A 57,671-nucleotide genomic window follows, 5' to 3' on the forward strand; every position below is an offset into this window, starting at 1 on the left:
TTTGCCATTAATTCTTGTTTCTGTTGCTTTTTCTTCTTTTAATTGATGCAAATCTCTCCATTCTTAACTTAACGATCTGTTTTTGCTTGGATTTCGTTTCTCTTTCCCATCTCGTGAATAATACAGGGTAGTATGTCTTTGTAGATTACGCTATCGCGATCGCGGTAAAACAAAACAGGTGATTCAGGTCGAACAATCGATCAGACCTTTGAAAAACGTCAATTCCCAGAATGAGCGATCGCTAGAAATATTGGCTAGAGCGATCAATCTATTTCAGGGAAATTTTTCGCTGATAATTGTTAACTGTAATTACCGTAGTCTTCGCCAAAAACTGTTAACTAGATTGGCGGTCAAATCAGGAGCGCGACACAGTGAGCTCTGGTGGCAATCCCAAGAGACTTTATATGGTAAATTGCAAGGTCTTTGGCGCGATGGTCAGATTGACAATATTTCAGCCCTGATGTGTTTGGGGTTCGAGCAAACTAGCTCTGAGAATTTAGAAGATTTATTTGTAGAAGCAAACCTATTTCGCGATCGCCTGAAGCAACAAATTCAATGTCCACTGGTATTGTGGCTGAATGATCGCGAGTTTCAACAGTTATGGATTAGCGCCCCTGAACTAGCAATCTTAGCTGCACCACCGATCAAATTTGGATTGACACATGCGGAATTAGATATAGAAGTTAATCAACAAGTAGAGCGACTTTTTGAGATTACAAGAGATCCTCAGATTCCTCTATTTTGGCAAGATACCCAAATAGATACTGATCGGGAATCATTCTCCTATAGTGAACTAGAGTTGGCACGGCGAGAATTGAGACTTGCTCAATACGACGCTCACCAAGAGATTTCCCTAGAATTAGAAGCAAAACTAGATTTTGCATTAGGACGATTATTGTGGAGATCGTCTGAAGCTATAGCCAGTGATGTTTATGAGGAATCTCACGGCGAAGTCCATAGTATCTCGCAAATTTACTATCAGTGCAGCCTTTCCTATTGGCAAAAAGTAGACCGACCGATTGAAAGTGGGCTTGTTTTATTCTATTTAGGAAATCTATGGTGGCATAATTCTTTTGTAAATGGGCGGTTAGCCCATGATTCTTGGGGCAAGGCAAAACAATTCTTTGAAGAAGCGATCGCGGCTTTGAAGCAAGCCAACCAATGGGACTTAATTGCTAAATATAGCCGAGCCTATAGTGGTGTTCTTGAACAACTTAAACAATGGAAAGAACTAGAAGCATGGATTGGGTCACTGTTGTTATTACATCAACAGATGCCCCTCGAACTCGCCCAAGATTATGGATATTTAGCTAAAATTGCTGTAGAAAGGGGATTATGGCATCAAGTTAAAACTTGTGCCTGTAAGGCGCTGACTACCCTAGAGCAAGTGCCTGTTTTTCAGGAAGAAAGCCTGTCTCAGAACTGGTTGAGGATGCGCCATATTCAGCGAGGTCAATATCAACTCTTACTCACCCAGAGCTATCTTCAACTTAAGGAGTTAGAACTAGCTTCAAGTGTAATTGAAGCCACGATATCTAACTTCAATCTTAATTATGAACCGAAGCTCTATATTCGGTTTCTCGATACTTTTTATGATATTGCCTTTGCCCAAGGTCGTTATCTGCAAGCCTTTCAAGTAAGGCAAAGACAGCGATCGCTAGAGCAGCAATATGGGCTGAGGGCTTTTATTGGTGCTGGCACTCTCCAACCTAAACAAACTTCTCCCAACGACCGTATTACGGAGCTAGATGCCAGTAAGTTTGATATCAATGCTGGTGAAATAGCTGCATCGGGGCGTACTCAAGATGTGGAACGCTTAGTGGAAAGGATACTTTCGGTCGAGCATCAACTTACCGTAATTCATGGCGAATCAGGGGTTGGTAAAAGCTCCTTAGTCAATGCGGGTTTGATCCCTGCGCTATTGCAGCGATCGCTGACAGGGCAAGAGTTACTACCGATTAAGATCCATGTTTATACAAATTGGATCAATGCTATTTCTTTCGCCATTTATAAAAGCCTTAGTCCAGATAATGATGTTTTTAGCACTGATATGCTATCTCATGAATTGAGAGAGCGTCGTAAAAATGGTGAACGTGATGTTAATAGTTTATTGCAGAAACTCAAGCAAGTGTCGGCTCAAGGTACTCAGATTGTTTTAATCTTTGACCAGTTTGAAGAATTCTTTTCTACCTGTTCCCAACCACTGGAAAGACAAACTTTTATTGGCTTTTGGCAAAATTGTTTAAAAATTCCGCTACTCAAAATCGTAATTTCACTCCGTGAAGATTACCTCTATTTGCTCCTAGAACTAGAATCGGTACATCCAGAAGTTGATATCTTAAGTCGTAATTTTCGTTATGCATTGGGAAATCTCTCACCATCTGATGCGAAATCTCTGATCGAAAATCTTACCGAACATGCCAATTTTCCGCTTGAGCCAAACCTTGTTGATGAGTTGGTAAAAGATCTAGCAGGCGATCGCGGATCAATCCGCCCGATCGAACTGCAACTGGTTGGTTCTCAACTTCAAGATCGCAATATCACTACATTGTCCGCCTATCTTGCGGCTGGCGCTAAGCAGCGCCTTGTCGAACAATCAGTTGAAGAAGTAATTCAATCCTGCGGTAATGCTGCTTTTCTTGCTCAACAGGTATTGATCTTGCTCACTGATGATCAAGGTAAACGTCCACTGCGAACTTACAATGAATTACGAACTGGTTTGTTATCTTACTCTAGTAATACTGAAGATCTTGATTTAGTTTTAGAAATCTTAATTGGCTCAGGGCTGCTCTTCCAATTGTCTGAAGTTCCCAGCAATCGCTATCAACTTGTCCATGATTATCTGGTTTCATTTATCCGTGCTAACCAAGAAGCGGGGCTATTAAATGAGCTACGCAAAGTCCGATTCTCGGCTCAACGTAGTCAAGCTAATCTCAATCGCCTGACTAAGTTTGCTTTGATCGGGACGGTCGTGGGATTATTTGTGATGGCAGGTTTAGCCTTTCAAGCAAATCATCAGCGTCAGCTTGCAGAAGTTGGTGAAATTGAAGCTCTAATTTCTTCAGCAAACTCTAGTTTTTTGCTCAATCGTCAATTGGAATCATTGACAACAATTGTACAATCTGCGAAGAAATTGAAAGATACAGATGAAGGAATTGATAAAACTAGAATTACTCAATTAACCTTTGAAAATCTGCAAACAATTGTCTATAACATTCGTGAACGCTATCGGTTTCAATCAATCAATAGGGATTCTCCATTTTATGCTGCGAAATTTAGTCCCGATGGTAATATTCTCGCCCTTGGGAGCTTTGATGGAAGTGTGTCTCTATATCAAAGTAATGGTAAGCTGATCGCGCAGTTAACTGGGTTGCAGACGAGAGATATTCGTGGTTTGAGTTTTAGTCCCGATAGTAAAAGGATTGCATCGACGGGAAAAGGCAAAAGTGTAAGAATTTGGGATGTTGAGTCTGGCAAATTAATTGGGAAGTTTTATGCTCACCAAGATGACATTTTGAGGGTAGACTTTCATCCTGATGGTAGAAGGTTGCTGACTGGTAGCAAGGACGGCAGTGTCAAGCTTTGGGATAGCGACCTCGGCATTGAACTGCTGACTTTAAACCCGAAAAATGTTGGCAACAATTCCCCAAAAAAAGAATCTGGCGCGATCCAAGATACAAGTTTTAGCCCCGATGGTAATTTGATTGTGACGGCGAAAAACACCACGATCGCACTCTGGGATTTGCAAGGTAACTTACTTGCCAGTGCGATCGCCCATGATCAAGAACTTTACGGTGTGAAGTTCCATCCCAATGGCAAACAATTGTTAACTTCGGGGCGAGATCAAGCAGTGAAGCTCTGGCAGATTACTGATCAAAATCGTCAAATTCAATTAGTGCGGATATTCAAAGGAATATCAACCGATGTGTTGAGCTTAAACTTCAGTGCTGATGGTGAGCGGATTGCGCTTGCTTCTCAAGATAGTACGATTCAAATCCTCAACTCTGAAGGAACGATAGAAATGCAATTAGGAGGACATACCGATAATATTTTTGATATTAATTTCAGTCCTGATGGTCATTATCTTCTTTCTGCTAGCAAAGATCGCACAGTGAGACTCTGGGATCTTAAAACCACCTTAATCAATACTCTCTATGGACATACGAGTAGTATTTGGTCTGTTAATTTCAGTCCTGACGGGAAAATGTTTGCTTCAGGTAGTGTTGATAAAACTGTTCGTCTTTGGAATGCTGATGGCACTTTTAGACAAGAACTCAATGGGCATGAAGATACTGTCTATGGAGTTAGTTTTAGTGCCGATGGCACGAAGCTCGTCACTTCTGGTGATGACAAAACTGTAAAAATCTGGAATAGCGCTACGGGTAAACTATTACATTCACTCAATATTCATGGAGCAAAGCTCATCTATGCCACCTTTAGCCCAGATCAAAAGCTGTTAGCGACACTTGGTTGGGATAACAAAATTAAAATATGGGAATGGAACAATACCGATAATCCTAAGCTATTGCATGTGCTAGAAGGACATAAAGGTACGGTCTGGTCGATCGCCTTTAGTCCTGATAGTCAGTCAATAGCTTCGACCGGCAATGATCAAACCGTGAGAATCTGGAATGTGAACAATGGTCAAACTTCTCACAGTTTGATCGTTGCTGGTAAAAATGTGCATACGATGGAAGCCCACACGAACGGAGGGTTAGCAGTTGCCTATAGCCCTGATGGTAAACAAATTGGTTCGGCTGGTAAGGATGGCAAATTAAAACTATGGAATGCTCAAACGGGTGTTCTGGAGCAAGTAATTATGGTGGCTCCTGATATTTGGATCTATGGTATGGCTTTTAGTCCCGATGGTAAGACGATCGCTACAGCAAATGCTGATAAAACTGTCAAAATCATGGATCGCGCTAGTGGCAAACTGCTCAAAACTTTATCTGGACATACCGCCGAAGTCTATGCTCTCACCTATAGTCCTGATAGTAAAAAAATTGTTTCCGCTAGTCGCGACAATAGTCTCAAATTATGGGATGCAGAGACTTTAAGCTTTGACGAACTAGTGCGGAGAGGCTGTGTCCTATTAGAGAACTATCTTGAATCATCACCCACATTGCTTCCAGAGCAAAAAAAAATGTGTCTCACGCAATAAAAAACTTGATAATCTAAATCGCCTAATCCACTGCACATATAGCAATCCTAAATAGGTTGTGAGAGTAATGCTTAACGTCAGTTCGACGAAAGCGAAAAATGGTAAGAATCGCTTAGCGATTCTTACCATTTTTCGCCATTTGCGGCGTGCGAAGCACGCCGCAAATGGCTATATCGAACTCACGTTAATGCTTAACACGTAAGCGATCGCTCACGCCAAACCGAAAAGTCCGTTGAGATTGTCTGATTTCATCCGAGCATGGGCAAGCAAAAATGATTCTCTTCGTTGTTTAGTTCCGAGAAGTTATTGGCGATCGCAAAGATCAATAATAATTAAGCGATCGGGGCATAACACATCATTGGAGCGGACAATATTAGAGGTTTTGTGTTGAGTTGAAAGGCGATCTATTGCCGCACAATTAAGTCGTTAGCTGTTCTTCGTATCGTATTATTGATTAGTATCAATAAAGTACTCTGCCCTGTGTCATTTATTCATGCAGCTACATGAGAGAGTCTAGTACTATACACCCCCCACTTGGTCTATGTTCTCTCCAAGACTTACCCGAGCCTTACCAACTTTCATTTCGTCAAGGCTCAGCCCATCAACTGCTAGGGCAGTTTTTACCTGCCGAAGTGGACTGGTTTACTCAGATTTGTCTGCTGCCGTTTTGGTTAATCTATGCACTACCGCTACTGCCTTTACCCTTGGTACTCTTCAATCCTAAAAATTATGGTCGTTTTTTTCAGATAGTCAGGCAGCAAAATGCGGCTGAGACGGCATTGCTGGTGGGCTTATTTGGGTTACTTGGGCTGTTGCTGGTTTGCAGTGGCTGGATGGCATTCGATGGAGCCTCCTCTTTCTTACGGACTTGGCAGGCACACCAGTCACAGCAGCGTAACGAGCATAGTTTTGGACTGGTGTTGCTGGAGCGAGGTTTGGTGGCACGGTTAATTGATAATATTGATAACCATAACTGCTTCTGGCTGCCAAGAAAAGCGATCGCTGACATCATTTGGCAGCGTATCAGCGAAGGAGCCAAGCACTCGCGCTTGGTTTACCGAACTCGATTGTGCTACGTCACAGAACATCAGGGAAAACAGCAGAAACGCTGGCTTACCCTTAAGGGGCATATGGTGAAAACGGGCTACCCAATGGGGGATTCGAGGGGAGATCGCGCCTTGTTTGAACAGCTTTATGATTGGTGGCAAACACCCTAACAATCAATTTTGATTAAAATGCGGCTTCCTCATACAGCAATTACCGATCAAACGAACCACAAGAAAAAATTTAAAAACGTTGCTTTGCAACGTTTTTAAATTTTTTCTTGGTTTGGATTTGAGCGCAAAGCGATGTAGTTCGACGAAAGCTAAAAATGGTAAGAATCGCTAAGCGATTCTTACCATTTTTAGCCATTTGCGTCGTGCGAAGCACGACGCAAATGGCTATATCGAACTCACGTTAAATTACGCGATCATTGCCTCCATCAACGGGAACTTGAGAAGCCGTTGTACAAGCAAACAGGTTCCCGCACATTTCTGCTGCAAGTTCAGCAACGTGACAACTGGTAACTTCCACCTTAAGCAGATTATTGGTCTTGTATTCCTCAATTGTTAATCCATAATGCTGAGCGCGAGAAGTTAATACCTCCTCCGTCCAGATACCTGTATCAAACACAGCATTGGGATGTAAAGTATTAACACGAATGCGATCGCTACTCCATTCTAGAGCTGCTACGCGCATTAGTTGGGTGAGCGCCGCCTTCGAGGCAGAATAAGCCGCCGCCGCAGGGCCAGGAGCGGGCACATTTTTAGAGCCGATCGCTACGACTCGTCCACCTTTAGGCGCAAGTTTCAGCAATGGATAACATTCACGCATTAGGACTAGATTTGCCTCAAGATTGATCTGCATCACCTTTTGCCATGTGGCAGTATCAAGATTTTCGATGCGACAACCCGATGGGAAAATCCCTGCATTGAGGATAAGCATATCTAGACCGCCAAAGGCTTTTACGGCTTGATCGAGGGAATCAGCGATCGCCACCTCGTCACTGACATCACAGGACACACCCACAAAATCAGGGCGATCATAAAGCTTCTCAATAGCAGGATTAATATCTAAGCCAACTACCGCCGCACCACGCTTTAATAATGCATCTACGCAAGCCTTACCAATGCCTGAAGCCGCACCTGTGATTAGAGCAATTTCACCCGTAAAAGCGGGAGAAGAACCTCCTTTTTTCAATTTCGCCTGTTCTAATTCCCAATATTCCACTGCAAAAATATCGCTAGCAGGTAGTGCTTGATAGCCACCCAAAAGTTGCGATCGCTGGATGATTTCCATCGTATGCTCATAGATATCCGCAACGATCTGGGACTCTTTTGCCGATTTGCCAACCGTGACTAGTCCTAACTGGCGATCGATAATGACGCGGGGTGCAGTATCTAGAATAGTGACTGCTTGCGCTGATTTAGGGGCTTCTTCAGCAAAATAAGCCCGATAGGATGCTGCATAGGTATTTACATCTCTCCCAACTAGGGGCAAGCGCTTCGTGCGAATCACATGATCAGGAGTCGCGCAACCCTGTTGCGAAATGATCTGGACATCTTCCCTTTGGGCAAAGGCTAGACTCTTCTCATCGGGATGGCAATTTAGAACTACAGGAAACCCTGCGACTTGAGAAACTTCAGTGCGTAGTTTGGCAATCTCTAATCTCTGCTCACTTTCCCTAATCAAAGAAGCTGGTGGTGAGATTTCCCAAGCATGATGTTTTTGTAAATAAACTTCTGCTCGATCAACTAATGCAATCATCCGTTCATAGGATTCCTTCGCAGTTTCGCCAAAGGAGAAAATACCGTGATTCATTAACACCATGCCAATCGTGCGATCGCTTTTCTCCGCCTCAAATTTCTCAGCACAGACTCGCGCTAGATCAAATCCCGGCATCACATAGGGAATGATCACCACATCGTCGCCATAGATTTCTTGAATCCGTTCCCATCCATTTGCAGTATTAGTTACGGAAATTACCGCATCGGCATGGGTATGATCGACAAATTTGTAAGGTAAACTCGCATGGAGAATTGTTTCTACCGATGGCGCAGGCGCACTCGCTTTCGTCATTTGCGTTTTCAGTTCATTCACCATTTGTGAATCGGAAAGAACTTGTAACTTAGCTAATTTCAATAAATGGGCTATCCGCACAGGCGCAAAACCCGCTTCAGCGATCGTTTCTAAATCCCAACCACTTCCTTTAACATATAGAATCTCTTCTTCTTCACCAACGATATTTTTCTCACGGATTTTGACGGAAGTATTCCCACCACCATGGAGAACAAGTGATGGATCGCGCCCCAATAATTTTGATGTATATACCCTTAAGCCTAAATCAGTTTTATATTCAGCAGCTTCGCGATCGCTCCACAAACTTTTCATTTTTTTTGAAATTCCTAAATAATTTAAGGTGGGGCTTGCCCACCCTACTGTTGAGATTGCTAGATGGCGACAATGCACTCAATTTCGACAAGAGCATCGAGGGGAAGTCGAGCGACTTGAACCGTAGAACGGGCTGGGAATGGAGCTAGAAAATACTTGCCGTAGATCGCATTTACTTTGGGGAAATCTGCCATATCAGCTAGAAATACGGTAGTTTTAATCACATTGGTGATGTCTGCGCCTGCCTCAGCAAGAACGGCTTGAATATTCTTGATTACCTGTTCTGCTTGTTCTTCAACATTGGTAGCAACAATTTTGCCAACGGCAGGATTGATCGCAATTTGTCCCGCCATGAAAATTAACTTACTAGCAGCGGAAACAGCGATCGCTTGGTTATAGGGACCCACTGGGTCAGGAGCATTAACGCTACGGATTACTTCTTTTTGACTCATGCTTAATTTTTTTCAATAGATCCAAGGCTAAGTATAACGTCAGTTCGACGAAAGCGAAAAAATGGTAAGAATCGCTTAGCGATTCTTACCATTTTTCGCCATTTGTGTCGTGCTTCGCACGACACAAATGGCTATATCGAACTCACGTTAAGTATAGCAACGCAAGAGATAGCTAGGACAAATCAAAACCAAAAAGATGAGTGGCAGCGCTTCGCGCCGCCACTCATCTTTTTGGTTTGTTAATTATTTTAGGGATTGAGAGTGGAAAAGACATTTGTACCTGTGACTGTGACAGTCTGCGATTCGAGGTTCGCTACAGCGCGATCGCCGCTAACATTAAGATTCTTATCTGGTTGTTTATAGACGATATTGCCCTCGGCTGTAATCGTTTTTGTGGGAATTAGCCATTCCACTTTGTCGGCATTAACAACACCTTGAGTAGAACTAAAACTTGCCGATACTTGACCCGTAAGATTAATCTGTTCCTTTTCGATTTGAGCTTCTCCCTTTTGCGCCTTCACAACAATGCCCCGACCTTTACTAGTTCCAGTAAAGGCTACTGGTAGAGTTACCAACTTTTTCTCAAGATTCCAAATGGCTTGAGCCGCCTCAATGTCAACATCTAGATTGGGATCTTTAGCTTTGATATCACCCGTGAAAGTAACTTCCTTTTTCTGAATATCCCAATTGCCTTTATTGGCAGTTAGTTGCAATTTATCTTTAATTTGAATCACAGAAATTGGAACATCCGTGAACACGCGATCGCTCTTGGCATCCCAAGTGACTTTCTCACTCTTCATTTCTAATGGTGGTTCCACCGCAGTCACAACTACTTGTTTTTCTAGGCTGTACACATTAGTACTAGGTTTAGCCGTTAATTCTTTGCCTGTCATGATCAGCTTGTCCTCAGGCTTATCAATCTGAATTTTGCCTGTGGCTTTGAGCAGATCTTCTTCCGATTTCCAGACCATACGATCGGCTTTCATATTGATCTTTTCTTGGACAGCGATCGCCTTAATATTGCCATCTAGGGAAATTTCTTTGCTAATTTGATCGATAGTTCCCTTATCGCCAGTGGTTTCCATCAGCAATTCCCCATCGCGATAAAATTTCCCTTCTACATCTTCCACATCGGCAATTTTGCGATCTTCCCGATAGTTAGCGCGTTTGGCTTGAATTTCCCAAAGCAGTTTGCCATTTGTATCAAATTCGGTGAGGGTAATGTTTTGAAGGCTAGAGCCAGCAGTTTGGGCGGTTTTATTGAGGCTAGAAATTTCGGGGCGCAAAAATATAAACCACCCCAGCCCAAACATCAGCACCGTTAACACAAAGATGATGATAAACAGGCGCAAATTACGACGACTAAATATTTGTTGCATGATGCTTCTTGATAAAGTTAGGTGATTTGCGCCGTGCTTCGCACAGTGAAAATTATAGTCAAGAACCCGTTTTTTGTGAGAGTGACTTTGCCAGCCTCCCAAAAAATAGTTCTTGAGTTTTATTATTGCTTCATGGCGATCATTTCTGCCATATCTTCATCTGAAAGTATCCCAAAATCCTCCTGATGACGAGCCAATTTGGCGATCGCCTCATCTAAACAATCAAAGCCATCTTGCACCGACTCAATCCGACAGAGGCGATCGCGCAGAGCCGCCGCCCCCACAAAACCCTTGGCATACCAAGTCATATGTTTACGGGATTGACGAATGCCACGGATACCTTTGTAATCCCACAGCCCCTGTAAATGCTCTTTGGCAACTTCTAAACATTGAATAGGTGTTGGCTTAGGTAAATATTCACCCGTTTTTAAAAAATGATCGACCTCGCCCACTAAAAACGGATAGCCCAGAGTCCCGCGTGAACACATCACCCCATCCGCACCAGTTTGCTCTAAACAAGCGATCGCCGCCTCTACCGAGAAAATATCCCCATTGGCAATCACAGGAATCGTCAGCACCTCTTTCACTTTACGAATCCATTCCCACTTAGCGTTACCTGTATAGCCCTGCGATCGCGTTCTAGCATGGACGGTGATCATCTTTGCCCCCGAATCCTCCATGCGCTTAGCAAAGTCCAAAATCGTAATTTCGGCATCGTCCCAACCGATCCGCGTTTTCACGGTCACAGGAATATCGACAGCATCAACCACTGATCTCACAATTTGCGCGGCAAGCTCTGGCTGACGTAACAGAGACGAGCCACCACCTTTTTTGGTGATTTTATTAACAGGACAGCCCATATTAATATCTACAGTATCCGCACCCTCAGCAACTGCCTTTTGCGCCGCCTCTGCCAAAAAATCGGGACGACAATCAAAAAGCTGAATACTAATTGGTGTTTCATAGCGATCGATCTCCATCAACTTGGGTAAAGACTTCATGTGATGCAAATCTGTCGCGCTGATCATCTCGGTATAGAGCATCGAATCAGGAGCATACCGCCGCACTAACCGCCGAAACACCAAGTCCGTCACCCCCGATAATGGCGATTGCAACACTCGACTTTGGAGGATGACATTGCCAATAGTTAGAGGTTCAGTGAACTTTTGCGGTAATTTTGATAGACCAGAAATCATGTCTGCAAAGTTTGCCCTAAATTTTGCTTTCTTGGGCGCTATATACAAAGGTATAGTAGTTTTAATATTTTTTGTGACTCTTCGAGCGCGAGCGATCGCACTTAGGGCTTTGCCGTAAAATAAAAAACTGGTTTTTGATGGCGCGGCTTCGCCGCGCCATCAAAAATTGAGTTCTTTATCAAATTGCATAAACCTCACGTTAATAAAAAGCACATTGATTAAACAAAATTAAGGAGCAAAAATTTGTCTAAAAAACATCCAGTTATTTCTGTAACAGGTTCATCTGGGGCTGGTACTAGTACGGTCAAACGTGCTTTTGAACATATTTTTTTGATGGAGAATATTAAGGCAGCGATCGTTGAAGGCGATAGCTATCACAAATATAACCGTCTAGAAATGCGTGAAGTGATGAAACAAGCTACGGCTGAAGGGCGCAACATGAGTCACTTCGGCTTAGAAGCCAACGTGTTAGATAAGCTCGAAGCACTTTTTAAAGAATATGGCGAAACAGGTAATGGTCAAAGACGCTACTACCTGCACAGTACTGAAGAGGCCGAGTTTCACAATGATCGCCTAGGTACTGAGGCAAAACCTGGGGAATTCACTCCTTGGGAAAGCATCGAATCTGGTACAGATATGCTTTTCTATGAAGGTTTGCATGGTGGTATTGTTGCCAAAGATATTGACGTTGCTAAGTATGTTGATCTATTAGTGGGCGTAGTTCCCATTGTAAATTTAGAATGGATTCAAAAAATCCATCGCGATAATGCTGAACGTGGCTACAGTGCTGAAGCGATCGTTGATACCATTTTGCGTCGGATGCCAGACTATGTAAATTACATCGCGCCTCAGTTCTCCAATACTCACATCAACTTCCAGCGTGTTCCGACCGTTGATACTTCCAATCCTTTCATCTGTCGTGATATTCCCACCCTTGATGAAAGCTTTGTCATCATTCACACCAATCGTTGCTTCCGTGAGAAGTTCCATATTGACTTCCCTTATCTACTAGACATGATCCATGATTCCTTCATGTCTCGCCACACGACTTTGGTTGTCCCTGGTGGCAAGATGGGTTTTGCGATGGAGTTGATTCTTCAGCCACTCATTGACTCAATGTTAATTGAATCGAAAAAGCTGCGATCTTAATCAAAAAGGGTTACTATGCGCTCCTTTCCTGTAGAAATTACTTTCATCTCTGCTTTTGTAGTACCGCAAAGTAAGAGTTAGCTAAGTAGCTCACTATAATTAAAACCTAAAACCAGAAAGCTGTCCCGACCGCTACGCGGTCGGGACAGCTTTCTGGTTTTTAGTTTACTTATGCCTAGCTACTTACAGCGCCTTGCGCTCAACCCCAAACCAAGAAAACTTTTGAAAGCGTTGCTTTGCAACAATTTCAAAAGTTTTTTTTCGATTGCTTTTCAATTCACTTTAGTGTCTTCACACTAAAGTGAATTGAAAAGCAATCCCAGTATGGAGTATGGATTAAGATTTGTCCTATCTAACAAGATGAGTGGCGGCGCGAAGCGCCGTCACTCATCTTGTTGGTTTTATGTCCTAAGCAAAACTTACATTGCTATATAACCAATTCGTGTTTTGGCATTACAACCCATTACCGATCGCAAAGAATGCTGACCAATAATTAGGATGATTGTATTGTGGGGATTTGATCAAGGCAATTTGCGCTCGGCGTAATGCTTCCGTAACCGTGACATCACCTTTTTGAAGTTCACCATAAAAGGCACTCATGAGTGCTTGTGTGCCTGCATCATCGACTTTCCAAAGAGAGGCGATCGCCTGTTTTGCTCCTGCTTTCTGCACTTGGTAGCCAAATCCTAAGATTTCCACACCATCACCCAATTTACCAACTCCAGTCTGACAAGCACTTAGCACGATCAAATCGATATTTGGAATTTGCCAATCGGTGATTTCATTGAGACGGATTTTGTCGCCGTTGCCGAAAATGATGAAGGAGTTATCTGGGACACCTATGTTAAATTCGGCATGGGTGGCGAGATGCAGAATATTATGGTTTTTAAATTTTGATTCGATCGCTTGACGGCTGAATTGATCTTCGATGAGTGTGACTGAGTTATTAAAAGAGTTGGCGATCGCTTGGACTTCCCTGATGGTTGCGGGTAAGGCTGTTTGTCCAAACTTTTTCTCTCCTGCTTTACCGCCAAAAGCTCCTGCGAGGATTTTGGGTGAGTTTTTAGGTTGTGCAGAAAAGTCAAAGAGACTGTAGGCGATCAGATTACTAATGCGATATTTCTCTGCTAGCCATTGTTTGCCGTCATAGAGTGCGGCGATGGGAATATATCGCAAGATGCCATCGGGTGCATACAGAATTGTAGTGGTTTTAGCTTGGACTAGTTCGGCTTCGATAGGTTTAATTAGCAATTGGTAGAGTTGTGTGGCAGGTTCTTGGACATCTTCAGAGCCAGCATCAATTAGTGCCGCTCTAAAATCAATCACTAGGGTTTCTAGTTCTTTTTGCGAGATTTTGACGGTGCGGCTGATGGGAATGGTGTTGGGTGAGAAGAGGATAATTTCGAGTCTGTCTCCTAAAATCAGAGGATAAAGTAAAGCTGTTCCTTGAGGAATTTTCTGAAGATAGTCGGGTACTTTGTTGATTTCGGATTTAGGAAGTTGTTGGATCTGTTTTGCAAGTTGGCTGCTAATTTGAGGACTATTCTCAAAGCTAACCGCTAACAGCTTATCGCTAATAGCCTTCTCTGTTTCTAAAAGTCTGACACCCTGCGCCGATCTATCGCTGCCTTTGATATTTTTGAAGTAGTCTTCGAGTTCTTGAACTTTGAGGAGATCGAGAACTTGCAAGGCTTCTATAATGCGATCTTGCTGAATCAGTAGATCCGCGAGACGTTTATAGCTACTAGAGATAGTCTCTAAATAGGATTGTTGAATGTCTTTGTCGAGTTTGCGAATGTCTTTGCGGATTGCTTCGCGGACATTGATCGATTGTTTGTAAAAGACAATGGCAAGTTCAAGATGATTGGCTTTAGATGATAAATTCCCTATATTTGCAAGGGTTAAACCCTCGACACTTCGGTCTCTAATTTCCCTAGCAATGGTCAGTGCTTGCTGATAAGAAATCATTGCTTCTTGATCTCGATTGAGTTTTTTGTAAGTAACGGCTAAATTATTGAGTCCACCCATTTCACCGCTACGGTCTTTGATTTCCCGTTTGATCGCTAGGCTTCGTAGATGGAACTCGATCGCTTTGTCATACTTGTCGAGAGAATCGTAAGTATTTCCCAGATTCCCTAGCGACTGTCCTTCACCTAGACGGTCTTTAATTTCTTGCGCGATCGCTAATCTTTGCAGATGAAATTCGATCGCTTTGTCATATTTGCCAAGAGAATAGTATGAGATTCCTAGATTTCCCAGTGAACGCCCCTCTCCTAGACGGTCTTTGATTTCCCGTTTGATCGCTAGACTTCGTAGATGGAACTCGATCGCTTTGTCATATTTACCAAGGAAAGAGTAAGTAATTCCAAGATTACCTAGCGACTGTCCCTCACCACGACGGTCTTTGATTTCCTGATCAATTGCTAAGCTTTGCAAATGAACCTCGATCGCTTTGTCATATTTGCCAAGACTTCGGTATGCGTTACCCAGATTTCCCAACGATTGCCCCTCACTACGACGGTCTTTAATTTCCCGCGCAATCGCTAAGCTTTGCAGTTGATATTCGATCGCTTTGTCATATTTGCCAAGGTTTCGGTATGCATTTCCCAAATTTCTCAACACACTCCCCTCTCCTTGACGATCTTTGAGTTCCTGTAGTATTACTAAGCTTTGCCTATGGAACTCGATCGCCTTGTCATATTTGCCAAGGTTTTGGTAAGCGATTCCCAGATTTCCTAGCGATTGCCCCTCCCCCCGACGGTCTTTAATTTCCCGCGCGATCGCTAAGCTTTGCAGATGGAATTCGATTGCTTTGTTAGATTTGCCAAAGTTTTGGTAAGCGGTTCCCAAATTTCCTAGCACAGTCCCCTCTCCTTGACGATCTCTAAGTTCCTGTAATACTGTTAGAGCTTGCAGATGGAACTCAATCGCTTTGTCATACTTACCAAGAGCATCGTAAGCGTTGCCCAGATTTCCCAGCGACCGCCCCTCTCCGAGACGATCTTTGAGTTCTCGTGCGATCGCTAATCTTTGCAATTGATATTCGATTGCTTTGTCATAATTGCCGAGAGAATCGTAAGCGATTCCCAGATTTCCCAGCGATGCACCCTCCCCGCGACGGTCTTTAATTTCCCGATAGATTGTTAATGCTTGCTGCCATGACTGAAATGCCGCTTCAAACTGGCTGATTTGAAATTGCTGATTCCCTTGGTTGAACAGCCGATCTGCCTCTGCTTTACGGTCTTGTATTGTCTGTGCTTGGACGCTTTCACTCATCACTATCTGCACTTGTCCACAAGCCAAAAAAGTCAACATCGCAATACTGATCGCCTTATTCATCGCCCACATCCTCACGTTTACATCAAAACCCGCAGTCGCCTACCAGCTAGCATAAAGCGATATTCCGAGAAATAGGTATTCGTTACAAAAAACATAACCAACCCAAAATCGAAACTATAGCGCTCCTAAAGTTGAGAGAGTGCGCCCCTTCGGGGCGCACTCTCTCAACTTTAGGATTGCTATATCTACTAAGTGATATAAGTAGATCGTCAAAAGAAACCTGTAAATGCACAGATCCCCGACTTTTTTTGTGAATTTGCAAATAGCCTTTGCTAGCTTAGAAAAAGTCGGGGATCTCAACCTATGCTTTTTAAGTTTTCTTATGCCTAGCTACTTAATTTTTGTGAAATGATCACCCCCCGCAATGATCGATAACGTTTGTAAATTCCTCGCAGAAAGCTACTCCACCGACTTTGCCAGTTGGCTACTAGGCAAACCCATCACCCTAACCAAAATCGAACAATCCGAACTCTCAGTCGAGCCAATTCGTGCCGACTCCGTAATATTTCTCGAATCAACCGAAATCATCCTACACATCGAATTTCAGACCGAACCCAATCAAAATATCCCCTTCCGCATGACTGACTACCGACTGCGACTATATCGTAAATATCCCGAACGCAAAGTTCATCAAGTCGTCATCTATCTCAGCCCCTCGCGATCGCACCTAGTCCATGAAACCACCTTCAACCTTGGCGAGCTAATCCATAACTTCAACGTGATCAGACTATGGGAACAACCAACAGCAATATTTCAGCAATATCAAGGACTATTACCCTTTGCCACCCTATCTCAAACCAGCGCCCCCGAAGAAACCTTAAGACAAGTGGCAAGGCAAATCGAAAATATTGCCGATAAACAACTCCAAAGTAACGTCGCCGCCTCGACCGCTATAATATCTGGTATAGCCCTCAGCAAAGAAATCATCAAAAGATTACTCAGGAGCGACATCATGAAAGAATCAGTAATTTATCAAGAAATATTACATGAAGGTTTAGCTGAAGGTGAAGCTAGAGGCTTAGCGAAAGGTAAAGCTGAAGGTTTAGCGAAAGGTAAAGCTGAAGGTTTAGTGAAAGGCAAAGCTGAAGAAAGAAATCAAATTGCCCTAAATATGCTGCTTTCTAACATTTCTGTAGATGTCGTGGCACAACTGACTGGACTAACCGCTAAGCAAGTGCAAAAGCTACAAAAGCTATCTAATAAAAAGTCTCAGAAGCCAAAAAAGTAATAGCGATCGCCAAACAATAAAGGCAATCATGAATCACCTGTACTCTTTGGTCAAAGAAACAGTTTTTTGTGGCGTGAAGATTTTGCAAATACTGCCTACAGTCCATTACTGATCGCAAAGAATGCTGACCAGTAGCTAAGCCCACAAACCTAGTTAAAGTAAAAATTGCGATCGCGTATAACCGTGAAGCCATAACATCACCACTGAAGTTACAAAGTAACTGTACATTTGCGTATCCCTATCGCATATATAGCAACGTAAGTTTTGCTTAGGACATAAAACAAAAAAGATGAGTGGCGGCGCGAAGCGCCGCCACTCATCTTTTTTGTTTTGATTTGTCCTATCTATCTCTTGCGTTGCTATAGTTACAGCGCAAAGCGCTGTAACTATATGCGATAACCTAGTGAAGGGATTATTTATACCAATCTTGTTTTTCAGCTATCACTTTACCTTATCCATTTTTAAGATTATGAACTCTCTCCAAATCACGCTTAACTTCAAAACTAAGTTCGCGATTTTTCGGATCAGTGTTTAATGCTTTATTGAGATAGATTTCGGCTTCGCGTAGCTTGCCTGCCAAAATCAATTCACTACTCCATCGATGATAAGTTACCGCTTTCCAATGGATTACCTCTGGTGAATTAGGAAATCTCTCACTCATGCCCTCCACAACAGCGATCGCCACCACGTATTTTTTCTGCTTTAGTAGATCTTGCACGCGCCGCAACATATCCAACTTGAGCTTTAGCTCTGGATCGCTATTAATAGGATCGACTTGATTATTGACTTGCTTTACCTCAATTTTGATTTTGGGATGAGGCTGTGGTTTGATGGGGGGAGTTGCTTTTGGCGGAGGGGGGGCAGACTGAGATGGAGAAGTATTGGTCGCGGCTTTTTTGGCAAACAATTCCTTAGTCAAGTCTTCCTTATCAGAATCTTTGAGCATTTTGTAAGCTTCCTGCACCAGACGAAACTTATCCGTGGCTGTTGGATCATTTTGGTTGACATCAGGGTGATACTTACGAGCAAGACGACGATAGGCAACCTTAATATCATCCAAGGTCGCATTGCGGGGTACTCCCAAGAGTCGATAGCATTCGGATAAGTGCATGGAGTGAAATTTAATTATTTAAAAAGCCGACAACAGGACTGGTTAAAAATTTATGGCTATTCTGGTTTTTTGCGGATTGAATATTTCCCTTTAGTCGTAATTGGCGATCCCTTGTTAGCTTCTACCAGCTTGATGTACTTATCCAGAGCCTCCTCCTTAGTTGCATGTTCAGAAATAACATGCACTTTACGACTTCCAGATATTTCGAGGACAACTTGGTGCATAAGTAAATGATTAGGGAATAGCCTTAAAACTTTAGAAGACAGTTTAGCAAATATAAACCGACAAAGTAAAAGGGGCGCATTGCGCCCCTTTTACTTTATGAAGATTCTTAGAGATTTAGCGCTTCGCAAATTTTTTGGTTAGCTTGCGTAAACGAATTGATTCGGGCGTAACCTCAAGGATTTCGTCAGGACCAATGTATTCCAAGGCTCGTTCGAGACTCATCTCGATCGGTGCTTGCAACTGCACAATGTCATCAGCACCAGCCGCACGCATGTTGGTGAGCTGTTTGCTCTTACAGACGTTTAGCTCCATATCTTGAGGACGATTGTTTTCACCAATGATCATGCCCTTATAAACCTTAGTACCTGGTTTAATAAAGAACACACCACGGTCTTCAGCATTCTTCAAGGAGAATTCTGTAGCTACACCTTCTTCAAAGGAAATCAATACACCATTGCGTCGGGCGCTAATGTCACCTGCGGCAGGACGGTAATCGAGGAAGCTATGGTTCATGATGCCAGCACCGCGAGTAGCCCGCATGAAATCACCACGGAAGCCGATCAAGCCACGGGCTGGAACGACAAACTCTAACTGAGAACGACCAGTACCAGACATTTGCATGTCGATCATTTCGGCACGACGTTGACCGAGACGTTCAATACATCCACCAACCGCATCTTCAGGAACGTCAAGGACTAGACATTCGTAAGGCTCACATTTTTGACCGTTGATTTCGCGGTAAATAACTTGAGGTTGGGTAACTTGGAACTCATAACCTTCACGGCGCATGGTTTCAATCAAAATACCCAAGTGCAACTCACCACGTCCTGCTACCGCAAAGCGATCGGGAGATTCGGGATCTTCGGTAACACGCAAAGCGACGTTGGTTTCGAGTTCACGCAATAGGCGATCGCGGACTTGACGAGTTGTAACCAGCTTGCCTTCTTGACCAACGAAGGGCGAGTCATTAACACAGAAAGTCATCTGCAAAGTGGGTTCATCCACCTTGATCATTGGCAAAGCTTGAGGCTCGTTAGGGCAGGTAATGGTTTCACCGATATTCGCGGTTGCAAAACCTGAAACAGCAACGATATTACCTGCGGATGAGGTTTGCATCTCTACTCGTTTTAAACCATCAAATCCTAGGAGTTTGGTGATTTTACCTTTGACGATTGAGCCATCTTCAGTGATGAGAGCTGCTTGCTGTCCAGAGGTAATCGTACCGTTGTGAATTTTGCCGATGACAATCCGACCGAGATATTCGGAATAGTCAAGGGTGGTAACTTGCAATTGCAAAGGCTTGTCAGGATTACCAACGGGTGGAGATACGTGGTGCAAGATCCCTTCAAATAGAGGCTTCATATCGACACTGGAGTCTTCTAGTTTTTCTTTGGCAAAGCCTCCCATTCCTGAAGCAAATAGATAAGGGAAATCGCACTGGTCATCATCTGCGCCGAGTTCGAGGAACAGATCGAGGACTTTACTAACAGCTACGTGAGGATCGGCAAATTCGCGATCGATCTTGTTGATGACGACCATTGGACGCAAGCCTTTTTCTAGCGCTTTTTTCAACACAAAGCGAGTTTGGGGCATGGGGCCTTCGTTGGCATCAACGATGAGCAGACAACCTTCTACCATGCCAAGCACGCGCTCAACTTCACCGCCAAAGTCAGCGTGTCCGGGGGTATCCACGATATTGATCAGCGTATCTTTGTATTTGACGGCAGTATTTTTGGAAAGGATGGTAATACCGCGCTCACGCTCTAAGTCGTTGGAGTCCATCACGCATTCGACAAGGGCTTCTCCTTCGCGAAAAGCGCCAGACTGTCTGAGGAGTGCGTCAACTAAAGTGGTTTTGCCGTGATCGACGTGGGCGATGATGGCGACATTACGAATAGGGAGAGACATGGGTGATGTATCGAGTTGATCGAAAAACTTATTATTTCTTTATCTATTATGCGTGAATTTGTCAAAAAACTTTGTATTTATGACCACTTGTAGTAATCACCAATACAAAAGGAAAGGCAGCACTTAGTAATATTGCTAGCGCCAGCCAAAATCAAAACCCAAAAGAGAGTGGCGGCGCTCCGCGCCGCCACTCTCTTTTGGGTTTTATATCCTGATACACAAAGCTTTGGCTACAGAGGACTTAGCCCACTTTGTTGAAGTAAGTTAAAGGAGTCTTTGAAGATCATCACGACACCTAAGCCGAGCAGAATTACTAATCCGCCTTGCATGACATTATTTTGTAATTCTTCAGGTAAAGGCTTGCCACCGCGCAAGGCTTCAATGAGTAAAAACACCAACTGACCACCATCAAGGGCTGGCAAAGGCAAGATGTTAATGATCGCAAGGTTAATACTGATAATCGCGGTGAAATCAAATAGTGCCGCCGCATCTGACTTAACCAATTCTGAACCCATCGCCACGATCGCGACGGGACCCGATAGTTGTGAAGCCGTATTTTGGAAATTTGTCGCCAATTGTTTTAAACCTTGAACAGTCATCACTACTAAGCGCTCAAAACTCTGAGTAGCGTTATCGAAAGCTTCACCAATACTATGTACGGAACGGCGATGGGGCTTACCAGTGAAGTCTAGTCTCACACCGATGCGACCTTTTCCTGATTCGCCATCGGGCAAGATTGGTACTAGTAATAACTTGCCATCACGCATTACTTGTAAATCAACACTTTGATTGGCATTTTTAGAAATCAATGATTGAAAGCGATCAAGAGTAGTGAGGCTCGTATCAAACTTTGTACCATTTGCAGATAAGACAATATCGCCAGCTTGCAAACCTGAAACGGCGGCAGGTGCATTTAGATCAAGGATTTTCGTAATTCTTACCCCTGGTTGATCGACTGTGCCGATACCCACACTCAAAGTCATTACTAATAAAACTAAGTAAGCAAAGACAAAATTGGCAATCACGCCTGCACTGATCACGATCGCTCGATCCATGATCGGACGATTTTTCATCAAGTTGGGATCATCGGCAGGAATGTTGCTCTCTTCATCATCATCAGGAAAGCCAACATAACCACCAAGGGGAATTGCCCGCAGTGCATACTCTGTTTGTTTGCCTTGATATTTCCACAACACGGGGCCAAACCCAATCGAAAATCGATTGACATGAATGCCCTGTACACGAGCAGCCATAAAGTGACCGAGTTCATGAACCAAAATCAGAATCGCAAGAACGGCAATGGCGGGCAATGCGGACATAATCTTCGCTCTAATAGTTGAGAATTTCTTAGGATTTTAATGTTGTGTGCAATACATAAAGATTGCTTAGTTTGCGATCGTAGCACAACGAAAATGTCAAATGCTTGACAAAGCTTTTCAATCGTCATCCAACTCCAAAACTGGCAAGACCCTATAAGCCTCAATACTTTTTTAATTTTTGGATGAGTTGTATTATAAAAACTTATGTTAAGATTGATGTATATACGTAATAAATTATTTCGATTAATTAACTTTTATTAACTAGGTGCGCCGAAATGAACAATACTACTCGCATTGCTGCTGCTATCTCTCGCCTAGTTTTGAGTTCAGACTCTGCACCTATATCACTGACACAAGGAGCATTGTTACTCCTGAGAGTTGTTTTAGGTACAGTTATGGTGCATCACGGGTTCGATAAGCTTGATGATATATCTGATTTTGCAGAGTCCTATGTGGCGGCTATTGGCATCCCATTTCCTATCTTTTTTGCCTACTGTGCGGCAATTACAGAAGTAGTTGCTTCTCCACTACTAGCCCTAGGCTTTTTAACTAGACCAGCCGCCTTAGGACTATTTGCAACCATGTTGGTAGCCAACTATCATCATATTTTGACGAGTGGATTCTTTATTCCGTCGCTGGAGCTGTCATTACTTTACGCTGCATCCTTTGCATTTTTTGCCATTTATGGCGGCGGCAAATATGCGATCGATACGTTGATTGCTAAAGCCTTAGATAAATTTTTGTCAGTTCCTGCTGGGGTTGACGCGATCGCTGAATCCGTAAAAGTGACTATTAACAAGTAGATTCTTAGCTAAACAAGAAAAAAGGACGCAAAGCGTCCTTTTTTTCTTGTTTGAACATTTCCAGACTACAAAAACTAGGTGATATAAAACACTTAGTTAAGTATTTATTCCCTATAGATTGTTGACGATTATTTATAGGTTTTATTTTTACAAAAGCGATCGCAGTTCGGATTTTTGGTAATTGTTAAAATTCATAGAAAACGGTATCTTATAATACGATTTTTTTATAAGTGAATTAATCAACAATATCCTCAAATAGATACCTTAAATCTGCTAAAACTCATAGCGCATAAGTATTAATTCTCATTTCAGATTTTTATAGCAATTATCGATCAAACACACTCCAAGAGATTTTTTGAAAAGTCTGCAAAGCAATACTTTCAAAAAATCTCTTAGTTTGGGTTTAAGTGCAAAGTACTACAATTTGCTGAGCTATCGTAAATATTTTCCAGATCAGCGATTAATTGAAGATGACTACGCTAGAATATGTGCGGATGAGTATTTCTAGATCGCATGTTTGTTTTCAGTATTGACAGTCGTCTTCTGTTTCATCGTGTCAGCCTTCTTTCCGAAATCTCTATCTCTACACATATCTGATTGTTGAAGCAAGTATTATGTCTATTTATGTTGGTAATCTCTCTTACGAGGTTACAGAAGATGATTTGAAAGCCGTATTTGCAGAATATGGCAAAATCACCCGCGTTCATCTACCGATTGATCGTGAGTCTGGTCGTCCACGCGGTTTCGCTTTTGTGGAAATGACCGATGAAAAGGAAGAAGATGCAGCGATCGAAGCACTAGACGAAGCTGAATGGATGGGTCGTGCGCTCAAGGTGAATAAAGCTAAGCCTCGCGAAAGCTCTGATTCCTTTGGCGGTGGCAGAGGTGGTTTCAAGGGCGGCGGTGGTCGTCCTTCTGGCGGTGGCGGCGGTCGTCGTTACTAAATAAAAAAGAAGCGGTGCATTGCACCGCTTCTTTTTTAACTAAAAGGGGGACGCTTAGCGTCCCCTTTTAGTTTTGTGTATTGATGGCTCGGCGTAAAGATGCGCCATCGCCAATAATTCCTAAATTTTGAATAATTTGATGTTTTCTGGCTTCTTCAAGTTTATTGAGGTCGTTGTAATTAACCCAAGCGATGCAGTCAACTGGGCAAGTATCGATCGCCTCTTGTACTAAGTCTTCCTCATCGCCATCTTGAGCAATTACCCTAGCGCGTCCATAGTCTTCTTCTAAAAAGAAGGTGCTACTAGCAGTATGGGCGCAGTGACCACAACCAATACAAACTGTTTCATCAACAAATACAGCATTTTGCCGCAGTTCTCCGCCAAGCTCAGGTTCAAAGCCAGAGCGATCGCCTATCTCTGGCTCTGAACTAGTTGTTATCGCTGTTTCTACAGGCGAATTATCCATTCCAACGTTGGAGAACGAGACGTACTGAGCCATCTTCGCGGACTTGTTGCTCCGCTAGGCTAAAGCCCTGTTGAGTTGATTCACCCATGACGGTGGCGATCGCATAGCTTTGGGTGACCTTTCTCAAGAAGCTCTCAACAGTCCAAGGCTGTTGCCAAAATTGCATATCAGCAACTAGGGCATACTCAGAGCCATTCCACTGAAAGCCGACATCGTAACCATTGGCTTGCTCAATTACCACTTCTGCTGATGTGGTCGTGCCTTCATGTCCGCGCATCGGGGAAGCCCCAGACTTCCAGTTGATTCCTAAATCAGTGAGAGCCTTTTGTAAAGGTTCAAGACTGCGGATTTGGGTTTTTACTTGGCTAAAATGTGACATAGGGGTTATCCTGACTACGACTAAATGGCTAATGGACGAAAATTTTTATTTTATAAAGTGAAACATTGGATTTTCTGTGTTTTATTGCCATTGGCTAAAGCTAGAAGCGTCCATATCTGACACGCGATCGAGTTGCGTAGCCGACTGAGATGTGAATTGCTGTTGAGCAAAGTTTTCGGATGTTAACTCTCGAAGAGCCACAATACCGAGCTTTGCTTCGATCGCGGCCGTCACCTCAGCACAACTAGAACCGACAATGCCTGTGACGCGCTCTTCGACTCGTCCATCTGGGTAAATAATGAATTCCAGAGTTTCCATGCTGGCTCTAGCTATTGAATTAATAGACAGTTTGACGCAAAGTTCCTATAAACGTCAAGAAGTTAGATGGCAAAATCAAAATGCTTTTCTGATGCTTGTAATAGAGCGATCGCAATGATTAGTAAGGATTTTCAGCTTTTTACAAACTAATTAAATTTGTTTTAAGTTTCTTGATTAGAGCTAAATGTCATCAAGACATGTCTTAAGGAATAGTCTTTTCATAATAAGGAACCAATTTCTAATACCAAAGCACAAAATGGCTTAGCCATTTTGTGCTTTTAAAACCCTTGCGGGGGTTGGGTGTTTTTTAATTCACAAAAGTGTTGTCACACTTTCGTGAATTGGCGTGAATTTGTAATATTGCAGTGAAGCTGCGACATTACAAATACGTGAGTTATGAAAGGTAATATAGCGCTACTAAATGAGTTGTAAGATTTTGAGTGTTGAGAGAGTGCGCCCCGAGGGGGTGCACTCTCTCAACCTATTTAGGATTGCTATAGGTAAAGATGATCAATTCTTTCCTTTCTAGGGAAACCGTTATTTCATAGTTGATACTCTGGCTTTTCATGTTCAACTACAAACACATTGGAATAGAGATGAGCCACAATCTCTTGACCTTGCTGTGTCAGCGACAAATAGTACAGAGCATCTTTGACGAATGGGTATACGCTTGTCCAATAGAATTTAGGATAGTTTCGCCGTAAATCCCCAGGGTGGGCATATCCGAGCGCTGCGTTTACGCCAGTTTCTTCAAATTCATAGAATAACGCACCTATTTTCTTTAGATAGCGCGGATCGCTCAGTTGTCCGATCAAATCGGCGGATCGCACTAGTCCTGCAAAATGTGTTGTGTCTTGATGGTCTCCAGTTTTAGGTACAGGAAATCGCGTCAGTTCAATATTGCGGCAAATTTTCTCAGCTTTAATCAAAGAGTGATTGGCAAAGCGTTGATTTACAAATAACTTAGCGCGATCGACATGATATGGCGTTAGCCCTGCGTCGGAAGCTCCTGCGGGTAACTCCACCATCGAATCACCAAGTCCTGTGGCAAACTTGCCATTACCATCCTGAAGGCAAACACCTTTGACATAGCCAATATCATGACAGACAAGCGAAATAATGTAATGTAACCAATCTTCAGGCGAGACTCGACCTTCGCGAATGTGCTTACCACGTAAAATTTCTTGCCCAACTAATGTTACTAAGATCGTATGTTCGACATTATGGTAGAGCGCATCGCTATTGGCTATATTTTCCAGAGCCATGTTGCCAGCCCAGCCAATGATATCTTCATAATCATGTAGATAGCCACCATAGGTACGGCGATATCCTAGCTTTAGTTGTTCAACAAAGTTACCTATTAGGAGTTCAGTTGCATTAAACATAAATCTTTATGTACCTATGTAAAGCCAAAATCTACTCTAAATGATAAGCCCAACTCTTATTTTTGGTGCGATCGTCAATAAAATTCTTAGAAATCATACCAAAACACAAAATGGCTACGCCATTTTGTGTTTTTAAAACCCTTACTGGGTTTGCTTTTTAATTCACGAAAGTGTGACAACACTTTCGTGAATTGGTATTAACGTGAGTTCGATATAGCGTTTATCAGTCGGGTGAAGTACGGTTTTGTTTCCCCGCCTTCGGCGGGGAAACAAAACTTTGTACCTCGCTTGCTTGAAAAACGCTATAAGTAAACTAAAAACCTAGAAAGCTGTCCCGCCCGCGTAGCGGGCGGGACAGCTTCTGGTTTTAGGGTTTAATTTATGGTGTGATACTTATTGCTATGTGTATAAATATGGCTAAGGTAGTATTATCGAGTTGATGAATCTTACTCGTAAATATCAAATATGCTCAAACACTTTGCTGGTCGCTTGTTACTACCTTTATGCATCGCATTGGCAGTAGCATCATGTCAGCAGCCTAGTGCTACAACATCTCCTTCGCCGTCAGTGGCTGATTCAGTCTCACCTACAGCCAGTCCCTCCGAATCACCTACTGCCGATGCAGATTCTAAAGCCGATGCAGATTCTAAAGCCGATGCGTCACCCAAAGCCGATGCGTCACCCAAAGCTGATGTGTCTCCTACTGCCGATGCGTCACCTACTGCCGATGCAGATTCCTCTGGTAAGACTAAAGATATTGATGCCTTGATCAAAGAAAATGCTGAATACAAGGAAATGTATGACGCAACTAATGGCATTCAGTATATCGGTTTAGTTGAAACAGAAACATGCAAGGCTTTGGATTTAGGCGTGCCTTTCCCAACTCTAATTGATGCCCTCGAAAAGGAATTTGACAAGCAGGGGAGTTCTATGCCCGCAGATAAACTCACAAAGTTGAAAGAGTATACTGGGTTTGTCGTTGGCGCTAGTGTAGTTATCTCTTGCCCTCAACACAAGGATAAGATTAAGTCATAATTTACCTGTAAATTTGCGCCCCGTAGGGGCGCAAATTTACGGATTTGGGTAATTATTTTGCACAAGTACTAACCTACAAAAAGAGAGACAGCGCACTTTGCTGCCTCTCTTTTTATGAGCGCTATAATTACATGTATGAAATCTGGTTATACCTTACCTGTCTTTGCGATCGCTGCTGCTAAAGCCGCAATACTTGCCATACTCAAAAAAAACTCATCTTCTATCGAACTTAATCTATTGGAATCTGGTTTAGGGATCATAGAAATTTCTCAAAGTGCAATTATTGATGAGAATATAGCCATTGCGATCGCCATTAGCAACCCAGGGGATAATCTTGACCTGACCGCAGGAACGCCTGTATGGGCTTGGGTGAAGTTAGAATCTTTAGGTGCAGAACGCATAATTTTAGAAGCGGGAGAGGGTTTGGGAAAAACCGCTAGTGGAGAGCCAGCGATCTATCGATTAGCGCGAGATTTGGCAGAGGTGAATCTCATTCCATTACTGCCAAAAAATATAACGGCGAGAATTAGATTTATTTTGCCTGAAGGTAGAGCATTAGCTAAACGTACTTCCAATGCTGCTTTTGGTATTTTAGAAGGTTTATCATTACTGGGAACTTCTGCAATATCGAAGCCACTCTCAGTAGAAGATAAACTTGCAGAATTTCGTGCCGATTTACAGGCTAAAGCCGTCAATTCTCATCAGATAGCTTTTTATATCGGTGCAAATGGCTATCAAGTTGCTCAAAATTTAGGATTTCAACCGACCCAATTAGTGCAGACAGCCAATTGGGTCGGTGCAATGTTAGTGGAAGCGGCTCTTTTAGGGGTAACTGAGCTTACTCTCATTGGCTATCATGGCAAATTATTAAAACTGGCTGGTGGAATTTTTAATACTTCTAGTCACTTAGCTGATGCCAGAATTGATATTTTAGTTCGCGCCGCCGTGCATGAGCAGTTACCATATGCCCTAATTCGTGAAATAGAAAGTCTACCCACTGCCGAAGCTGTCCATAAATTATTAGTTGAGCATAACTGCGATCGCCAAATATTCCAATATCTCACTGAGCAAATTACGCAACGCGCCACAGCCTATATCCAGAAATATACGGATCACCAGATTGAGATCAAAACAATATTGTGCGATCGCTTAGGGCAGTTAGTTGTTTAAGATTAAAAACAACGCAAAGCGTTGTTTTTAATCTTAGGGTTTTGTAATGCAACCAGTTTATATTGTCGGTGCGGGGCCAGGAGATCCTGAGCTAATTACAGTTAAGGGACGAAATCTACTTACCAAAGCCGATGTGGTCGTTTATGCCAATTCCCTTATTCCAGACTCAATGCTGCAATGTTGTCGCACCGATGCGGAAATTATTCCAACCGCAAGCAAATCCCTAGAAGAGATTTTGGAAATTATGATCGATAGGGTGCGATCGCAAAAATTAGTAGTCCGTTTGCATGATGGCGATCCTAGTTTGTACGGTGCGATTCAGGAGCAAATGATCGCCCTTAGTGAAGCGGAAATTCCCTTTGAAATCATTCCAGGGGTGAGTGCATTTCAATTAGCGGCGGCTCGTTTGCAAGTAGAATTAACTATTCCTGAATTGGTACAGACGATCATTCTCACGCGCATCAGTGGACGGACTCAAGTTCCTAAACGCGAAGAATTATCAAGTCTTGCATCGCACCAAGCCTCTCTATGTCTCTACCTCAGCGCTCACCATGTGGAGAATGCTCAAGCAAAATTAATGGAGCATTATCCAGAGGATACAACAGTAGCTATTTGTTATCGCTTAGGTTGGGAAGATGAAAAGATTTTGACGGTTCCTCTTGCAACCATGGCTTCGGTTACTCAAAAAGAGAATTTAACTAGAACAACTCTTTTTGTGATTAGTCCTGCTTTAAACCATGTAAATAAGAGCGAGAAAGGGCGATCGCAGTTATACTGTTCCCACTATAAGCGACTTTTTCGTTAAATCATCAATTCATCCTATCCCAAATATGACCCATGCAAAGCCCAAAATTAGCCGCAATTTCTGTCTTTTCGCTGACTTTATCAATCTCCATCGTTAGCATTGAACAATTCAGAATTAAGGCGATTGCTAAAGTTCCACAGCCAACCCCTCAACTTGCTCCAGTATTTGGTTGTGAGTTACTGCCATCTACAAATCCGCCAAATCCATCTCCACCCGCGAAATTAACGGATGTTCCCATCACCCTAGAGCGATTTCGACGGCTTTTACCCAATTCTACTAATAGCGATGCCACGCCAAAGTTAATTAACTATACTCCTAAAGAAGAAATCGCCTTAGCAGATGCTTCTAACTATGGCGATCGCTATCTCAAAGATCTGGATGGTAATCCTGCAAATCTCCCCCCAATTATTGTGTTGCATGAAACTAGAGAGTCGGCGGAAAGCATTATTAGTTATTTCCAAGAGTTCCATTCCGATGGAAATGATCAAGCAAGCTATCATACTTTAATCAAAATTGATGGGACAATTGTCTACATCGTGCCACCCGATAAACGAGCTTTTGGTTCAGGTAATTCCGTATTTGTCACTCCATTATCACAAGAAGCTGTACAGACCAATCCTAAGTATGCTAGTTCTGTAAATAACTTCGCTTACCATGTTTCCCTAGAAACGCCTGTGGATGTGCCGCCCAATGTCTATTTCCATAGCGGCTATACAAACGCTCAATATCAGTCTCTAGCATGGTTAGTCGCTAAAACTAGCATACCGCTAGAACGTATTACCACTAATGGAACAGTGGCTCGCTCCCGTTTCCGCATTGATCCTCGCAGTTTCAATTCTTTTCTATTCCGTAAATTTCTAAGTGCATACCCTAAGACTCAAGAGATCGCTATTGGCTGTAGTCCAGCACAGTAATTCGGTATGCCAAGCAGTTGGGTTAACTAACTCAATGCGATCGCAGTTATATAGTTCCCACCACAAGCGACTTTTCCGTCAATACTAGGCTAATATCTACAGCGCTTTGCGCTCAAACATAAACCAAGAAAAAAACTTGAAAGCGTTGCAAAGCAACGCTTTCAAGTTTTTTCTTGTGGTTTGTTTTATCGGTAATTGCTGTAATAAAATTATTTTAGGCTAATTATTGCTATACTTTAAACGGGAACAATATGAGTATTTTTGAATGATTGAAACTTGAGAGTGAGAAGAGAATCAAGTTCGTCTTTATACTGAATGTGAGGTTGAGCTAAACAGTCGGAAATGGCAGCACAAAACGCCGAAAAATCAGAGTAGTATTTAGCAAACAAACATTTTTTCTTCACGAATTTCCAGAGACGCTCAATCAAATTCAAATTAGGAGAGTAGGACGGTAAGTAAAGTAATTCGATATTTAAGGTTGCCGCTAATGCGGTAATGATGTGATACTTTTGATAACGAGCATTGTCTAAGACTAAGGTGATAGGAATCGTCAAGCCTAAAGCCGCTAATTGGTACAACAACTCACAGACTTGAGTACCCGTGATATAATAGTCATTGGTGACGGTAATCACTTCATGGGTAACAGTATTGAGAGCAGCTAAGACATTGAAGCGTTTACGTCCAGATGGAGTGCGGACAAAGACTCGTTCAAAACACCAAATTAAGCCTAATTCTTATCCCGTGCAAAGTATATAAGAACTTACATCTAAAGAAATTGTTTACGCAGTTTCCTTTTCAGGTGTATAAAATTCAGCATTTTTGCGATCTAATTCTGAAATTGCTGATTGAATTACATCAACTTCATGTTCAGCAAAATAGACTTCGCCGCACTGATCGCAAACAAAGGCAGGAATTGCATCCCAATGTAAGTAGTAACCATTTTTCTGGATGCTAAATGGTGCGGTCTTTTTCTCCATGTGACCTTTGCAGTAAATACATTCCATTGTTATAACCTCTCTCTAAAATTGTTTGTCCATTGACTGCTACTGGGTATGTAAGCCGTAATAATTGCAAGGTATTCTGGCTTAGGAGCGCAAACGACATGAATTATTCGATTTGTTTCTACTGATTTGAACAGTAAGCAACTATGACCTCTCGCATCTTCGGAATAGTCTTCTATCAATTCTCCTGTCATGACAGTCTCTCTAACTTCTTGAGTAGTAATCATTCGATCTAGTCGAGACATTTGACGGAGAGCGTGTGGAAGAAATAATATTTGCTTTTCTGCCGCTTCTCTAACTTGTTGAAGAATGTCTTCCATAATTTCAGGCTCTCTGGCTAACTCTTCTCCCTCCTTCTCAAGGGGGGCTGGGGGGGATCATCCTCTCTATCTCTTCACACACCCTCTCAAAGTCTTCTAACACCTGTCGATTAGTAAACCGAATAACCTTAATCTCGTAGCCTTCTAATCGTTGTGTTCTTTCTTGATCATAGGCTGTCCCCTCATCGGTATAGTGGCTTTCTCCGTCAACTTCAATAACTAGTTTGAGGCTAGGACAGTAGAAGTCAACGATGAAATGGTCAATAGGTCTTTGTCGCAGAACTCTAAATCGGAAGTTTTTTAAATATTTGTGCCAAAGTTTTCTTTCTGCGGGTGTCATGTTTTGACGCAGTTCTTTGGCTCTGGTGGTGAGATCAGGGTTATAGGGGAGATGGAGGTTGCTGGTTTTAAGTGTCATTGATCCCCCCCAGCCCCCCTTGTGAAGGGGGGAGAATTAAATTTTTTCTCTTCTAAGGTGGAAGAATTAGATTCTTGCTCTTCTTCCCCCTTTCTAAGGGGGATTGAGGGGGATCTAAACCTTGAAACGTAGACAGGGAGTTTTGTGTGTACTCTGTAGTTGGGGAAATGGGGCTTGTGGTTTAGAGGGTGATCCCCCCCAGCCCCCCTTGTGAAGGGGGGAGAAGAGGTGGTTGCTGATTCTCTAATTTGTTGAAGAATGTCTTCCATGATTAGAGAATTAAGTTCTTGCTCTTCTTCCCCCTTTGCAAGGGGGATTGAGGGGGATCTAAACTTTGAAACGTAGTCAGGGAGTTTTGTGTGTACTCTGTGGTTTGGGAAATGGAGTTTGTGGTTTAAGGGGTGATCCCCCCCAGCCCCCCTTGTGAAGGGGGGAGAAGAGGTGGTTGCTGATTCTCTAATTTGTTGAAGAATGTCTTCCATGATTAGAGAATTAAGTTCTTTCTCTTCTTCCCCCTTTGCAAGGGGGATTGAGGGGGATCTAAACCTTGAAACGTAGACAGGGAGTTTTGTGTGTACTTTGTAGTTGGGGAAATGGGGCTTGTGGTTTAGAGGGTGATCCCCCCCAGCCCCCCTTGTGAAGGGGGGAGAAGAGGTGGTTGCTGATTCTCTAATTTGTTGAAGAATGTCTTCCATAATTTTAGGTTCATGGGTTAATCAAGTGCTGTTCTTTTTTGCGGTAAGTGGCTAATTGAGACTGACGCTGAAACATCGGCAGGATAGTTAAGTAAACCAAGCCCGCACCACTGGCTATAGTAACGATAGGAATCATTGTCACAGGAATGAAAAATCCCTTTGTTAAACCCATACCAAAAATATTGATTCCAAGCCCACAGCCACAGAGCAGAGCCAATACATAACGACTCCAGAAGAGCATCCAAAATGAGGGATTTTGGGCTGCGGTTAAAGACTTGTATTTTTCATCAAGCTTACCTCCAGCCCAAACCCAAGCCCAAACCCAAGCCGCAGTCCAAACCACAGCACCAGCCCAAGCAGCAGCCCAAGCACCAGTCCAAGCCATAGCCACAACCACAACCACTTCTAAACATATGCCCACAGCCACAGCCCTAGTCGCAGCTATAGCTACAACAGCCAAAGCCACAGCCCCAGACAAAGCCATACCCACAGACCCAGCCTCTGCCTCAGCCCAAATAGCTATAACGCCACTTGCAAGAACACAACCAAAACATAAAACCTCCCCAAAATATAGAGACAGAGGTATCTTAGGCAAGGGGTTAGCTGTTTCAATTTCTAGAGGTAAATTGATTTGACCTTGGTTTGTATTGGAATGGAATACTAGCTGCCGCGAACCTGTAAGCCCTGCACGCAGTTTGCTGGTATCTACAGTTATTTCACAGTTGATATCGTTCCCTTTAACTTTTTGTTTGTTAAATGAAATCCAAACATGACTATCTGGCGTGTGCGGCGGATCGTTGGGATGTGGGGCGACTTCCCAATAACCTTCTAAAACAGTTTCGGGAATAGAATTTTTGAGCGTAATCATTTGCCTCATCTTTTCACCCAATTTCTTTGCCTTAAACTTGAATGGAGTTCTACTCGGATCGATCGCTTCGCTATCCTTAAAAAGCTGCACTTCAGGCACACGCACTACATACAAAGGTTTCAACGTCTCTAATGCAGTCTTAGCATCAGCAAACCGCTTACTTGGATCGGGCGCGACCATTTGATCTAACCACTTCACAAAGGTTAAACTGCATCCCTTCAACTTCGGATCGATTTTGCTGCGATCTAGTTGATTGCTGAAATCGATGTAATTGCCAATATCTGTCGAACGAATCGCCCCAATCAAACAGATTAGCGTCAAACCCAAACCATAGAGATCAGACGCATTCGTTAGCTTGAGATTGCGGATTTGTTCGGGAGCCATGAAGCCAAACGTCCCCGCATTAGCGCTACTCATCGCCACACTGCCACTACCCACCCGCGCAAAACCAAAATCAATTAAGTAAACATTGAGATTATTATCTACCAAAATATTTTCAGGCTTAACGTCACGGTGAATGACGGGCGGCATTCGCTCTTGCAGATACACCAAAATCTCTAAAATCTGCACCGCAATTTGCTTAATTTGGTCAGGCGTAAAACTCCGCCTCACCGCCAAAGTGTCCGCAGGAAAATATTCTGTAACCAAGCAATAGCCGTTATCTGTCTCAAACTTGTCTAAATACTTGGGAATACCACGATGATTTAAACCCTGCAAACTCTGGATCTCACGCTCGATCGACCTAAATCCATCCCACCCCGCACTTTTAGAAAATTGAAATTGCTTGACTACAACATCACAATTATCAGAAAGGCGTTTTGCTAGATAAGTAAACCTGCCTCCCTCCAAGTTATGCCCCAATTCTTTGACAACTTGAAAACCATGCGCCGCGAAATCAGGGAAAGAAGTCATAGGGTTTTAGCAATGGTTAACTAAATTAGTTCGCTAGATTTTAGCTTTTTTGTCGCAAGATCACAATATAGCGCTTTGCGCTTCAGAATTAATTATTTGACTTGGCGATCGCCGCTAATTTATCGAAATTAAATAACAATAGGAAGAGACTCGATCTCTAGGCTTCAATCTCTGCTTCTGCGTAACATAAGTGAGTAATGCGATACCGATTTTAATAGGGCGGCGAAGCCCAATGGGTTAGCTGCTAACATTTTCTTGGGAATTTCTAACATAAAATACATTGCTCTTAATAATTAATTCAAAAGTGAAAGAACTAAATTCTTTTACTTTCGATTTTGCAACTATTTTTATATGCAGTGGTTTAAGTTTAATTGGTTGAGTATCAAATCGAAACTGATTGTCATGTTACTGACAGTTAGCAGTAGCTCAATCCTCGTCACCGCTTATCTGGGCTATCGCAGTGGTCAAGCTAATTTGACCGATCGCGTATTTAATCAGCTAACCAGTGTCCGTGCTTCCAAGGCTTATCAAATTGAATCCTATTTCAAAATGATTCGCAATCATGTACAGACCCTGAGTAACGATCTATCGACAGCATCAGCGATCGCTGAATTTACCAATGCTTACCGACAGCTTGAGAATGTACCATTACCTGCGGATGCTTCTGTCAAAATTAATGGTTATTATGAGAATGAATTTCTGCCAAAGTTAGCACGGACAGAGCAAGGCTCCCCCGTTCTCAATTCATTTTTACCAGAATCGATCGCTAGTAATTATCTGCAATATCATTACATAGCCAATAATTCTAATCCGCTAGGCAAAAAACATCTCTTAAACAAAGCTAATGATAATAGCCAATATAGCCGCCTCCATGAGCGTTATCATCCGATTTTTCGGAATATCATTGAGAAGTTTGGCTACTATGATTTGTTTCTCATCGATCCTGATGGTCGCATAGTTTATACAGTTTACAAAGAGACAGATTTTGGGACTAGCCTCGTTGTTGGCGCATATAACGAAAGCAATTTTGCGCGGCTCTTCTCCTCGGTAAGACGGGCTAAAGAAAAAAACTATGCAAGGATTATCGATCTAGAATCCTATGCTCCTTCCTATGGCGCTCCTGCGGCTTTTATTGCGGCTCCTATTTATAGTCAAGATAAATTTATGGGTGTACTAGCGATTCAAGTCCCTGTCGATGAAATCAATAACGTGATGACGGGTAATCTCAAATGGGAAAGTGATGGTTTGGGCAAAAGTGGTGAAACCTATCTAGTTGGTCAAGATTATTTAATGCGCTCCGTTTCCCGATTTTTGATCGAAACTCCTGAAGAGTACATCAATACTCTAGTTACCTTGGGCGTAAACAAAGAAACGATCGCCCGCATCAGGCAATACAAGACTTCGATCTTAGCCCAAGTTGTGCGGACTCCTGCGGTGGAAGAATCACTGATGGGCAAACAGGGACTTCAACTCATTCGTGATTATCGAGATATTCCTGTTTTGAGTTCCTACGCTCCTTTACAAATAGAAGGCTTAAAATGGGTGATTTTATCGGAAATTGATTTAGCAGAGGCTTATGCGCCAATTTATGACTTTGAGCGTCAGTTATTGATTTCGGCAACACTATTGATGTTATTGGTGATCATCCTCGCCATGGCGATGGCTTCATTATTTGTGAAACCGATTAATCAATTAATTGAGAGCGCTCGTAAAGTGGCGGCTGGTCAGTTGGATACGATCGCCATTTTAGAGACTGAAGATGAGTTTGGCGAACTCGCTCAATCTTTTAATTTGATGGTGACCAGCTTGCGCGATCAGACCGATTTAGTCGAAGAGAAAAATCGCGAGAATGAGCAGTTGTTGCTGAGCATCTTTCCTGCGGCGATCGCTAAACGTTTAAAACAAGGTGAAAAGAATATTGCCGAAAGTGCTTCTAATGTGACGGTGCTATTTTCGGATTTAACGGGCTTCTCAAAGTTGTCAGATTCGCTTACGGCTTACGAAATTGTCAGCATTCTCAATGATCTAGTTACGAGCTTTGATGAAACCGCCGATCGCTATGGCATGGAAAAAATAAAAACCATTGGTGATAGCTATATGGCGGTTTGCGGCTTGTCAGTTCCCTATCTCGACCACGATAAACGGGCGATCGATTTTGCGATAGAGATGCAAGCGATCGTCCGTCGCTTTAGTCAAGAGCGTGGCTTCCAATTAAATATTAGTTTGGGAATTAACTCAGGTGATATCGTGGCAGGCATCGTCGGCAGAAATAAATTTATCTACGATGTTTGGGGTGACACGATTAATATTGCTAGTGCCTTAAAGTCGGCTTGTCCTGAAGGCTCAATTTTAGTTTCCCACGCAATTTATCACCGTCTCTGCGACCTCTATGAGTTTGCGCCCCTAGCCACCAAAGTGGAAGCAGGAACAAACTTGTTACAAGCATGGCAACTCAAAAGCCCGATCAAAATTAAACCGAGTTAAAACATGACTTTGCCTTGTTTTTCGCCATGTTTTTAACTCATTAGGAAATCCCAATATGCTGCAACCTAGTGCCAATTATCTATTTATTTGGGCGATCGCTTTAATTGTCGGACTAGCTCTGTCGGTAATTATTCTCGGCGAAGTGATCTATCGCTTACAACATCGCCGCCGCCCTCTCGCCGCCACATTGCAAGTAGTGCGAAACTTGGTGCTGCCAATGCTTGCCTTCATGTTGTTTATCCAGTACGTGTTACAGCGTCCAGCCAGTGATGACATCGTGAAGAGCGTACAGACTCTCTTTTGGATTTGCGTACTCCATGCAGCACTCTCTTTGCTGAATGCGGTGATTTTTGAGCAAGCCAAAGCTGATACTTGGCGGGCGCGAGTTCCTAAACTCTTGATTGATTTGTTTCGCTTGTTTTTAGTCCTCCTAGGCACTGCGATCGTGTTAGCGACAGTCTGGAATGCGGATCTGGCGGGATTAGTCACGGCTCTAGGAGTTAGCTCGATTGTGATTGGTTTAGCGCTGCAAGATACGCTCGGCAGCGTCATGTCAGGCATTGCCCTACTATTTGAGCGTCCTTTTTCGGTGGGGGATTGGCTGACAGTGGGCGAGGTGACGGGTCAGGTGATTGATATTAACTGGCGAGCCGTGCGTTTGCAAACCTTCGATCGCGAAATGGTAATTATTCCCCACAAGCTGATCGGTAATGAAATCATTCGTAATTTTAGCCGCCCGATCGCCATTCATGCCGAACGGATTCGCCACGGATTCTCCTATAATGATCCGCCCAACTTAGCTAAGCATGTCCTGTTAACCACGGCTCTAGAGACTGAAGGAATCTTAAAAGACCCTGAGCCAGAAATTTTTACGATTTCCTATGATGACTTTGCAATTACCTATGAAGTGAAATTTTATATCAGTGATTACTGTGACATTGAAAGCATTCGCGATCGCTTTATGAGTCGAATCTGGTATGCCGCCCAACGCAATAGCCTGACGATTCCTTTCCCCATTCGCACGCTTTACCATTTTCATGGACCTACTTCACAGGCGCAAGGAACATCCAAAAAATTTACCGAAAGTCTCCAATCCTTACCTTCCTTTGTGCCACTCCAAAATCCTGATTCTGCTGCCGATGGCATTGATTTGCAGCATTATGGTGCAGGCGAGAAAGTGATCTGGCAGGGAGTCAGTAATAATGCGCTGTACATTGTGATTGCTGGTAAAGCAATGATGACCGTATGCGATCGCGATCGTCTCGAACATGAATTATTAACCATCAAGACGGGCGAATTTTTTGGTGAGATGACCCTTTTTTCAGGTGATCCTAGTCCGATATCCGTAACTGCGATCGCCGATCTAGAGGTAATGATGCTGTCGGCAAGTGCTGTTAATCAAATGATCGATCGCCAGCCCAGTTTTGCCCGTGAAATCAGTCAGATCTTAGAAACTCGCCGCCGCGTTGTCAATACAATTCCGCCAATTCAAGGATGAAATGCAACGGATTCTGATGAAGCAAAGAATACTTCGCAAGGAGTAAGATAATCAAGTGATTTTCTGGGTCAGTGATTGATCAAATTCACCCCCTTCTGAAAGTCCTCTTCTTTTCACGGGATCTTTGAAAGATATAACAGAAGGGCTTTTTAGGTAACGGTTACAGATGGGTACAAAGTATAAAAAATGAAGTAATAAGGAGGTAAGAAAAATGATGAACTGACGTTAATAAAGGTGATCTATGCTTGCAAAGAAAAAGTCGGGGATCTTAATTTCTTCACAGGTAAATTGTGACTGCGTTGCGAGGTTTTGGGCAAAGCATTCCCAATTTGAGATGGTTTCAGAAGTCATCAATTGTGGCGGGAATGCCTTGCCCCTAAATGGGATTTGCATAAAAAGAATATTCTGTAGGGGTTTAGCATTTGCGCCAATATTTTTGTACTCTCTGCGTCTATCTTAAATCGCAAATGCTGAAGCCTGTTTGCTTGTCACAGATAAATTGTGGCTGCGTTGTGAGGTTTTGGGCAAAGCATTCCCAATTCGAGATGGTTTCAGAAGTCATCAATTGTGGCGGGAATGCTATGCCCCTACATGGGATTTATTTTCACAGTGACTCAGATCCCCGACTTTTTTTGTGATTAATAAAGGTGATCTATGCTTGCAAAGAAAAAGTCGGGGATCTTAATTTCTTCACAGATAAATTGTGACTGCGTTGTGAGGTTTTGGGCAAAGCATCCCCAATTTGAGATGGTTTCAGAAGTCATCAATTGTGGTGGGAATAGTCAATATTTCTGACACCCAATTTTGCGTCATAGCCATGCACATTCCCCTGCACCATCAACTTAAACTGGTTTCTAGCATCATTCAGAGAGTTATTGATCGGTGTTGCCGATATTAATAGAACTTTAATATCTTGATTCTTTTGTAAAATCTGCTCCACCAAAAACTTATAGCGATTTGCCTTGTCATTCCGTAAATTATGACTTTCATCAATCACAATCAGCTTAGGCTTATCATCACGAAAGAACTTATCAGCGCGATCGCTATAGGACTCTAAGCGAGAGCTACTCATATCCGTATGAAAACGCATAAAAAACTTGAGTTTGTCGGGTTCAAACTTGGATTCCTGATTTTCCTTATAGCGGTTCCAGTTATCTTCCAGTTTCTTAGGACAAAGCAAGATCACCTCGCGCCCCTGCATCTGGAAAAACTTCATTACCGCCAAAGCGCTCCAAGTTTTACCCAAACCCACCGCGTCCGCTAAGATTGCCCCGTCATATTTCTGAAGCATCCGAATTAAACTCAAGACTCCTTTTTTCTGAAAGTCATAGAGAGCATTAAAAATAGCCGTATTTTCTAACCTTCCCACTTGACGATTAAACTCTGGATCGTTCTCAATTTCCAGAATTTGATTCCCAAATAGCTCAAATAAGATCTTGTAGTAAATATCTCGTGGCGAATATTCGATAAATATCTTCGTGATCGCCTCAATCAGATATTGCTTAAAATCAATCTTTTTACTCGTGCCATCCTTAGCCAGAATCGTCTTCTCTTTATGAGCTTGGGGCTTATGCCAAAGATTTTCAAACCATGCGACTAGCTCTTTATATTGGCTATTGTTTCCCGTCTCAGCAATATTCAGTTCCAGATTATTAGTATGCTTTAAACCAATCCCTGCTTCAGTCAGGTTTGAACTACCTGAAATAAAGTATTTGTCGCGATCGTCTTTTTTTGACGGCTCAAATAGATAGCACTTAGCATGACAAAAATTTGGCTCTAAAGTTTTTGCCTTAACTTTATCCTGCTTTAAAAAATCAACCGCTTCCTGAGCCAGACGACTAAGATTCAGCGCCGCCTCAATCGTAATGTTTTCATTTAGCAAATCTAAGGGACGCTCATCGACTTGATCGAAGTTAACGATATCTCCCAGTACTAGCCGAAACTTCGTAATTTTTTGATTAACCTCCTGCGAAAGATAAGCTAAAGCCCCAACCGTGAAATAGCCTGTAACGATATCAATCGTGCCTTCTTCTGTATATTCCTTAATCCATTCATGGACTTTTAGATTCTGGTTTTCGTTGTCTAATATCATCTATTCATACCTAGAAATAGTAAATCCTTCGACAATTAACTCAAGGGGGCGCATCAGGAAACTCCATGTAGAATAGCAATAATCAATTAGTCATTTACGCAAATAACAATGACGCAAGCGATCGCACCAATACTTAATCAACCACTTAGTCCAAGTGACTCTGGGCAAATCGCGGCTAACTCAGTCCAACCTGAAGTACTCCAAGCGATCGCCAAAGCCAAAGCCAAGCCTGAAATTGTTTGGGAATCTTTGCCTAAAAATTTTATTCTACCTGATGATCCTGTGGAAAGCATTGCTCAACCTCTTCTCGCCGCCGCCCTCAATGACAGCCTAGAAATTGCTCAACTTGTCACCCCAGAGCGCATAGTTGCCTCAAATATGGCGCTAGTGGTCAGAATCAATCAAAAGACCATCGTTAAAGCCCCTGATTGGTTCTATGTTGCCAAAGTAAATTCCACTTGGAAAAATGTGATCCGCCGCAGCTATAGCCCCCATGTGGACGGAGACACCCCTGCGATCGCGATGGAGTTTCTCTCCGAAGAGGAAACAGGGGAATATTCCACTCGCCCCACCTATCCCTACGGCAAGATGTATTTCTATGAGCAAATCTTGCAAATTCCGATCTACGTGATTTTCGATCCTGAAGATGGACGCTTAGAAATTCGTCAACTAGACGCTTCGGGCAAATATATTTTGCAATCCCTTGATGAAAATGGTCGCTACTTCATCGAGTCCATCGGCTTATATCTTGGTACATGGTACGGCACAAGGCTGGATCAGACTTTTCACTGGTTGCGATGGTGGGACAATGCGGGTAATTTACTGCTCTGGGGATCAGAAAAACTAGCTCAAGAGCGTCAATTACTCGAAGCCGAAAAGCAACGTGCCGAGACTGAAAAACAACGTGCTGAAAGCGAAAAGCAACGTGCTGATGAGGCTGAGCAAGAAATACTACGCTTAAGACAACTGTTAGCCGAAAAATAGCATTTTGAAATAATTGCAAAGCAATTATTTCAAAATGCTTAATTGGGTATTTCGCTAAACTCCATATATAACTCTTTGAAAGCGGTAATTACTTCAGGCGACAAGTTCTTTTCCCGATCGCTATAAAACTTTTGAAACTCAGAGATCGGATCAAAGCGATCGTAATCTTTCGGTACTAGAACCTGTGCGGATTCATTGATGATTAGCTTCGGCTCAACCATCACCGCCTGCGGACAAACTTTTCGCACCCGATCCGCGAGTCCGATGGGCGGCGTATCCACAGCGATCGCAAATTTCAAATAGCCTTCATAATCACGATGGGCTTCTAAATTCTCTTCAAGTTGATCCAAATGACATTCCACACGCTTGAGTGGTTTATGACAGGTGAGTGGTTGAAATTGCACTTTTGCAGGTCTACCAGTTTCCACTTCAATTAAGTTAAATCCTTTCTCTTCGCCCACTTCCCCAAAATCCACTTGAATTACAGAGCCAGCATAATAGGTCGGCGCAGCATTGGGAATCTGTTGTGGTCGATGGATATGTCCTAAGCCGACATATTGGCATTCTGAAGGAATCGATTGTCCTGAAAGACTATAAACATCACCACTATAAAAAGCTGCCTCAGAACCCGTAAACTTTGCACCATCAACGGTCATATGCGCCATCATCACATTCACAGCATCGGTTTTAAAGGCTTTAGCCAGATCTTGAAGGACAAAGGTGACAAGGGTTTTATAATCACTTCGCTGTTCCAAAGCATCCTTATTCCAGACATCCTCAGCAGCTAATAACTTCCGTTCCGAGGCAAAAGGCATCGCACCGATGCAAAGCTTGCCATTGGCTGTATCAATATTCACCAATCCGCCTTCTTCGGCAATTCTGGGACGACCTAAAGCTCTCACTCCTGCAAGGGATAGTAAATGGGCAAGGCTATCAATGCGATTAGCCGAATCATGATTTCCCGCGATCGCTACTGAGGGAATGCTTAACTGATTGAGCTTATAGAAAAAATCATAGGCAATTCGTTCGGCTTCAGTCGTGGGGTTTGGCACATCAAAAATATCGCCTGATATGAGGACTGCATCCACTTCATATTCTTTTGCATATTTAAGAATTTCGTCTAGGGCTAAGGCAATTTCAGGGGTGCGATCGACTCCTTTTAACTTTCTACCCAAATGCCAATCAGAGGTATGGATTAAACGCATAGTCCTTGTGTTTTAGAGAAGTGATTGCGAAGAAACCACTTCTTTGATTTTAAACGTTTTACGATGTAAATCACTGTAACCTAATTGCGCGATCGCCTGTCGATGTTTAGCCGTGCCATAGCCTTTATTGGTGGCAATGTCATAACCTGTATAGATTTCTGCGAGTTCGACCATGCAGCGATCGCGCCATACTTTCGCGATAATGCTTGCCGCCGCAATTGATATTGATAGAGAATCCCCTTTAATCACAGTAGTTTGTGGAATCGGGGCTATGAGTTTAAATCGTAAAAGTTGATTACCATCGATCAGACAATGCTTAGGCTGGGGATTTAGCTTGGCGATCGCCCTTTCCATCGCCAGTAAACTCGCTGCGAGAATATTCATTTCATCGATTTCCTCAACCGATGCTGTACCAATTGCACAGGCGATCGCCACTTCTCGTATGAGCAGATCTAATTTTTCGCGCCGTTGAGGTGAAAGCTTCTTGCTATCAGTCACGCCGAGATCTTCTAAATAAGCTAATTGATCAATCGGCAAAATTACTGCCGCCGCTACAACTTCGCCAAACAGACAACCCCGACCAACTTCATCAACTCCTGCTACAGGATAACTTGTAATTTCTAGCGATCGGATGTCTTCTTGATTCATGAAACTGATTGATCTTTTGGTATATAGCTGTCGCCATTCTTGTTAGGACATAAAACCCAAATAGTGAGAGGCGGCGCGAAGCGCCGCCTCTCACTATTTGGGTTTTGATTTGTGCTGATATAGGTGGCTATAGCTATATGTTACAGCGCAAAGTACTGACTTAAAAACCAGTGCAAATTTTGAAAGTGCCGCGAAGCGGCACTTTCAAAATTTGTTATCCTAAAGACAGTGCCACAAGCACCCGAAGCAAGTTTTAATAGTAGCTAACTCATCAGTCAAGATCCACCGCAATGACCACAACGCCGATCGCACCCAAAACAACTGCACCATCCACAATCGTCAATCGTCCCGATACCTTAGGACGGTTTGGTATTTTCGGGGGCAAATATGTTCCCGAAACCCTTATGAGCGCTCTTGCTGAGCTAGAAACCGCTTTCTATCATTACAAAAATGATCCAGATTTTAACAATGAACTAGATGGCTATTTGCGGGACTATGTGGGTAGACCTAGCCCTCTATACTTTGCGGAAAGATTGACACAGCACTATGGGACGGCTCAGATTTACCTAAAGCGTGAAGACCTCAACCACACAGGCGCACATAAAATCAATAATGCGCTAGCTCAAGTGCTTCTAGCGATCCGCATGGGCAAAAAGCGCGTAATCGCTGAAACAGGTGCAGGACAGCATGGTGTAGCTACAGCCACAGTTTGTGCTCGTTTTGGTTTAGATTGTGTGATTTACATGGGCGTGCAAGACATGGAGCGTCAGTCTCTCAATGTCTTCCGTATGAAACTCATGGGTGCAGAAGTACGCCCCGTTGAGGCAGGTACTGGCACGCTTAAGGATGCCACTTCCGAGGCAATTCGGGACTGGGTAACTAATGTCGTTGATACCCATTACATTCTTGGTTCCGTTGCAGGCCCCCATCCTTACCCGATGATTGTGCGTGATTTCCATGCGGTGATTGGGAAGGAGAGTCGTCGCCAGAGCCAAGAGAAATGGGGCGGTTTGCCAGATATTTTGCTGGCTTGCGTGGGTGGTGGCTCCAATGCGATGGGACTATTTCACGAATTTGTCGATGAACCAAGCGTCCGTTTAATTGGGGTGGAAGCCGCAGGTAAAGGGACAAACACCGAGTTTCATGCCGCCACTCTCACCCTTGGACGAGTTGGCGTATTACATGGTGCAATGAGCTATTTATTGCAAGATACTGAAGGACAGGTACAGGAAGCCCATTCCATCAGTGCTGGCTTAGATTACCCTGGAGTTGGTCCAGAGCATAGTTATCTAAAGGATTTAGGTCGTGCTGAGTATTACAGCGTCACCGATCAAGAAGCTCTAGATGCATTTCAACGACTCTCTCGTTTGGAAGGAATCATTCCCGCTTTGGAAACATCCCATGCGATCGCCTATCTCGAAACTCTCTGTCCACAGCTAACTGCTGATCAGCGCATCATTATTAACTGCTCTGGTCGTGGTGATAAGGATGTAAATACGGTAATTCAACATTTGCATCTCTAGTAATGATTGCCGCGTAAAGCGCGGCAATCATTCTTTCCATTGCTAATAGCTAACGTTTTGGTTCAAGATCTGCCATACATCCTCTCCCTACAGTAGTAATTGCCTGACGATATTCGCGATCTTGGACATCACCACAAGCCTAGACACCTGCCAACAATTCCAAATTCAAATTAAAAACCAAACCCAGTAGGGGTTTTAAAAGCACAAAATGGCGTAGCCACTTTGTGCTTTGGCATTACAGCTATTACCGAGCAAACGAACCACAAGAAAAAAAATGAAAGCGTTGCGAAGCAACGCTTTCATTTTTTTTCTTGGTTTGGGTTTGAGCGCAAAGCGCTGTAATGCCCATATTATGGCTTGTTATGGCATTGAAATTGTCCTAGCACCATTCCTTACCACTTTTGGGAATGGTGCTAGGAAGAGAATAAGTAAAAGATGGCGCATCGCGCCGCCTTTTACTTATTCTCTTCCTAGCGACACAGGCGGCTATCCCTACGTTTGCTGTCTAGCGTCAAGAAACCATCATTTCTATAATGACTTTAGAAACAAAGCGTAAAATATAAAAAAATGGCTGTCAAAAAAGAAGACCCCAAGCGATCGCGTGCAAGACTGATTGGCAATGTCCTATTGTTGATCGGCGCAGGATTGCTCATAATAAACATCTTTTTACCAAATTTATTTGCGCCGCCCATGGCGCGTGTTCCCTATAGCCTCTTCGTCCATGAAATTGAAGAAGGCAATGTAGCAAGGGTATATATCGGACAGGATCAGATCTCCTATCAGTTAAAGGGTGTCACGCCTGACATTCCTGGTGATGTGATTTCGACCACCCCAATTTTTGACTTGAATTTGCCAGAGCGCCTCGAAAAGAGTGGGGTCGAATTTGCAGCAGCACCTGTTCAGAAATCAGGCTGGTTTGGTACATTACTTAGCTGGGTCATTCCCCCATTGATTTTTGTCGGCATTTTCCAACTGTTCAGCCGTAACGGTGGCGGTGGCGCTCCTGGTGGCTTGCAGATTGGCAAGAGCAAGGCAAAAGTCTATGTCGAAGGTGAATCGACTAAAACGATGTTTGCGGATGTCGCTGGGGTCGATGAAGCCAAACAAGAACTTCAAGAAATTGTCCAGTTCCTGAAAACTCCTGAGAAGTACACCAAGATCGGCGCAAAGATTCCTAAAGGTGTATTGCTAGTTGGACCTCCTGGAACAGGTAAAACTCTGCTTGCCAAAGCGGTCGCTGGTGAAGCAGGTGTTCCTTTCTTCAGTATCTCTGGTTCTGAATTCGTGGAACTCTTTGTCGGGGTTGGTTCTTCCCGTGTCCGTGACTTGTTTGAACAAGCCAAAAAACAATCTCCTTGTATTATCTTTATCGATGAACTTGATGCGATCGGTAAAGCTCGCTCTAGTGGCGGCATGTACGGCGGTAACGATGAACGCGAACAAACTCTCAACCAATTGCTTACCGAAATGGATGGTTTCGGAGTAGATGGAACTACGGTAATTGTTCTTGCTGCAACTAACCGCCCTGAAACCCTTGACCAAGCCCTCTTACGTCCAGGTCGTTTCGATCGCCAAGTATTAGTCGATCGCCCTGACAAGAGCGGACGCTTAGCAATTCTCAAAATCCATGCGACAAAAGTTACTCTCGACAAGAGTGTTGACCTAGAAACGATCGCTACTCGTACTTCTGGTTTTGCTGGTGCGGATCTTGCTAACCTCGTGAATGAAGCGGCGTTACTTGCGGCTCGTGCGGGACGTGAAACTGTGTTACTAGAAGACTTCGCGGAAGCTGTTGAACGTGTAGTTGCGGGTCTAGAAAAGAAGAGTCGTGTTCTCAATGAGAACGAAAAGCGGATTGTTGCTTATCACGAAGTTGGTCATGCCCTAGTCGGAGCGCTTAACTCCAGTAGCGGCAAAGTTGAGAAAATCTCGATTGTGCCTCGCGGTATGGCGGCTCTCGGTTACACCTTGCAACTCCCAACGGAAGATCGCTTCCTGTTAAGCAAAGAAGAAATCGAAGCTCAAATTGCGACCTTGCTAGGTGGGCGATCGGCTGAGGAAATCATCTTTGGTAGCATTACCACTGGTGCATCCAATGACCTTCAACGCGCTACAGATCTCGCGGATAAGATGGTGACTAGCTACGGGATGAGCGAAGTTTTGGGACCACTTGCCTACCAAAAGCAACAAAACCAATTCCTCGGTGGTATGGAAATGGCTCGCAATGTTAGCCCTGCTACTTCCGAAGCGATCGACAAGGAAATCAAAACCATTGTTGAAAATGCCCATGCCAAGGCGCTAGCAATTCTCAATGCTAATCGTGATTTGCTAGAGTCGATCTCTGAGAAGCTTTTGGAAACAGAAGTGATCGAAGGTGACTTCCTGACTGGTTTGCTATCTCAAGTCAAACCTGCTGAAGTTAACGTATAACACTCAACCCAATAAAAAAAGCCGTGCAAAGCACGGCTTTTTTTATTGGCTGTTCAAGAATTAGGGGTGCGGCGCTTCGCGCCGCACCCCTAATTCTTGGATTTGTGTTTAAAAGGCGATCGCCTAATATCGGCAAGGATTCACGGTACGATAAAAGACGAAGACTGAGAGAATTGTATGGTGCATCAACTGCCAACTGGCGCAAAAGACTTACTTCCCCTAGACGTTGCTCAAAAGAGTTGGATCGAGAGCCGCATTCAACAAGTTTTTCAGTCGTGGGGTTATCAACGCATCATTACGCCCACTGTCGAACATCTGCGATCGCTTACCGCAGGTGGAGCCGTTGATCCCAAATCGGTGATTCAACTGCATAGTAGCAGCATTGATATTTTAGGATTACGTCCCGAATTTACTGCCTCGATCGCCAGAGCCTATGCTGCTCGTTTGGGGCAGAATGTGGCAACCTGTCCACAGCGACTTTATTACCATGCCAATGTATTTCGGCGCAGAGCCAATAACACTTCCGAGGAATCCTTTCAGGCTGGTGTAGAACTATTGGGGGCTTCGGGATTGCTTGCCGATGGTGAAATCTTGATGCTCTTAGCCGAGAGTCTTGATCGCCTAGAACTGCCAGACTGGCAAATTATTCTCGGTGATGCCAGACTGACGGGTGCATTGCTAGATTTACTGCCAGAGCAATATCGCGCCAAAGTACGGCAGTGCTTAGCCAGTCTTGATCGCATTGCGCTGCAAGAGATGGACTTGCCTGCTGATGTTAAGGGCTATGCTCTTGAACTAATTGACCTGCGCGGTAAGCCAAAGGATGTTTTGAGTCGCTTGTCGAGCAGTACATGGACTTCTGGATTAACAGGTGAAATTAACTATCTCAAGTCATTAATTGATCTATGGGAGAGTACAGGACTGACTTCAAGCGATCGCCTGATTCTTGATCTTAGCTTTATGCAAACCTTTGACTATTACACAGGCATCGTTTTTGAAGTCGCTTGTAATAACTATGTAGTTGCTCAAGGTGGACGCTATGATCACCTGCTTGGGGTCTATCATCCCCAAAATGTTAGCTACCCCAGCATTGGCTTTTGTCTTAATCTTGAAGACTTACAGCAAGCTCTGCAATCGCGGCTACCTCAAACTCTTACCACCTCGAATTGCCTAGTGGTTGCGAAAACTGCCGAGGCAATGCAAGCAGCCTTTGCCCATGCTGCACTTTTACGTCAAGATCCCAATATTGAGGCGATCGAACTAGAGCTAGAATTTCGGGCTGAGGATGCTGTCCGTGACCATGCGCGATCGCGGGGTATTTCTCAGATTGCATGGGTTAGTGATGATGGAGTAATTAGCTTAGAAACTGTAATTTAAAAAATAGAGGGGATGCTCAGCATTCCCTCTATTTTTTTTGCTTCAAAAATCTCTGTTAAATTTGGAGAACTTAAGGTAATCTATTCAACCAATCATCCATTTTGGTTAGCTAGTGATTTGATAATGAGATTTCCAGAAACGGCAAAATCTAGTGTAAGTTTAGCGTTTAGTCTGGGACTAATTGCCTCAATAGTGACGGTTGGCTGGTATTACATCATTTTGCCTTACCGAAAGAGTCCGCAAAGACCTGTTTTTACTAATGATCTCAAAGCTGTACCTGCACCAAAATCGCCGATCGCTGCTATTAAGGTGCAGCCAATGCCTCAGCCAACGGTTAAAGCTAAGCCCAAAGAGAATGAGGCTAAATATCAAGGTAAAGTTAACGCTAGTATTGGTCTAGTATTTCGATCTGATCCCAATCAGTCTGCGCGTAATGTTGGTGGTGCAGACTTTAATACCAGAGTTGCTGTAATTAGAGAAACCCCAGATCGTGAATGGGTATATGTCAGAAACGAAAGTACAAAAGAAGAAGGTTGGGTCAGAACTGGTAATATCACTAAAGATTAAAGAAAAGCCCCGCATTGCGGGGCTTTTCTTGTGGCTAGAAGATTAAACTGAACTACCTCAACACACAGATCGTGAAAGCTATTAACGTGGGTGCAGATTTCGAGCCTCAGCAGGCGGTAATTGATTTTGAGGCGATCGCTGATGATCCTGATGTGGTGAAGTTGTTGGATGAGGTGAGATTACTTTTGGCAAGTAACAAGGAATTAGCGGCTCAGGTTGAGACCTTGCAGAAACAGTCAAAATCAAGAGACACTATTAGCATTGGGAAGTAAATCAATGTCGATCAGTCAGGGACAGGAAATACACAGATAAACACTTTTAATTTGCACTCAAACGAACCACAAGAAAAAAATTGAAAGCGTTGCGAAGCAACGCTTTCAATTTTTTTCTTGTGGTTCGTTTGATCGGTAATTGCTATATGGTACGGAGAAAACCTTTACTGAGATGGGGTTTGATTAGCAATTGCTCTAGTTATCTAAATAAGCAACTAATGCACGTAAGCCTAAACGATAGCTCTCAGCGCCAAACCCACAAATCTGCCCGATCGCGATCGGCGCAATAAATGAATGATGGCGAAATTCCTCGCGTTTATGGATATTGCTAAGATGCACCTCTACCGTCGGAATATTCACCGAGGCGATCGCATCTCTAAGCGCCACGCTCGTATGCGTAAGCCCACCAGGATTGATTAAGATTCCTTGCTGTACCTGAAAAGCAGCATGAATTTTATCAATCAGCACACCCTCATGATTTGATTGCAAAAAGCTCAATTCTGCGCCTAACTCCATTGCATCTTTAGTTAGGCGATCGTTAATTTGCGCTAATGTGGTGCTTCCATATACCTCTGGCTCCCGCAAGCCAAGCATATTGAGGTTGGGTCCATGCAAAACCAGAATTTTCATTCTTTAAATATATTTTTCCTTTTTCCTTTTTCCCTTTTCCTTGTTAACGGAATTGCTCCATAGCTTCACTAAATTGCATAGTCTTGGTGATCACTTCGACATTGGCATGGGGACGGGGAATTACAGTAGCCGACAAAAATAGAGCTTTGTCTTTGGAACTCAAGACTTCAATTTGTTTAGCTGCTTCCACCCCTGCGGCGACAGCTTTTTGGACATCGCCAACTGGTCCACGGATGATAATGGTTAGGCGAGCGCCGCTTACTTTTTCGTAGCCCACAAAAGTTACATTAGCGGCTTTGACCATTGTGTCAGCGACGGAAAGTGCGGGAGGATGCCCCAGTACCTCAACCAAACCAACTGCGATTCCCATAAGATTTCCTTGAGCTTGTAAATAAGCTAGTTAAATAATCAAATAACGGTTTTTTATCAATATCAATCATAAATCTCAATGGTATCGATTGAGTAATATGCATTGTTTATTTGCGGTATAGCAATTCTAAATGAATCATGAGAAATTAAGGAGCCATTCCTGCCAAAGCAAACGAGCCGCAAGGCAAGACTGGTCTAGATCGATGATAATTGTATCAATGCTGATAACCAAGGAAAAATAATGTCACAAGAAGATTTTCAACAGCAAGTATTACGCAGTTTTGAAGAAATTGACAAAAGATTTAAAGAATTTGATAAGAAATTTGACAAGCTTGATTTTGATATCAAAGAAGCAAATATTAGAATTGATGCCTATCAAAAGTCATCGGTTCAGTTAGTTAACTTAGCATTTGGACTTATCAGCGCCGCCGCCGTTGTTATTTTGTCCCCAGCGGTCAAAGCTCTAACAGAATTTTTCTTAAGTCGCTAAAAAAGCAAAGAGAATGATGGCGCTTTGCACCTTCATTCTCTTTGCTTTTTTACAACACTTTTGTGAATTAAGAACTAAACCCAGTAAGTTTAAAAACAAAATGGCTATGCCATTTTGTTTTGTATTAAGCCATTTGAGCGCGAATGGCTTCAACGCGATCGCGGTTGACTCCAAGATCCGACTTACCTAGACGAGAAGCTGAACGTACCTCAATAATACCTTTGTCAGTATTGAGGTAAAACTCAACATCATCGACATAACCCATGAAAGCACTAGTAAATTCAGCGTAAATATAGTTACCTTCGGCGGTAATAATTTTGGTGCGGGGCATATTTCCAATTACCGCCTTAAGATCGGCTAACGCCTTAGCAGGTTCGCCTGTGTAAGTTAAAGGTGCGATCTTATGTTCTGCGTCGGTGCTTTGGCTAGAGACACAGTTGGGAGAATCGGGACAAGCAAGGAGTTTGCCATCGGTTACACCGATATTTGTAGGACGTGTGCCAGAAAAAGAAAAAATTGCCATAGGTGTTGCGATCGCAGAATTTAGAGAATAGTTGAGTGTATGTGCCGAAGCAGCAGGGACAAATCCGAAATAAGCAAGGGTAACAAAGTATAAGCTCGCGGCGATCGCGACAAGTTTAGACATATAGATATTGTTAGTTTCGCTGAGTATTTATACGCAAATGATTATGACACCTATAGACTCTTTCTATCCATCCATCAATAGGAACAAGGGGCTTAAGCCCCTTGTCTGATAACGATTGCCTAAGTAATGAAGAGTCGCGTTTCACGCGACTCTTCATTACTGCTCAAAAAATAATCCACGGACAAGGTTAAAAAGTGTGCCAAAAATGAGAGCAAGGGTTGCTAAAGAAGCGATCGCATTTCCTGCGGCGCGTTTGCTGGCTTCAATATAGTATCCCCATGCATAGGCGATGCGTCCCACAATCCACACAGCACCTAAAATTGCCCCCACATTTGGGTTCACAAAAATACTGAATAGCCATAGGGCAGGCAGAAAAATTACAATTTGCTCCAATGTATTTTGGTGAGCGCGATAGACTCGCTCAAAGTCTTCATTGCCTGTAGTTTGGGGCGGCATAATTTTGTATTTAACTCGCGCTACGCCCACACCGATACCTAAGCCAAAGTAAACGAGCAATGCGCCGATCGTGGCGATCGCAGGAAATACGAGTGTTTTGATGTCCATTTAGTTAAGATAGTGGCGATATATCGTTTTATGTTATGCCAAAGTTTCAAACCTATATCGGAATTGTCGCGATCGCGATTGGGATAGTTAGCTGTCAGCAAAATACTTCACCCAGTTCTCCCCCACCAACGACAAATCCAACTACTGAAAAAGCAATTAGTTATTTGCGATCGCAGCTTAATCTGTCGCCCAATGTAGCGATCGTGGCAGAGTCTCAAAAACCGCAGCTAGCAAATATTAGCGATTTATGTCAAACCTCGGCTCCGACTCAAGAAGGATTGGAAATCAAACTAATTGCTGAAGATATGCGCTACACCTTGCAGACCAATCAAGATGCTAGCAAAATTGAGATTTGTGGCTCTGAGGATGCTAAACCCGAAACAACAGGAAAATACACAGGTACAGGTTATACCCTCCGCTATCCTGCCGATTGGCAAGCGATCGATCTCGGTTTAGAAACTTCTGGTGCAAGTACGGTAATTTTTACGCCTAGTCGAGATATTGCTAAGGGGCTAGACAAAAATGACTTAGTGAAACAACTACAACAAAAACAGCAAATCTATACGGTGATATCGAGACAACCAATTGATAAGGCGATCGCCTCTACTAGTGCTGAGAACATCACAGATTTAAAAGAAGTTCCTTTTGATCCAAAAGTCAAAGGGGCAAAGTCTGGCTCGAAAAAGGAATTCACCCAAAAATTTAGAGGTGAGACTGATGCTGCATCTAGTAATTCCACAAGCTGGAAAGTCAAAGTATTAACTCTGGAAGCCAATAAATTCATCTACACAGTCAGCTATTACCAACCTGATGCTCAAAATGCTTCTAATAGCCCAAATCCCACAGCATTTGACCAATTTGCCAATAGCTTCGCCCTCATTCCCACAGACTAAATTTTAGATGTACACTTAGATGTACAGATGATCTCTAAAAACAATGCTATCCAACCTTCCCATTACCGAAGCAAGGCATGAACTAACTTCATTACCTGAAAAACTAGTTAAAGAAGGTGGAACATTGGCTATTACCCGCCGAGGTAAGCCTGTTTTAGCTGTGATGACATGGCAACATTACGAATCCATTCTCGAAACCTTAGAAATTTTGGGAGACTCTAGCCTTATGGTTAACTTACGCCAAGGGATTACTGAGGCTCAATCAGTACAAGGTCTCGATTGGGAATCTGCTAAACGGGACTTAGACCTCTAAATGTACCGCATCGTCATTCAGCCTACAGCCTTCAAATTATTGCTAGCGATTAACGATCGCCGCATTCGTCAAAAAATTAGCGATCGCATTGATAAACTCGCAGAATCTCCTGAAATACAAGGTAAACCATTGCTAGGTGAACTAGATGGTTATTACAGCGTCCGTGCGGTTGGACAGCGATATCGCATAATTTATACTATTGAGCAAGCTCAAATTACTGTAGTTGTTGTGTAATTAAAACCAAAATTTGTTGTGGCGGGCGAAGCCCGCCACAACAAATTTTGGTTTTAATTAATTTTCATTCCTTAGCGATGATAGGCAATGCGATCGCGGCGAGTTGGTGCGAGTTGGTGCGATAAAGTGAGAAACTTATCTTTGGTGAATTGCAAACATTTGAGCTACGAGTTTGAAACAACGATCTTTAGGGAAATCTTCAAAGCGCTCTTCCTACTGGCAGATGCGAGATTACGTCTATCCCCAACGTTTTCTCATAGCTAAAGCATTTTTATGCACGTTAGTCTTTATCGGTACAATGCCTCTGCTTGCTGAACTTTTAGGGCGAGTTGCTCAAGCGTTAGGCAAGGGGGATGTCAATGCGATTATTCAGATCGCTATTTTCACCGTAGTTATGTTTGTATTTCGGGGCTTGGGGCAGTACGGACAGGACTCAATGATGGCTCAAGCGGCGCTGAATGCGGCGAGAGATTTGCGTGTGGATGTGTACTCCCATTTGCAAACCCTTGATCTTGACTATTTCGCAGAGTCGAGAACTGGCGATTTATCCTATCGATTGACTGAAGATATCGATCGCATTGGTGAAGTCATCGGCAAGTTTTTCCATCAATTCATTCCGTCAGTATTGCAATTGATTTTTGTACTGGCGTACATGATTTATTTGAACTGGATTTTAACCCTGACTACGCTTGCCGTTGCGCCCCTAATTGCCTTGTTAATTGCATGGTTTGGCGATCGCATGTTGAGCCTCAGCCGTCGCAGTCAAGATCAGGTTTCCAATCTCGCCGCCTTACTATCAGAAATTTTTAGCGGGATTCGTCTCGTCCGTGCCTTTGCCACAGAATCCTACGAAGTCGAGCGTTTCAAACAAGAATCAGAACAAAATAGCCGTCGCAAATATGCCGCCGATCGCGTTCGCGCCATTCAATATCCTGTAATTGGCTTTTTGGAAGCCGCAGGAATTTGCTTCTTGTTTTTATTGGGAGGTTGGCTAATTTCTAATAAATGGTTACTTCCCGAACAGTTTGTTGCCTTTGGTGCAGGGGTTGCACTATTAATTGACCCGATCGCAAATACCACTGGAAGCTATAACGAAATCAAGCAAGCCGAAGCTTCTGTTGATCGCATTTTCGAGATTTTCGAGATTCAACCCGTTGTTACGGAGAAGCCTAACGCGATCGCTCTGCCTGAAGTCACAGGCAAAGTCGAATATATTAACGTCGGCTTCCATTATCAAAACGATCGCCCTGTTCTCACAGATATTAACCTCGTGGCAAATAAAGGCGAAGCGATCGCCCTAGTTGGTGCATCAGGGGCAGGGAAATCAACGCTGATGAATCTATTAATGCGCTTCAATGATGTCAAGACTGGCAAAATCTTAATTGATGGCTACGATATTCGTGATGTCCAAATCAAAAGTCTCCGCCAACAACTAGCCCTCGTTCCCCAAGAGAATATTCTCTTCTCTGGAACCGTTGCTTCTAATATTGCCTTTGGACAGAAGGATTACGATACTGAATCTGTGGAACAAGCTGCCAGAATTGCCAATGCCCATGACTTTATTATGGAACTTCCCCAAGGTTATGATACTTGGGTAGGAGAACGGGGAGTTAATCTCTCTGGTGGTCAGCGTCAACGCATTTCCATCGCTAGGGCAGTTCTCCATAATCCCAAAATCCTGATTCTCGATGAAGCAACTTCTGCACTAGATGCGGAATCAGAAAGCCTTGTCCAAGAAGCATTACAACGCTTAATGAATGGACGTACTGTATTTATCATCGCTCACCGCTTGGCGACGATTAGAAACAGCGATCGCATCATCGTTTTAGAACAAGGTCAAATTGTCGAATCAGGAACCCACGATGAACTTCTGCAAAAAGCAGGACGTTATGCTCAGCTACATTCTCGCCAATTTGATACCATAGGCTAAAGGCTCATAATGTTGTGTAACGGTAATTTGCCATGATCTTCATTAACCCTAAAATAGATTTTGCTTTCAAAAAAATCTTCGGCTCTGAAGATAGCAAAGATATTTTGATTAGTTTTCTGAATGCCCTAATTTATGAAGAGCAACCCGTCATTCAAGATTTAGAAATCCTTAATCCTTATCTAGCCCCAAAAATTCGCGGCGTTAAGGATACCTATCTCGATATCAAAGCCAGAATTAAAGAAGCTGATGGTAGCGATCGCACCGTGATCATAGAGATGCAAGTCTTAAACGTGGAAGGCTTTGAAAAGCGGATTTTGTACAATGCTGCTAAGTCCTATTCCACGCAACTTACCTCAGCCCAAAGCTATAATCTTCTTAATCCTGTCATAGCCCTGACAATTACCGATTTTATGATGTTCTCCGAACTTGGTAACGTCATCTCAAGATTTATTCTTAAAGAAAAAGACTATCTCATCGACTACCCCATTTATGACATTGAACTAATCTTTGTAGAATTGCCAAAGTTTAAAAAGCAGTTGCCAGAGCTAAAAAATATTGTTGATAAGTGGCTTTATTTTCTTAATCAAGCGCGATCTCTGTCTGAAGTTCCTGAAGTCATAGGGGCAGTTCCCGAAATTAAAAAAGCTTTTTATATTGCTAATCAGGCAAATCTCACCCTTGATGAATTAGAAGATCAAGAAAAAAGTGAGATATTTATTCAAGATCAACGTGGTGCGATCACTAAGGCTGTCAAGGATGGTCTTCAGCAAGGCATTCAGCAAGGTATTCAACAAGGCATTCAGCAAGGTATCCAACAAGGCATCCAGCAAAATACAGTTGAGCTTGCTAAGAAAATGTTGAACTTAGTAGACGATCGCACGATTTGTCAAATTACTGGTTTATCGATCGCGGAGTTAGAAGCTTTAAAAGCCTCAAACCTTTAGCGTAGTATGATTAAAACCTTGTGATTTCACAAATTTATAGTTAACAAAAATTTTAAGTAACTTTTTAGAATGTCTCAAAGCCAACCCAATTTAGCGACCCTTTTAGAAAGAGGCGTTGTCGAAATATTTCCTAATAGCGAATCTGACAACTTGCGCGATCGCATCCAAAAGAGCGATCACCCCCTTCGCATCAAACTAGGTATCGATCCCACCCGTCCCGACTTGCATCTCGGACATACCGTTGCCCTGCGAAAACTGCGTCAATTCCAAGATGCTGGACATAAAGCAGTCTTAATCATTGGTGACTTCACTGCCCAAATCGGTGATCCCACAGGTCGCTCAGAGGCGCGTCCCCGTCTCACACCTGAAGAAGTTGCTTACAATGCCGAAACCTATCTTGAGCAAGCCAAAAAAATTCTCGACTTTTCCAGCGATCGCTTCGAGTTGCGTCGTAATGGTGAATGGCTCAATAAACTTGATTTGCAGCAAATTATTAACTTGCAGGCAAGTATGACCGTGGGGCAAATGCTGGCCAAAGAAGGATTTAGCGATCGCTACGAAAAGGGGAATCCTATTTACTTGCATGAATTTCTCTACCCACTTTTACAGGGTTATGACTCCGTAGCAATCGACTCCGATGTGGAGCTAGGTGGTACTGATCAAAAGTTTAATGTTCTGGTTGGACGCGATCTGCAACTAAAAGATCCAAATCGCCAAGGCAAACCTGCTCAGTTTGGATTGTTGCTGCCCTTGCTAGTGGGCTTAGATGGCGTACAAAAAATGTCTAAATCTCTCGGTAACTATGTGGGAATTACCGACGAACCACTTTCAATGTATTCCAAACTCGAAAAAGTCCCCGATGCTCTTGTGGATAAGTACTTTGAGTTACTCACTGATATTGATCTCGCAACTCTCCCCGAAAATCCTCGCGAAAAGCAAAAACAACTAGCTTTAGCGATCGTTGGTCAGTACCACAGTCCTGAAGTAGCGCGACAAGCCCAACAGGATGCTGAACAAATTGTTCTCGCTGGCAATACTACTGACCTTGGTGATATTCCCGAATTTGACTTATCCCAAATCAATTTCCCTGCGCCATTGCATTATTTGGTTAAGGCCTCAGGACTCTGCAAAAGCAATAGCGAAGCCCAAAGCCAAATCAAAAATGGTGCGGTGAAACTTGATGGCGAGAAATTAGGCGATCGCACCTTTATCAATATCGAAGAACTCGCTGGTAAGGTTTTGCAAG

51 protein-coding genes and 1 pseudogene (1 of these 52 running past the window's edge) are annotated in these 57,671 nt (G+C 43.1%); 25 read left to right on the forward strand and 27 right to left on the reverse strand.

What is annotated here, in order from left to right:
• Nucleotides 1-208: 208 nt before the first annotated feature.
• Entirely contained in the window at nucleotides 209-5,161 is a 4,953-nt protein-coding gene (locus VB775_RS05855) for a WD40 repeat domain-containing protein (protein ID WP_281006478.1), read from the forward strand.
• 503 nt (nucleotides 5,162-5,664) lie between these two features.
• A complete protein-coding gene (locus VB775_RS05860; protein WP_281006477.1) occupies nucleotides 5,665-6,378 on the forward strand; it encodes a hypothetical protein in 714 nt (237 codons plus the stop codon).
• 241 nt (nucleotides 6,379-6,619) lie between these two features.
• On the opposite strand, the gene VB775_RS05865 is transcribed toward VB775_RS05860, so the two are convergent.
• The 4 genes from VB775_RS05865 to dusB form a co-directional block, all read right to left on the reverse strand.
• On the reverse strand, nucleotides 6,620-8,593 hold the full coding sequence (locus VB775_RS05865; protein ID WP_281006476.1) for a bifunctional aldolase/short-chain dehydrogenase: 1,974 nt from the start codon (nucleotides 8,591-8,593) through the stop codon (nucleotides 6,620-6,622).
• Between the two features lie 59 nt (nucleotides 8,594-8,652).
• Nucleotides 8,653-9,045, reverse strand: coding sequence for a Rid family detoxifying hydrolase (locus VB775_RS05870; RefSeq protein WP_281006475.1), 393 nt, complete (start codon nucleotides 9,043-9,045; stop codon nucleotides 8,653-8,655).
• Nucleotides 9,046-9,293: 248 nt separating this feature from the next.
• Entirely contained in the window at nucleotides 9,294-10,424 is a 1,131-nt protein-coding gene (gene lptC, locus VB775_RS05875; protein WP_281006474.1) for an LPS export ABC transporter periplasmic protein LptC, read from the reverse strand.
• A gap of 122 nt (nucleotides 10,425-10,546) precedes the next feature.
• Nucleotides 10,547-11,620, reverse strand: a complete 1,074-nt coding sequence (dusB, locus tag VB775_RS05880) for a tRNA dihydrouridine synthase DusB (RefSeq protein WP_281006473.1) — start codon at nucleotides 11,618-11,620, stop codon at nucleotides 10,547-10,549.
• 243 nt (nucleotides 11,621-11,863) lie between these two features.
• On the opposite strand from dusB, the gene VB775_RS05885 reads away from it, so the two are divergent.
• The gene (locus tag VB775_RS05885) at nucleotides 11,864-12,769 is read left to right on the forward strand and encodes a phosphoribulokinase (protein WP_281006472.1); all 906 of its coding nucleotides are present in this window, start codon (nucleotides 11,864-11,866) and stop codon (nucleotides 12,767-12,769) included.
• 453 nt (nucleotides 12,770-13,222) lie between these two features.
• Here VB775_RS05885 and VB775_RS05890 read toward each other — a convergent pair whose 3' ends face one another.
• Complete coding sequence (locus VB775_RS05890; RefSeq protein ID WP_281006471.1) at nucleotides 13,223-16,108, reverse strand: CHAT domain-containing protein; 2,886 nt, start codon at nucleotides 16,106-16,108, stop codon at nucleotides 13,223-13,225.
• A gap of 364 nt (nucleotides 16,109-16,472) precedes the next feature.
• Between VB775_RS05890 and VB775_RS05895 the strand changes: the two genes are divergently transcribed.
• The gene (locus VB775_RS05895; protein WP_281006470.1) at nucleotides 16,473-17,336 is read left to right on the forward strand and encodes an Rpn family recombination-promoting nuclease/putative transposase; all 864 of its coding nucleotides are present in this window, start codon (nucleotides 16,473-16,475) and stop codon (nucleotides 17,334-17,336) included.
• On the opposite strand, the gene VB775_RS05900 is transcribed toward VB775_RS05895, so the two are convergent.
• The 5 genes from VB775_RS05900 to rseP all read right to left on the reverse strand — a co-directional run bounded on the left by VB775_RS05900 (nucleotide 17,305) and on the right by rseP (nucleotide 21,899).
• On the reverse strand, nucleotides 17,305-17,529 hold the full coding sequence (locus VB775_RS05900) for a hypothetical protein (protein WP_281006469.1): 225 nt from the start codon (nucleotides 17,527-17,529) through the stop codon (nucleotides 17,305-17,307). The genes VB775_RS05895 and VB775_RS05900 overlap by 32 nt on opposite strands.
• A gap of 258 nt (nucleotides 17,530-17,787) precedes the next feature.
• A complete protein-coding gene (locus VB775_RS05905; protein WP_281006468.1) occupies nucleotides 17,788-18,447 on the reverse strand; it encodes a J domain-containing protein in 660 nt (219 codons plus the stop codon).
• A 56-nt stretch (nucleotides 18,448-18,503) separates the two neighbouring features.
• Nucleotides 18,504-18,671: a hypothetical protein gene (locus tag VB775_RS05910; protein WP_176453035.1), complete on the reverse strand. Its 168-nt coding sequence runs from the start codon at nucleotides 18,669-18,671 to the stop codon at nucleotides 18,504-18,506.
• 115 nt (nucleotides 18,672-18,786) lie between these two features.
• Nucleotides 18,787-20,580: a translational GTPase TypA gene (gene typA / locus VB775_RS05915; protein WP_281006467.1), complete on the reverse strand. Its 1,794-nt coding sequence runs from the start codon at nucleotides 20,578-20,580 to the stop codon at nucleotides 18,787-18,789.
• Between the two features lie 230 nt (nucleotides 20,581-20,810).
• Nucleotides 20,811-21,899, reverse strand: coding sequence for an RIP metalloprotease RseP (rseP, locus tag VB775_RS05920; protein ID WP_281006466.1), 1,089 nt, complete (start codon nucleotides 21,897-21,899; stop codon nucleotides 20,811-20,813).
• Between the two features lie 275 nt (nucleotides 21,900-22,174).
• Here rseP and VB775_RS05925 point away from each other — a divergent pair, with 275 nt between their 5' ends.
• Nucleotides 22,175-22,702, forward strand: a complete 528-nt coding sequence (locus VB775_RS05925; RefSeq protein ID WP_281006465.1) for a DoxX family protein — start codon at nucleotides 22,175-22,177, stop codon at nucleotides 22,700-22,702.
• A gap of 614 nt (nucleotides 22,703-23,316) precedes the next feature.
• Nucleotides 23,317-23,646: an RNA recognition motif domain-containing protein gene (locus tag VB775_RS05930; RefSeq protein WP_094528354.1), complete on the forward strand. Its 330-nt coding sequence runs from the start codon at nucleotides 23,317-23,319 to the stop codon at nucleotides 23,644-23,646.
• A gap of 67 nt (nucleotides 23,647-23,713) precedes the next feature.
• Here VB775_RS05930 and VB775_RS05935 read toward each other — a convergent pair whose 3' ends face one another.
• The 4 genes from VB775_RS05935 to VB775_RS05950 all read right to left on the reverse strand — a co-directional run bounded on the left by VB775_RS05935 (nucleotide 23,714) and on the right by VB775_RS05950 (nucleotide 26,194).
• Nucleotides 23,714-24,112 carry a ferredoxin gene (locus tag VB775_RS05935; protein ID WP_281009433.1) on the reverse strand — a complete coding sequence of 133 codons (399 nt, stop codon included), beginning with the start codon at nucleotides 24,110-24,112 and terminating at the stop codon, nucleotides 23,714-23,716.
• Nucleotides 24,105-24,491, reverse strand: coding sequence for a DUF1257 domain-containing protein (locus VB775_RS05940; RefSeq protein ID WP_281006464.1), 387 nt, complete (start codon nucleotides 24,489-24,491; stop codon nucleotides 24,105-24,107). Before VB775_RS05940 ends, VB775_RS05935 begins: the two co-directional genes overlap by 8 nt.
• Nucleotides 24,492-24,572: 81 nt before the next feature.
• Nucleotides 24,573-24,809, reverse strand: a complete 237-nt coding sequence (locus VB775_RS05945; RefSeq protein ID WP_281006463.1) for a DUF2997 domain-containing protein — start codon at nucleotides 24,807-24,809, stop codon at nucleotides 24,573-24,575.
• A gap of 542 nt (nucleotides 24,810-25,351) precedes the next feature.
• Complete coding sequence (locus VB775_RS05950; protein WP_281006462.1) at nucleotides 25,352-26,194, reverse strand: Npun_R2479 family HD domain-containing metalloprotein; 843 nt, start codon at nucleotides 26,192-26,194, stop codon at nucleotides 25,352-25,354.
• 465 nt (nucleotides 26,195-26,659) lie between these two features.
• Here VB775_RS05950 and VB775_RS05955 point away from each other — a divergent pair, with 465 nt between their 5' ends.
• From VB775_RS05955 to VB775_RS05970, 4 genes are all read left to right on the forward strand, one after another.
• Nucleotides 26,660-27,229 (forward strand): hypothetical protein, encoded by a 570-nt coding sequence (locus VB775_RS05955; protein WP_281006461.1) that lies wholly within the window; start codon nucleotides 26,660-26,662, stop codon nucleotides 27,227-27,229.
• 135 nt (nucleotides 27,230-27,364) lie between these two features.
• Nucleotides 27,365-28,399, forward strand: coding sequence for a cobalt-precorrin-5B (C(1))-methyltransferase CbiD (gene cbiD / locus VB775_RS05960; RefSeq protein ID WP_281006460.1), 1,035 nt, complete (start codon nucleotides 27,365-27,367; stop codon nucleotides 28,397-28,399).
• 46 nt (nucleotides 28,400-28,445) lie between these two features.
• On the forward strand, nucleotides 28,446-29,204 hold the full coding sequence (gene cobM / locus VB775_RS05965; RefSeq protein WP_281006459.1) for a precorrin-4 C(11)-methyltransferase: 759 nt from the start codon (nucleotides 28,446-28,448) through the stop codon (nucleotides 29,202-29,204).
• A gap of 32 nt (nucleotides 29,205-29,236) precedes the next feature.
• Nucleotides 29,237-30,118 carry a peptidoglycan recognition family protein gene (locus VB775_RS05970; protein ID WP_281006458.1) on the forward strand — a complete coding sequence of 294 codons (882 nt, stop codon included), beginning with the start codon at nucleotides 29,237-29,239 and terminating at the stop codon, nucleotides 30,116-30,118.
• Nucleotides 30,119-30,354: 236 nt separating this feature from the next.
• Here VB775_RS05970 and VB775_RS05975 read toward each other — a convergent pair.
• From VB775_RS05975 to VB775_RS06000, 6 genes and pseudogenes are all read right to left on the reverse strand, one after another.
• Nucleotides 30,355-30,849: pseudogene (locus VB775_RS05975) on the reverse strand (transposase); the annotation flags it as partial.
• Between the two features lie 48 nt (nucleotides 30,850-30,897).
• Nucleotides 30,898-31,122: a YgiT-type zinc finger protein gene (locus VB775_RS05980; protein WP_281006457.1), complete on the reverse strand. Its 225-nt coding sequence runs from the start codon at nucleotides 31,120-31,122 to the stop codon at nucleotides 30,898-30,900.
• Between the two features lie 2 nt (nucleotides 31,123-31,124).
• The gene (locus VB775_RS05985) at nucleotides 31,125-31,439 is read right to left on the reverse strand and encodes a DUF4258 domain-containing protein (RefSeq protein WP_281006456.1); all 315 of its coding nucleotides are present in this window, start codon (nucleotides 31,437-31,439) and stop codon (nucleotides 31,125-31,127) included.
• 37 nt (nucleotides 31,440-31,476) lie between these two features.
• Complete coding sequence (locus tag VB775_RS05990) at nucleotides 31,477-31,857, reverse strand: endonuclease domain-containing protein (protein WP_281006455.1); 381 nt, start codon at nucleotides 31,855-31,857, stop codon at nucleotides 31,477-31,479.
• Nucleotides 31,854-32,552, reverse strand: a complete 699-nt coding sequence (locus VB775_RS05995) for a hypothetical protein (protein ID WP_281006454.1) — start codon at nucleotides 32,550-32,552, stop codon at nucleotides 31,854-31,856. The genes VB775_RS05990 and VB775_RS05995 overlap by 4 nt, the downstream gene beginning before the upstream one ends.
• Before the next feature lie 10 nt (nucleotides 32,553-32,562).
• Nucleotides 32,563-34,332, reverse strand: coding sequence for a serine/threonine protein kinase (locus VB775_RS06000; RefSeq protein WP_281006453.1), 1,770 nt, complete (start codon nucleotides 34,330-34,332; stop codon nucleotides 32,563-32,565).
• 351 nt (nucleotides 34,333-34,683) lie between these two features.
• On the opposite strand from VB775_RS06000, the gene VB775_RS06005 reads away from it, so the two are divergent.
• Nucleotides 34,684-36,816, forward strand: coding sequence for an adenylate/guanylate cyclase domain-containing protein (locus tag VB775_RS06005; protein ID WP_281006452.1), 2,133 nt, complete (start codon nucleotides 34,684-34,686; stop codon nucleotides 36,814-36,816).
• A gap of 55 nt (nucleotides 36,817-36,871) precedes the next feature.
• Entirely contained in the window at nucleotides 36,872-38,314 is a 1,443-nt protein-coding gene (locus VB775_RS06010; protein WP_281006451.1) for a mechanosensitive ion channel family protein, read from the forward strand.
• A 763-nt stretch (nucleotides 38,315-39,077) separates the two neighbouring features.
• On the opposite strand, the gene VB775_RS06015 is transcribed toward VB775_RS06010, so the two are convergent.
• A complete protein-coding gene (locus VB775_RS06015; RefSeq protein WP_281006450.1) occupies nucleotides 39,078-40,406 on the reverse strand; it encodes a DEAD/DEAH box helicase family protein in 1,329 nt (442 codons plus the stop codon).
• A 108-nt stretch (nucleotides 40,407-40,514) separates the two neighbouring features.
• Here VB775_RS06015 and VB775_RS06020 point away from each other — a divergent pair, with 108 nt between their 5' ends.
• Complete coding sequence (locus VB775_RS06020) at nucleotides 40,515-41,390, forward strand: Uma2 family endonuclease (protein ID WP_281006449.1); 876 nt, start codon at nucleotides 40,515-40,517, stop codon at nucleotides 41,388-41,390.
• 38 nt (nucleotides 41,391-41,428) lie between these two features.
• Here the strand turns inward: VB775_RS06020 and VB775_RS06025 are convergent, their stop codons facing one another.
• A complete protein-coding gene (locus VB775_RS06025) occupies nucleotides 41,429-42,595 on the reverse strand; it encodes a metallophosphoesterase family protein (RefSeq protein ID WP_281006448.1) in 1,167 nt (388 codons plus the stop codon).
• 12 nt (nucleotides 42,596-42,607) lie between these two features.
• Nucleotides 42,608-43,243 (reverse strand): ribonuclease HII, encoded by a 636-nt coding sequence (locus VB775_RS06030; protein WP_281006447.1) that lies wholly within the window; start codon nucleotides 43,241-43,243, stop codon nucleotides 42,608-42,610.
• Between the two features lie 290 nt (nucleotides 43,244-43,533).
• Here VB775_RS06030 and trpB point away from each other — a divergent pair, with 290 nt between their 5' ends.
• The 5 genes from trpB to VB775_RS06055 all read left to right on the forward strand — a co-directional run bounded on the left by trpB (nucleotide 43,534) and on the right by VB775_RS06055 (nucleotide 49,412).
• A complete protein-coding gene (trpB, locus tag VB775_RS06035) occupies nucleotides 43,534-44,766 on the forward strand; it encodes a tryptophan synthase subunit beta (protein WP_281006446.1) in 1,233 nt (410 codons plus the stop codon).
• Nucleotides 44,767-45,333: 567 nt separating this feature from the next.
• Nucleotides 45,334-47,196 carry an ATP-dependent zinc metalloprotease FtsH gene (ftsH, locus tag VB775_RS06040; protein ID WP_281006445.1) on the forward strand — a complete coding sequence of 621 codons (1,863 nt, stop codon included), beginning with the start codon at nucleotides 45,334-45,336 and terminating at the stop codon, nucleotides 47,194-47,196.
• 177 nt (nucleotides 47,197-47,373) lie between these two features.
• Nucleotides 47,374-48,573 (forward strand): ATP phosphoribosyltransferase regulatory subunit, encoded by a 1,200-nt coding sequence (locus VB775_RS06045; protein WP_281006444.1) that lies wholly within the window; start codon nucleotides 47,374-47,376, stop codon nucleotides 48,571-48,573.
• Between the two features lie 123 nt (nucleotides 48,574-48,696).
• Nucleotides 48,697-49,140 carry an SH3 domain-containing protein gene (locus VB775_RS06050; protein WP_281006443.1) on the forward strand — a complete coding sequence of 148 codons (444 nt, stop codon included), beginning with the start codon at nucleotides 48,697-48,699 and terminating at the stop codon, nucleotides 49,138-49,140.
• 71 nt (nucleotides 49,141-49,211) lie between these two features.
• Nucleotides 49,212-49,412, forward strand: a complete 201-nt coding sequence (locus tag VB775_RS06055) for a hypothetical protein (protein ID WP_281006442.1) — start codon at nucleotides 49,212-49,214, stop codon at nucleotides 49,410-49,412.
• A gap of 195 nt (nucleotides 49,413-49,607) precedes the next feature.
• Here VB775_RS06055 and aroQ read toward each other — a convergent pair whose 3' ends face one another.
• Together aroQ and VB775_RS06065 are read right to left on the reverse strand one after the other, a co-directional pair.
• Nucleotides 49,608-50,042, reverse strand: a complete 435-nt coding sequence (gene aroQ / locus VB775_RS06060) for a type II 3-dehydroquinate dehydratase (RefSeq protein WP_281006441.1) — start codon at nucleotides 50,040-50,042, stop codon at nucleotides 49,608-49,610.
• A 43-nt stretch (nucleotides 50,043-50,085) separates the two neighbouring features.
• Nucleotides 50,086-50,412, reverse strand: coding sequence for a BMC domain-containing protein (locus VB775_RS06065; protein WP_281006440.1), 327 nt, complete (start codon nucleotides 50,410-50,412; stop codon nucleotides 50,086-50,088).
• A 240-nt stretch (nucleotides 50,413-50,652) separates the two neighbouring features.
• Between VB775_RS06065 and VB775_RS06070 the strand changes: the two genes are divergently transcribed.
• Entirely contained in the window at nucleotides 50,653-50,901 is a 249-nt protein-coding gene (locus VB775_RS06070) for a hypothetical protein (protein WP_281006439.1), read from the forward strand.
• 124 nt (nucleotides 50,902-51,025) lie between these two features.
• Here VB775_RS06070 and VB775_RS06075 read toward each other — a convergent pair whose 3' ends face one another.
• Together VB775_RS06075 and VB775_RS06080 are read right to left on the reverse strand one after the other, a co-directional pair.
• The gene (locus VB775_RS06075) at nucleotides 51,026-51,547 is read right to left on the reverse strand and encodes a DUF1499 domain-containing protein (protein ID WP_281006438.1); all 522 of its coding nucleotides are present in this window, start codon (nucleotides 51,545-51,547) and stop codon (nucleotides 51,026-51,028) included.
• A 156-nt stretch (nucleotides 51,548-51,703) separates the two neighbouring features.
• Nucleotides 51,704-52,111, reverse strand: a complete 408-nt coding sequence (locus VB775_RS06080) for an MAPEG family protein (protein WP_281006437.1) — start codon at nucleotides 52,109-52,111, stop codon at nucleotides 51,704-51,706.
• Nucleotides 52,112-52,146: 35 nt separating this feature from the next.
• Between VB775_RS06080 and VB775_RS06085 the strand changes: the two genes are divergently transcribed.
• The 6 genes from VB775_RS06085 to tyrS form a co-directional block, all read left to right on the forward strand.
• Nucleotides 52,147-53,004: a hypothetical protein gene (locus VB775_RS06085; protein ID WP_281006436.1), complete on the forward strand. Its 858-nt coding sequence runs from the start codon at nucleotides 52,147-52,149 to the stop codon at nucleotides 53,002-53,004.
• Between the two features lie 43 nt (nucleotides 53,005-53,047).
• Nucleotides 53,048-53,317, forward strand: coding sequence for a type II toxin-antitoxin system Phd/YefM family antitoxin (locus VB775_RS06090; RefSeq protein WP_281006435.1), 270 nt, complete (start codon nucleotides 53,048-53,050; stop codon nucleotides 53,315-53,317).
• Nucleotides 53,318-53,551 (forward strand): type II toxin-antitoxin system RelE family toxin, encoded by a 234-nt coding sequence (locus VB775_RS06095; RefSeq protein ID WP_281006434.1) that lies wholly within the window; start codon nucleotides 53,318-53,320, stop codon nucleotides 53,549-53,551.
• A gap of 223 nt (nucleotides 53,552-53,774) precedes the next feature.
• Nucleotides 53,775-55,481 carry an ABC transporter ATP-binding protein gene (locus tag VB775_RS06100; protein ID WP_281009432.1) on the forward strand — a complete coding sequence of 569 codons (1,707 nt, stop codon included), beginning with the start codon at nucleotides 53,775-53,777 and terminating at the stop codon, nucleotides 55,479-55,481.
• 32 nt (nucleotides 55,482-55,513) lie between these two features.
• Nucleotides 55,514-56,425 carry an Rpn family recombination-promoting nuclease/putative transposase gene (locus VB775_RS06105; RefSeq protein ID WP_281006433.1) on the forward strand — a complete coding sequence of 304 codons (912 nt, stop codon included), beginning with the start codon at nucleotides 55,514-55,516 and terminating at the stop codon, nucleotides 56,423-56,425.
• A gap of 69 nt (nucleotides 56,426-56,494) precedes the next feature.
• Nucleotides 56,495-57,671, forward strand: partial view of a tyrosine--tRNA ligase gene (gene tyrS, locus VB775_RS06110; protein ID WP_281006432.1) — the 5' portion only. Its footprint extends 32 nt past the window's final position; 1,177 of the gene's 1,209 nt are visible here — the first part of the coding sequence; the start codon lies at nucleotides 56,495-56,497; its stop codon lies beyond the right edge, outside the window.

The sequence above is a fragment of the Pseudanabaena sp. CCNP1317 genome (assembly GCF_034931345.1).
In the GTDB taxonomy this organism is placed as follows: domain Bacteria; phylum Cyanobacteriota; class Cyanobacteriia; order Pseudanabaenales; family Pseudanabaenaceae; genus Pseudanabaena; species Pseudanabaena galeata.

Bases quoted from the DNA above. Each gene is read 5' to 3' on its own strand.
- VB775_RS06080 (WP_281006437.1), bottom strand. From the start codon at position 52,111: ATGGACATCAAAACACTCGTATTTCCTGCGATCGCCACGATCGGCGCA.
- VB775_RS05925 (WP_281006465.1), top strand. From the start codon at position 22,175: ATGAACAATACTACTCGCATTGCTGCTGCTATCTCTCGCCTAGTTTTG.
- lptC (WP_281006474.1), bottom strand. From the start codon at position 10,424: ATGCAACAAATATTTAGTCGTCGTAATTTGCGCCTGTTTATCATCATC.
- trpB (WP_281006446.1), top strand. From the start codon at position 43,534: ATGACCACAACGCCGATCGCACCCAAAACAACTGCACCATCCACAATC.
- VB775_RS05860 (WP_281006477.1), top strand. From the start codon at position 5,665: ATGAGAGAGTCTAGTACTATACACCCCCCACTTGGTCTATGTTCTCTC.
- VB775_RS05910 (WP_176453035.1), bottom strand. From the start codon at position 18,671: ATGCACCAAGTTGTCCTCGAAATATCTGGAAGTCGTAAAGTGCATGTT.
- VB775_RS05990 (WP_281006455.1), bottom strand. From the start codon at position 31,857: ATGACACTTAAAACCAGCAACCTCCATCTCCCCTATAACCCTGATCTC.
- cbiD (WP_281006460.1), top strand. From the start codon at position 27,365: ATGAAATCTGGTTATACCTTACCTGTCTTTGCGATCGCTGCTGCTAAA.
- VB775_RS05935 (WP_281009433.1), bottom strand. From the start codon at position 24,112: ATGGATAATTCGCCTGTAGAAACAGCGATAACAACTAGTTCAGAGCCA.
- VB775_RS06010 (WP_281006451.1), top strand. From the start codon at position 36,872: ATGCTGCAACCTAGTGCCAATTATCTATTTATTTGGGCGATCGCTTTA.
- VB775_RS05890 (WP_281006471.1), bottom strand. From the start codon at position 16,108: ATGAATAAGGCGATCAGTATTGCGATGTTGACTTTTTTGGCTTGTGGA.
- VB775_RS06015 (WP_281006450.1), bottom strand. From the start codon at position 40,406: ATGATATTAGACAACGAAAACCAGAATCTAAAAGTCCATGAATGGATT.
- VB775_RS06030 (WP_281006447.1), bottom strand. From the start codon at position 43,243: ATGAATCAAGAAGACATCCGATCGCTAGAAATTACAAGTTATCCTGTA.
- aroQ (WP_281006441.1), bottom strand. From the start codon at position 50,042: ATGAAAATTCTGGTTTTGCATGGACCCAACCTCAATATGCTTGGCTTG.
- cobM (WP_281006459.1), top strand. From the start codon at position 28,446: ATGCAACCAGTTTATATTGTCGGTGCGGGGCCAGGAGATCCTGAGCTA.
- VB775_RS05980 (WP_281006457.1), bottom strand. From the start codon at position 31,122: ATGGAATGTATTTACTGCAAAGGTCACATGGAGAAAAAGACCGCACCA.
- VB775_RS06070 (WP_281006439.1), top strand. From the start codon at position 50,653: ATGTCACAAGAAGATTTTCAACAGCAAGTATTACGCAGTTTTGAAGAA.
- VB775_RS06090 (WP_281006435.1), top strand. From the start codon at position 53,048: ATGCTATCCAACCTTCCCATTACCGAAGCAAGGCATGAACTAACTTCA.
- ftsH (WP_281006445.1), top strand. From the start codon at position 45,334: ATGGCTGTCAAAAAAGAAGACCCCAAGCGATCGCGTGCAAGACTGATT.
- VB775_RS06100 (WP_281009432.1), top strand. From the start codon at position 53,775: ATGCGAGATTACGTCTATCCCCAACGTTTTCTCATAGCTAAAGCATTT.
- dusB (WP_281006473.1), bottom strand. From the start codon at position 11,620: ATGATTTCTGGTCTATCAAAATTACCGCAAAAGTTCACTGAACCTCTA.
- VB775_RS05985 (WP_281006456.1), bottom strand. From the start codon at position 31,439: ATGGAAGACATTCTTCAACAAGTTAGAGAAGCGGCAGAAAAGCAAATA.
- VB775_RS06065 (WP_281006440.1), bottom strand. From the start codon at position 50,412: ATGGGAATCGCAGTTGGTTTGGTTGAGGTACTGGGGCATCCTCCCGCA.
- typA (WP_281006467.1), bottom strand. From the start codon at position 20,580: ATGTCTCTCCCTATTCGTAATGTCGCCATCATCGCCCACGTCGATCAC.
- VB775_RS05900 (WP_281006469.1), bottom strand. From the start codon at position 17,529: ATGGCTTCACGGTTATACGCGATCGCAATTTTTACTTTAACTAGGTTT.
- VB775_RS05970 (WP_281006458.1), top strand. From the start codon at position 29,237: ATGCAAAGCCCAAAATTAGCCGCAATTTCTGTCTTTTCGCTGACTTTA.
- VB775_RS05995 (WP_281006454.1), bottom strand. From the start codon at position 32,552: ATGGAAGACATTCTTCAACAAATTAGAGAATCAGCAACCACCTCTTCT.
- VB775_RS05940 (WP_281006464.1), bottom strand. From the start codon at position 24,491: ATGTCACATTTTAGCCAAGTAAAAACCCAAATCCGCAGTCTTGAACCT.
- VB775_RS06045 (WP_281006444.1), top strand. From the start codon at position 47,374: ATGGTGCATCAACTGCCAACTGGCGCAAAAGACTTACTTCCCCTAGAC.
- VB775_RS06025 (WP_281006448.1), bottom strand. From the start codon at position 42,595: ATGCGTTTAATCCATACCTCTGATTGGCATTTGGGTAGAAAGTTAAAA.
- VB775_RS06105 (WP_281006433.1), top strand. From the start codon at position 55,514: ATGATCTTCATTAACCCTAAAATAGATTTTGCTTTCAAAAAAATCTTC.
- VB775_RS05950 (WP_281006462.1), bottom strand. From the start codon at position 26,194: ATGTTTAATGCAACTGAACTCCTAATAGGTAACTTTGTTGAACAACTA.
- VB775_RS06020 (WP_281006449.1), top strand. From the start codon at position 40,515: ATGACGCAAGCGATCGCACCAATACTTAATCAACCACTTAGTCCAAGT.
- VB775_RS05955 (WP_281006461.1), top strand. From the start codon at position 26,660: ATGCTCAAACACTTTGCTGGTCGCTTGTTACTACCTTTATGCATCGCA.
- VB775_RS06005 (WP_281006452.1), top strand. From the start codon at position 34,684: ATGCAGTGGTTTAAGTTTAATTGGTTGAGTATCAAATCGAAACTGATT.
- VB775_RS05945 (WP_281006463.1), bottom strand. From the start codon at position 24,809: ATGGAAACTCTGGAATTCATTATTTACCCAGATGGACGAGTCGAAGAG.
- VB775_RS06095 (WP_281006434.1), top strand. From the start codon at position 53,318: ATGTACCGCATCGTCATTCAGCCTACAGCCTTCAAATTATTGCTAGCG.
- VB775_RS06050 (WP_281006443.1), top strand. From the start codon at position 48,697: ATGAGATTTCCAGAAACGGCAAAATCTAGTGTAAGTTTAGCGTTTAGT.
- VB775_RS05905 (WP_281006468.1), bottom strand. From the start codon at position 18,447: ATGCACTTATCCGAATGCTATCGACTCTTGGGAGTACCCCGCAATGCG.
- VB775_RS06085 (WP_281006436.1), top strand. From the start codon at position 52,147: ATGCCAAAGTTTCAAACCTATATCGGAATTGTCGCGATCGCGATTGGG.
- VB775_RS05870 (WP_281006475.1), bottom strand. From the start codon at position 9,045: ATGAGTCAAAAAGAAGTAATCCGTAGCGTTAATGCTCCTGACCCAGTG.
- VB775_RS06000 (WP_281006453.1), bottom strand. From the start codon at position 34,332: ATGACTTCTTTCCCTGATTTCGCGGCGCATGGTTTTCAAGTTGTCAAA.
- rseP (WP_281006466.1), bottom strand. From the start codon at position 21,899: ATGTCCGCATTGCCCGCCATTGCCGTTCTTGCGATTCTGATTTTGGTT.
- VB775_RS06075 (WP_281006438.1), bottom strand. From the start codon at position 51,547: ATGTCTAAACTTGTCGCGATCGCCGCGAGCTTATACTTTGTTACCCTT.
- VB775_RS05895 (WP_281006470.1), top strand. From the start codon at position 16,473: ATGATCGATAACGTTTGTAAATTCCTCGCAGAAAGCTACTCCACCGAC.
- VB775_RS05865 (WP_281006476.1), bottom strand. From the start codon at position 8,593: ATGAAAAGTTTGTGGAGCGATCGCGAAGCTGCTGAATATAAAACTGAT.
- VB775_RS05930 (WP_094528354.1), top strand. From the start codon at position 23,317: ATGTCTATTTATGTTGGTAATCTCTCTTACGAGGTTACAGAAGATGAT.